The organism is Variovorax sp. MPBD4-3, assembly GCF_058809745.1.
This window is the reverse complement of record NZ_JBXASW010000008.1, coordinates 53,769-108,527: the sequence shown is the minus strand read 5'-3', so window position 1 is coordinate 108,527 and position 54,759 is coordinate 53,769. Positions and strand designations below refer to the sequence as shown.

Here is a 54,759-nt window from a genome sequence, read left to right as displayed (position 1 = left end):
ATGGGCGCCGAAGAAGTCGCGCTGCGCCTGCAGCAGGTTGGCCGGCAGGCGCTCGGTGCGGTAGCTGTCGTAGTAGGCCAGCGACGCGCTGAATGCCGGCACGGGAATGCCGTTGCTCACCGCCAGCGCCACCACTTCGCGCCAGCTCTGCTGCGTGCGGTTGAGCAGGTCCTTGAAGAACGGGTCGAGCATCAGGTTGCCCAGCGCCGGGTCGGTGCGGAAGGCGTCGGTGATGCGGTTCAGGAAGCGCGCGCGGATGATGCAGCCGCCGCGCCAGATCGATGCGATGCCGCCCAGGTCGAGCTTCCATTCCTTCTTGTCGCCCATCGTCTTGATGAGGTCGAAGCCCTGCGTGTAGCTGATGACCTTGGAGGCGTAGAGCGCGTCGTGCACCTTGGCCACCAGCGCCTTCTTCTCGAGCGACAGCTCGATCTTCGGCCCCTGCAGCAGCTTGCTGGCCGCCACGCGCGCCTTCTTCTGCGACGACAGCACGCGCGCTTCCACGGCGGCGTTGATGGTGCTGATGACCACGGCGTTCTCGGCCGCGTTGATCAGCGTCCACTGACCCGTGCCCTTCTGGCCGGCCTTGTCGAGGATCACGTCGACGATCGGCTTGCCGGTTTCCGGGTCTTTCTGCTCGAGCGCCTTGGCGGTGATCTGGATCAGGTAGCTCTGCAGCTCGCCGTCGTTCCATTCGTTGAAGATGGCGGCCATCTCTTCGGTGCTGAAGCCGGCCGCCTTGAACAGGCTGTAGGCCTCGCAGATGAGCTGCATGTCGCCGTACTCGATGCCGTTGTGCACCATCTTCACGTAGTGGCCCGCGCCGCCGGGGCCGATGTGAATGACGCAGGGATCGCCGTCGACCTTGGCCGCGATGCTCTCGAAAATCGGCTTCATCACTTCCCAGGTGGAAAGCGGGCCGCCCGGCATGATCGACGGGCCCTTGCGCGCGCCTTCCTCGCCGCCCGACACACCGGCGCCGATGAAGCGCAGGCCCTTGCTGCTCAGGTAGGCGTCGCGGCGTTCGGTGTCGGTGTAGAGGCTGTTGCCGCCGTCGATGACGATGTCGTCCTTGTCGAGCAGCGGGATGAGCTGCTCGATCACCTGGTCGACCGGTGCGCCGGCCTTGACCATGATCTGGATCTTGCGGGGCTTGGACAGGCTCTGGACGAAATCCTCCAGCGTCTTGGTGCCCACCAGCTTCTTGCCGGGGTTGGCGGCAATGAAGGCTTCGGTGGTGGCTTCGGTGCGGTTGTACACGCTGACCTGGAAGCCGCGGCTTTCCACGTTCAGCACGAGGTTCTGGCCCATCACGGCCAGGCCGATCAGTCCGAAATCGCTTTTGGTGCTCATGGCCCTTCTTTCATTCATGTGCGCGGGCGGAGCGCTCCGCGCACGGGGTTTGGTTCCAGAACCATTTTGCCGGGGTCGGGAAAGGGCCGCAGTCGGAGGCGGTCTATACCCGCTTGGCAACCCGGCGGGGCTTGGGTATGTTCGCGCGCATGAGCAATGCCATCCACCGCTGGTCGACCGACGCCGTGCCGCCCGCGCAGCGGCTGGACTACTGGGTCGGCGCGGTGTGCGAGGGCTTCCTGGAGATGGACGTGACCAGCCCCGAGGCCGGGCGCTTCGGGGCCACGCTGGAGTCGGCGCCGCTCGGGCCCATCGTCGTGAACCGGGTGCGCGGCAGCGCGCAGGACGTCTACCGCACCCGCCGCGCCATCGCCCAGAGCCGCCACAACTACTTCTACCTGCTCTGCAAGACCGACTCTGCCTGGGTGGCGGTGCAGGACGGCCGCTCCGCGCGGCTGCTGCCCGGCGACGCGGTGCTGGTCGATTCACGCCGGTGCTACGAATTTCACCTGCTGCAATCGGCCGACACCCTCTCGCTCGAACTGCCCACCGCCTGGGTCGACGAATGGATACCCGATGCCGGCGACCAGGTGGCGCGGCGCATCGACGGGCAGGCCGGGTGGGGCGGCGTGCTGTGCGGCTTTCTGCGGCAGCTGTCGCCGGAAGTTGCAGTGCAGCCGCCGCTGCTCGCCGGCTTGCTGAGCGACCAGCTCGGCAGCCTGCTGGCGCTGGCGACCGGGCAGGGGCAGTCGAGCGCGCCCGACAGCGGCCGGGAGGCGCTGCGCCGCCGCGTGCTCGACGCCACGCGCGAGCGGCATGCCGAACCCGGCCTCACGGCCGCGAGCGTTGCGCGCGGGCTGGGCATTTCGGAGCGCAGCCTGCACCGCTGCCTGGCCTGCGGCGTCGGCGAGGGTGAAGGCGCCATCACCTTCGCCGGCGCGCTCGCGGGCTTCCGGATGGCGGCGGCGCGCCGCATGCTGGGCGACGCGCGCTTCGACCGGCTGGGCATCGCGGAAATCGGCTTTCGCGTGGGGCTGACGGACGCGTCGCACTTCGTGCGGCAGTGCCGTGCGCACCTCGGCGCCACGCCGGGTGAACTGCGGCGCCGGCGCTGAGCCGGCAGCCGCCGCGCGCTCAGATGGCGCGCAGGTTCACCCGCCTTGAAAGCGCCTGCGCGCTTTCGCGCCGCTCGCTGTAGCGGTCGACGAGGTAGCCGGCACAGTCGCGCGTGAGCAGCGTGAACTTGACCAGCTCCTCCATCACGTCGACCACGCGCTCGTAGTACGGCGAAGGCTTCATGCGGCCGGCCTCGTCGAACTCCATGAAGGCCTTGGCCACCGACGACTGGTTGGGGATCGTGAGCATGCGCATCCAGCGCCCGAGCACGCGCAGCTGGTTCACCGCGTTGAACGACTGCGAGCCGCCCGACACCTGCATCACCGCCAGCGTCTTGCCCTGCGTGGGCCTTACCGAACCGACCGACAGCGGGATCCAGTCGATCTGCGATTTCATGATGCCGGTCATGGCGCCGTGCCGCTCGGGCGATGTCCACACCATGCCTTCGGCCCACTGCGCGAGGCTGCGCAGTTCGCTGACCTTCGGGTGGTCTTCGGGCGCGCCGTCCGGCGGGGGCAGGCCGTGCGGGTCGTAGATGCAGGGCTCGGCGCCCATGGCGCCCAGCAGGCGCGCGGCTTCCTCGGTCAGCAGCCGGCTGTAGGAGCGTTCGCGAAGCGAGCCGTAGAGCAGCAGGATGCGCGGCGCATGCGTGGCGCGCTGCGCGGGCAGCAGGGAGTGCAGCCCGGGCAGGCGGAAGGCCTCGGGGTCGAGGTTGGGAAGGTCAGGGGCGAATGACACGCTGGCCTTTCGCATCGATGACGGGTTCGCCATCCTCCTTGGAAAACGCACCCTGCTGCGGGCGCGGGAGGATGTCGAGCACCAACTCCGAAGGCCGGCAGAGGCGAGTGCCCAGCGGCGTCACCACCACCGGCCGGTTGATGAGGATCGGATGCGCCAGCATGAAGCCGATGAGCTCGTCGTCGGTCCACTTCGGATCGTCGAGGCCGAGTTCGTCGTACGGCGTGCCCTTGCGGCGCAGCAGGTCGCGCACCGGCATGCCCATCTGCGCGATCAGCCGCTGCAGCGTGGCGCGGTCCGGCGGGTTCTTCAGATACTCGATGACGGCGGGCTCCTCGCCGGAGTTGCGGATCAGCGCGAGCACATTGCGGGACGTGCCGCAGTCGGGGTTGTGATAGATCTTGATGTGGTTGTTCATGGCAGTGCGATGCTCAGTCGAAGCGCCAGTGCCGCCAGGGTGACGAACAGCACCGGCAGGGTCAGCACGATGCCGACCCGGAAATATTCACCCCAGCCGATCAGCGTGCCCTTCTTCGCGAGCACGTGCAGCCAGAGCAGCGTGGCGAGGCTGCCTATCGGCGTGATCTTCGGGCCCAGGTCGCAGCCGATCACGTTGGCGTAGACCATCGCTTCCTTCACCGCGCCGCTCGCGGCCGACGCGTCGATGGAAAGCGCCCCGACCAGCACCGTGGGCATGTTGTTCATGACCGAAGACAGCACCGCCGCGAGAAAGCCCGTGCCCATTGCCGCACCCCAGACGCCGCCCTGCGCGAACACATCGAGCAGCGCCGCGACCTGCCCGGTGAGCCCCGCGTTGCGAAGCCCGTACACCACCAGGTACATGCCGAGGGAAAACACCACGATCTGCCAGGGCGCGCCGCGCAGCACGCCGCGGATGCCGATCACCGGACCGCGCCCGGCCACCGCCAGCAGCACCACCGCGCCGAATGCGGCCACAGCGCTGACCGGCACGCCCAGCGGCTCGAGTCCGAAGAAGCCGACCAGCAGCAGCGCCAGCACCACCCAGCCGGCGCGGAAGGTCGCCGGGTCGCGGATCGCATCGGCAGGCGCCTTGAGCCGGGCCGCGTCGTAGCGTGCCGGAATGCCTCGGCGGAAGTACAGCATCAGCACCAGCAGGCTCGCGAGCACCGCCGCGATGTTCACCGGCACCATCACCGAGGCATACGCGCCGAAGCCGATCCGGAAGAAGTCGGCCGAGACGATGTTCACGAGGTTGGACACGATCAGCGGCAGGCTCGCGGTGTCGGCGATGAAGCCCGCCGCCATGACGAAGGCGAGCGTGGCCGCGGGCGTGAAGCCGAGCGCGGCCAGCATCGCCATCACGATGGGCGTGAGGATCAGCGCGGCGCCGTCGTTGGCGAACAGCGCCGACACCGCCGCGCCCAGCAGCACGACGAACGCGAACAGCAGCCTGCCGCGCCCGCCGCCCCAGCGCGCCACGTGCAGGGCGGCCCATTCGAAGAAGCCCGCCTCGTCGAGCAGCAGGCTGATGACGATCACCGCGACGAAGGTGGCGGTCGCGTTCCACACGATGCCCCAGACCACGGGAATGTCGGACAACTGGACCACGCCCAGCAGCAGCGCGATGACGGCGCCGAGCGATGCGCTCCAGCCGATGCCCAGGCCGCGCGGCTGCCAGATGACCAGCACGAGCGTGAAGACGAAGATCAGGACGGCGGTCAGCATGCCGGCCTCAGCAGCCGCATGCCGAAGGAGCCTCGACGGCGCAGGCCTCGCCCTGGCAGCAGTTCTCGCCAAGGTAGCCGAGCAGCGCGTTCATCTGCTCGAAGGCGGCGCGGTACACGAGGTTGCGCCCCTGCCGTTCCTGCGACACCAGCCCCGAATTCATCAGTTCCTTGAGGTGGAACGACAGGCTGGTGCCGGGCACCTCCAGCGATTCGGTGAGTGCGCCGGGCGTCAGGCCGGCAGGGCCGGCGACCACCAGCGCGCGGAACACGCGCAGGCGAATGGGTTGCGCCAGGGCGGCGAGGGAGCGGACGACGTCGTTTTCTTCCATATTTCAAGTATCGTTGAATAATTGAATGGAAGCAATCGCGTCGAGCCTTGGCACGAATCGGCCATCCGGCTGGCAGGCATGGGCTATTCAAAATGGATCACTGTTTCTAAAGTGCTCATCCGTCGCAACAACGAAAGAGACTTCCATGTCAGACACCTACGTTCTGGTTCACGGCGCATGGCACACCGGTGCCGAGATCGAAGCCGTGGCCGACGGCCTGCGCGCGGCCGGCCACACCGTGCATTGCCCCACGCTCGCCGGCAACAACCCCGGTGACGACCGCGCCAGCACCGGCCTGGAAGACGCCATCGCCTCGGCCGTGCGCTACATCGAGGAAAAGAACCTCACCGAGGTGCGGCTGGTGGGCCACAGCTACGGCGGGATGGTGATCTCCGGCGTGGCGGACCGCATCGCTGCGCGGTTGAAGCGGCTGGTCTACATCAACGCCTTCGTGCCGCTGGACGGCGAATCGCTCAACGACATGGTGCCGCCGCACTACGTGAGCATGTTCGATGCCGTCGCAGAGGCCAACGGCAACGCCGTGACCTTGCCGTTCGAGATCTGGCGCGAAGCCTTCATCAACGACGCCGACTTCGAAACGGCCACCGCCGCCTACGCCAGGCTCAACCCGCATCCGTACCGCACCTTCACCGACAAGATCCGGCTCAAGCAGCCGCTGGCCGCGCTGGCGCTGGGCAAGTCCTACGTCAATTGCCAGCAGGACACGGCGATGCCGCACGGCCTGCCGTGGCATCCGCGCCTGTCGGAGCGGCTGGGGCTGTTCAGGCTGGTTGAGTGCCCCGGCAGCCACGAGATGTTCTTCTCCAACCCGGCGCGGCTGGCGCAGGCCATCATCGAGGCGGGGCGCGACTGAACGCGCGGGTCAGCGGCTGCTGAAGAGTGCGTCGTACACGCGGATCGACGCATAGGCGTCGTTCGCGGCGTAGCGGATCTGCGCCTCGGTGAGCTGCCTGTTGGCCCAGTTCGAGGTGGTCGCCTTGCGCGACTTGATGAAGCGGCGGTTGAACACCAGCGCCACCGCCGCCTTCACGCCGACCGACTTGCGGTAGCCGCGCCTGCGGAATTCGTCGTCGATGTCGAACACCGCCTTCGGCTCGATGCCGAGGCGGTTGCGTATCAGCGTGAGGTCGCCCGACAGCCCGAAGCCGACCTTGCGCAGCTCGGTCGATGCAATGAGCGCGGCCACCACCGGGTTGCACTCTGTGCGGTGCAGCTGGAACAGCCAGGCCGTGTCGCGGGTGGAGAACTGCACCACGTGCGGGCCGCCCGACACCTCGTTCTTTGCGAAGGTGGGCTTGGATTCGGTGTCGAAGCCGGCAATGCCCGCGGCCAGCAGCGCGCCGGCCGCATGCTCGGCGTCCTGCAGCGTGGCGACGACCACGATGTCTTTCAGGCCGAGGCCTTCGAAGGGTTCGAGCAGCGCGATCTGTTCGCGCTCGGGCAGGGGCGGGAGTGCCGGCTTGTGTTGCTCGCTCACCGGGAGGCTGCTTTCGTTGTCGTCTTTTTCTTCACTGCGGCTTTCTTTGCGGGAGGTTTCTTCTGTTTGGGTGGCTGGCCCGAGCGCAACGCCGCCTCGTAGGCGCGGCGGCCCCAGAGGGCTGCCTCGTGCCGGTCCTCGAACAGGTCCGCCGGAGCCAGCCGGTAGGACATCGGCATCGACTGGCCCTGGCGTTCGTAGGTGAAGGGCGGAAGGTCCAGCGCGTCGAAGTGCGGCGCGCTTTCTGCGTCGGCCTTGAGGTAGAGCGTGTCGTTCACCACGAGGGCGATCATGCGGTCCTCGTGCCAGATGCCGTGGCCGCCGAACATGCGGCGCGTGCGAATGCGGCCCAGGCGCTCGAACACCTCGTGCAGGCTTTCGACGAATTCGCTCATTCGACAACCTTCGTGCTTCGCACTGCGGAGCGAGCTTGCTTGGGGCGGCCCGGCGCTGCGCTCATGCAGTGATCTCGATGCGGTTGCCGTCGGGGTCCAGCACCACGCTCTCGTAGTAGCCGTCGCCGGTGCGGCGCGGCCCGTCGAGCAGCGGGTAGCCGTCGGCTTTCAGGCGCTGGGTGAGCGCGTCGACGGCCGCGTCGGAGCCCACGCTGATGGCCAGGTGCGTCCAGCCCATGCGCTGGGCGCCAGCCTCGGCCGTCACCGGGGAGAGCGTGGAGGTGGTCATGGCCTCGATGCGCGCGCCGTCGCCCAGGCTCAGGAAGCACGAGGCGAAGCCCTTGGCCGGGTTGACATACCCCGCGCCGGCGGTGGCGCCGAAGTAGTCGACATAGAAGCGCTTGCAGCGTTCGAGATCGGTGGTCCAGAGTGCGATGTGATCGATGCGCATGGAGGGCGGGAAGAGAGGCTGGATCAGCCCACGCGCCACGGCGGGCGAGCGGGCGACCAATGGTAGGCGATGCGTTCGCGGCCGCTGCCCGGATGGCGGTCGACCGTGCCGCGCTCCAGGCCGTAGCGCTCGTAGAAGCGCTGCGCCGAGGTGTTGGTCACTGCAACGTGCAGCCGCCAGCCGGTTGGAATGCGCACGCAGGCCTCGTCGAGCAGCGCCTTGCCAAGGCCCTGGGCGCGCAGGTGCGGTTCCACGAAGAGCTGTGCCACGTACTCTCGCCGCTCCAGCAGCACCATGAACGCCAGCACCTGGCCCTCGCGTTCCGCCAGCACCACGTCGGCGGGCGGGCCGAACTCGGTGTGCACGCGATGCAGCCAGTGGCCGATGGGTTCGATGAAGGCTGCGCCGCGGTTGGCGGCAGTCCAGGCCCGTCGCCAGATGCCGGCCAGCACCATGTTCTCTTCTGCGGAACCTTCGCGCGACCGCAGGTGGAAGGCGGGAATTTGGGCGGCGGACATGCGGCTCATGATACGGCGCGAGTCCGCCCCGGTCGACCCGGGCCGCCGCTCAGGCGCGCAGGCTCTGCGCGTGGTGCGCGATGTGGTCGGCCATGAAGGTCTGGATGAAGTAGTAGCCGTGGTCATAGCCCGCGTGGCGGCGCAGCGTGAGCGGCTGGCCGGCGGCGAAGCAGGCCGCCTCGAACGCCTCGGGGTGCAATTGCTCCGCGAGGAATTTGTCGCTCAGCCCCTGGTCGATCAGGATGCCTTGCGGGTAAGGCGCGGCCACCTGCGACTTCATGAGCGCGCTGGCGTCGTGCGAGAGCCATTGCGCGCGGTCGTCGCCGGGCGCGCCCAGGTAGCCGGCGAAGGCCTTCTCGCCCCACGGGCACTGCGTGGGCGCGCAGATCGGCGCGAAGGCAGAGAGCGACTTGAAGCGCCCCGGATGCCGCAGCGCCAGCGTGAGCGCACCGTGGCCGCCCATCGAGTGGCCGAAGATGCCGACGCGATGGCCGTCGACGGCGAAGTGCGCGGCCACCAGCGGCAGCAGCTCGTGCACGATCCAGCTCTCCATGCGCCAGTGCGTGGCCCAGGGCTCGGCGAGCGCGTCGAGGTAGAAGCCCGCGCCGATGCCGAAGTCCCAGTTGTCCTTGGCGCCCGGAATGCGCTCCGCCTCGGCGCCGCGCGGGCTGGTGTCGGGCGCGATCAGCGCAATGCCCAGGCTCGCGGCCATGCGCTGCGCGCCGGCCTTCACCGCGAAGGTTTCTTCGTTGCAGGTCAGGCCCGCGAGGTAGAGCAGGGCGGGCACGGGGCCGTTCGCGGCCTGCGGCGGCAGGTAGACCGAGAAGCGCATCGGCAGGCCGATTTCGTGCGAGCGGTGCTCGTGGAAGCTCTGCACGCCGCCGAAGGCGTGATGCTCGGAAAGGGTCTTGGGTGTGTTGTCTGTCATGGGGTGTTGTTGCGCAACGCGGGGACCAGGTCGAGCACGGCATCGGCAAAGGTGCGCGGCGCTTCCTGCGGCATGTTGTGGCCCACGCCGGGCACGAGGCGGTGCGAGCGCGGGCCGGAAAAGCGGTGCGCGTGGGCCGACGCCTCCGCCGGCGGGCGCACGCCGTCGTCGATGCCGTCGAAGGTGATGGTCGGCACGGTGATGGCGGGCTGCGCCGCGAGCCGGCGCTCGATGTCCGCGTAGGCCGGGTCGCCCGGCACCAGGCCGAAGCGGTGGCGGTACGACTGGATCACCACGTCCACGAAGTCGGGGTGGTCGAATGCGGCGGCGCTGCGCTCGAAGGTGGCGTCGTCGAACTTCCAGGTCGGCGACCACAGCTTCCACAGCAGCTTCGTGAATGCCCTGCGGTCTTTCTCGAGGCCTGCGCGGCCGCGCTCGCTGTGGAAGTAGTACTGGTACCAGAGGCTGTGCTCGTTGGCCGGCGTGTCGGGCTCCATCGCCTTCGCGATGTTCTGGATGTTGTAGCTGTTGAAGGACACCAGCCCCGCCACGCGCTCCGGCCACAGCGCCGCGACCACGCAGGCGGCACGGCCGCCCCAGTCGTAGCCGGCCAGCACCGCGCGCTCGATCTTCAGCGCATCGAGCAGCGCCAGCAGGTCGGCGCCGAGTGCTGCCTGCTCGCCCGAACGCGGCGTGGCGTCGCTCAGGAAGCGCGTGGCGCCGTAGCCGCGCAGGTACGGCACGATCACGCGGCAGCCCTGTCCGGCCAGCATGGGCGCGACTTCCGCGTAAGTGTGGATGTCGTACGGAAAGCCGTGCATCAGCAGCACTGGCGGGCCGTCTGCCGGACCGGTCTCGAAGTACGCGACTTCGAGGACGCCGGCCTCGATCTTCTGCAAGGGCTCCATGCGTGTCATGGCCGGTGCCTCCGGGGCTTTTTAGTAGATGACCACGCCGCGGATGGACTCGCCGCGCTTCATGAGGTCGAAGCCCTGGTTGATGTCTTCCAGCGGCATGGTGTGGGTGATGAGGCTGTCGATGTCGATCTTGCCTTCCATGTACCAGTCGACGATCTTCGGCACGTCGGTGCGGCCCCGCGCGCCGCCGAAGGCCGAGCCTTCCCACTTGCGGCCGGTGACCAGCTGGAACGGCCGCGTGCTGATCTCCGCGCCGGCCTCGGCCACGCCGATGATGATGCTGCGGCCCCAGCCCTTGTGCGTGCATTCCAGCGCCTGGCGCATCACCTTGGTGTTGCCGATGCACTCGAAGCTGTAGTCGGCGCCGCCGTCGGTCAGCTGCACGATGGCATCGACGATGTTCTCGTGGTCCTTCGGGTTCAGGAAGTGCGTCATGCCGAACTTGCGGGCCATGGCTTCGCGCTCGGGGTTCAGGTCGATGCCGATGATCTTGTCGGCGCCCACCATCTTGGCGCCCTGGATCACGTTCAGGCCGATGCCGCCGAGGCCGAACACCACCACGTTGGCGCCGGCTTCCACCTTGGCGGTGAAGATCACCGCGCCGATGCCGGTGGTCACGCCGCAGCCGATGTAGCAGACCTTGTCGAAGGGCGCGTCCTCGCGGATCTTGGCCAGCGAGATCTCGGGCGCCACGGTGTAGTTGCTGAAGGTGCTGGTGCCCATGTAGTGGGCGATGGGCTTGCCGTCGAGGCTGAAGCGGCTGGTGCCGTCGGGCATCTGGCCCTTGCCCTGCGTGCCACGGATCAACTGGCACAGGTTGGTCTTGCGGCTCAGGCAGAACTTGCACTGGCGGCATTCGGGCGTGTACAGCGGAATGACGTGGTCGCCCTTCTTCAGGGTGGTGACGCCGGGGCCGACGTCGACCACGATGCCCGCGCCTTCATGGCCCAGGATGGCGGGGAAGATGCCTTCGGGGTCGGCGCCCGAGAGCGTGTAGTAGTCGGTGTGGCAGATGCCGGTGGCCTTGATCTCGACCAGCACTTCGCCGAATTTCGGGCCTTCGAGGTCCACGGTTTCGATGGTGAGCGGCGCTCCGGATTTCCACGCGACGGCGGCTTTGGTTTTCATGGTGTTGGGTTCTTCAGAAGGCGGGAGGGGTGAGGATACTCAGGCGGGGCCAGCGGGGAAGATACCCGACATGCCGATGAACCCGTGCACGTGGCGGACATTCCACACCCAGTTTCGCAGTGCGGGAAATTCGTCGAGCGAAATGCCGCCTTCGCCGGCCAGCGCCACGTACGGAAAGCAGGCAATGTCGGCAACGGTCGGCTCGGGCGCGGAGGCCAGCCAGCGCAGGCCCGCGCTGGCCTGTTCCGCCAGGTGGTCGTCGAGCACGCGGAACACGGCGCGCGCGCCGCCGCGGCAGGCCTCGATGTCCAGGTGGTGGTAGCCGAGCGCGTCGTGCAGCCGCGCGGCCGAGGCGGTACGGGTGATCTCGTCGGCGGTGGCGAGCCACATCGCGATCTGGCCGCGCAGCCTGGGGTCGCCGGGGTACCAGCGGCCCTGCGGGTCATAGCGGCTCGCGAGGTAGACCAGGATGGCCTGCGCATCGCGCAGCAGGAAGCCGTCGTCGTCGAGCACCGGCAGCTGGCCGAGCGGGTTGACCCTGGCCAGGAACGCGGCCGACTTGTGTTCGCGGCCCGGAAAGAAATCGACCGGCACCGTCTGGTATTCGACGCCGAGCCACGCCAGCATCTGCCGCACCTTGAAGCAGTTGCCCGACAGCGGGTAGTCGTACAGCTTCACGGTCATGCCGCCGCCCTCACGCCGAAGCGCATGCCGCGCTCGCGCAGCCAGCGCCGGTAGGTGACGGAGGAGGTGTCGCCGCGCGTCGGCGTCTCGGCGCGGCCTTCGAGCGGCATGCGCTTGAAGGCGTGGTTCTCCAGAATGGGCTTGTCCTGCCCGAAGATGGTGTGCTGGAAGGCGATGAGCTCCGCGTCGGTGGAGTCGTCGTCGAAGCAGGCGAGCATGGTGTGGGCGATGACATGCTCGTCGTCCACGGGCTGCAGGAAAAGGCCGATGGCGTCGAGCTGCCCTTCGCGGAAGCTCGACTTGTAGAGCATGGCCGAGAACGGCTGCATCACGCGGTACTTGTAGAGCACCTCGCTGCCTGAGCTGTCATGCGCGGCCGAGGCCCGGGGCTGCCAGAAGCGGCAGTCGGTGGCCCAGATCTCGCCGGTGGCGGGCTCGACCTGCACCTGGTATTGCGCCACCTCGGTGTGCGGCACCTTGCCGAGGTAGTCGGCATGCACGAAGGGAAAGTGCGCCATGTCCAGGAAGTTCTCGATCACGCGCAGGCCCGACACCGCCACGCCGATGCCGCCGCAGTCGATGGTGCGGCGGCCGGGCTCGCTGTATTCGGGAAAGTCGAACAACGGGCGCGCCGGTTTGCCGCTGGGGCAGGCCCAGAGGTAGCCGTAGCGCGACTGCACGGCCAACGCCCGGTCGCCGAGGCGGCACCGGGGCGTGCCGTCGGAGTCGTCGATCCACAGCTGCACGGTTTCCCCGAGCAGACGGGTGGTGCGGGGTGCGGCCGTGGCGGGGCCGATGACGAGCCAGTCGTCGAGCATGTTGGGGTCGTCGGTGACGAAGGGCATGGGATCTTTCAGCCGAGGGCTTCGATGTCGGCGCGCAGGCTGCGCGCGGCGGTGTGCAGGGCCTGCATGGCGAGGGAGCCCGGGGCGGCGTCTGTCCAGAGGTGGACGAAGGCGAGCCGGGGCTGGGCGTCGAGCACGAGCGCGGCGGCGGCCACCCCGTCGAGCTGGCCGCGCCAGGCGCCCGAGGCTGCTTCGGCGATCAAGCCGCGTTGCGCCAGTGCCGCTCGCACGGTGTCGGCGGGCGTGTTCACGGTCAGCGTGCGGCAGAAATGCCAGCCGGCGGGCACGGCGTCGGCCAGGGCCGGTGCCGCGGGCGTCGCCTCCGGCGACAGGCGGACCCAGAGCATTCCGGCAGCCTCCGCCGTCGCGAAGGTCCTGGCGCAGACATTGCGCGGCACCTGCATGGCCGGGTGCGCCGGGATGCGGGTGCATTGCCCGCTGCCGGCCGCGTACTGCCAGCCGTGGTACGCGCAGGCCAGGTGGTTGTCGACCACCTGGCCCAGCGTGAAGCGCACGCTGCGGTGCGGACAGCGGTTTTCCCAGGCCTGCGCGGTGCCGTCGGTGGCGCGCCAGAGCGCGAGTTCCTTGCCTTCGGCAAAGCCGGCGACGATGTTGTCGCCGGGGCGCAGGTCGGCCGAGCGCGCGACGGGGTGCCAGACGGCGGTGTTCTGTGTGTTCATGGCGGTGATACCGTACCGCTTCCCACGCACCGATGAAAGCCACATGGAGAGACGCTACTTTTCATTCCTGCAACGCCGGGCCGCATGAGCCGGATCGATCTTGCGCTGGTCGAGGCCTTCGTGCTGGTCGCGAAGAGCGGCAGCCTGACCAGGGCCGAAAGCCTGTCGGGCACGTCCAAGGCCACGCTGAGCAGGCAGCTCACGCGGCTCGAAGAGTTGCTGGGTGCCCAGCTGCTGCTGCGCAGCCCGCGCCGCATCGCGCTCACCGAGGCGGGGCGCGCCTTTCTGCTGCGCGGCGAGGGGCTGCTCGACGAAGTGACGGGCCGGCTCGAGGCGGCCAGCACGGAGATCCACGAGCTGACCACGGGCGTGTCGGGACGCCTCTCGCTGCTGTCGGACACGCAGTTCAGCACCTCCTTCGTCTGCCACGTGGTCAAGCTTTTCCTGGAATCGCACCCCGAGGTGCGCTGCCAGCTCGACGTGGCCAACGGCTTCCATGCCCCGCGGATCGGCGACGTCGACTGCTATGTCTGCGCCGAGCCGCCCGACGCGCCGAACCTCGTGGCCAAGCTGCTGGGGCGGCTGAACTACGGGCTCTACGCGAGCCCGCAGTACCTGGCGCGGCACGGTGCGCCGTCGTCGCCGGCTGAGTTGGCCGCGCACCAGTCCATCGTGATGAAGGAGCCTTCTTCGGGGCGTTCGCAGGTGCTGCTGGTGTCGGGCGCGCAGAGCTTTGCCTTCCAGCCTGAGCCAGCCTTCGAGACCAACGACCACTGGGTCATGAAGACCTTCTGCATCGACGGCCTGGGCATCGCGCTGCTGCCGGCCTTCTTCGTGCGGCCGGAGGTGGAGCAGGGCGTGCTCATGCCGGTGCTGCCGCAGTGGCAGCCCGAGCCGCGCCGCATCTACTGCGCCTACCAGCGCCAGCGCTACATGGGGCAGAAGCTGCGGGCCTTCGTCGACCTGATGGCGCGCTGCGTGGTCGACATCGACTCTTACAACTACTACGTCGGCTCATCGGCCGCGCGGCGCCGCAGGGTGGCCGCGAGACCATAATCGGCACCTGCCAGACCGACCCTCATTCATACAGCCATCATGAAGAAAATCCTCGTCCTCAACGGCCCCAACCTCAACCTGCTCGGCACGCGCGAGCCTGAACAGTACGGACGCGACACGCTGGCCGACGTCGAACGGCTGTGCAAGGAAACCGGCGCCAAGCACGGCGTGGAAATCGAATGCCGCCAGTCGAACCACGAAGGCGTGCTGATCGACTGGATCCAGGAGGCCGGCCGAGAGGTGGCGGCGGGCAACATGCTGGGCGTGGTGATGAACCCGGGCGCCTACACGCACACCTCGATCGCCCTGCACGACGCCATCAAGGGCGCGAGCGTGCCGCTGATCGAACTGCACATCTCGAACGTGCACGCGCGCGAGCAGTTCCGCCACCACTCGTACATTTCGCCGGCGGCGAAGGGGATCATCGTGGGCCTGGGCGTGAAGGGCTACACGCTCGCCATCGCGGCGCTGGTGCCCTGACTGCCCTGAACTAGTACTGCTGCTTCGGCGCCGCCGCCTTCCAGCTGCGGCTGACGCGGCCCTGGCTGTCGACGCTTTCCAGGTGCACGTCGAAGCCCCAGAGCCGCGCGACGTGCTTCAGCACCTCTTCGGCGCCGTCGTGCAGCGGCAGGTGGTTGCGCTGCGTATGGCGCAAGGTCAGCGAACGGTCGCCGCGCGTGGCCACGTTCCAGACCTGGATGTCGGGCTCGCGGCTGCCGATGTCGTACTGGCGTGACAGCGATTCGCGCAGCGCGTGGTAGCCGCTGTCGTCGTGGATGGCCGACACCTCCAGCTCCGACTCGCTCTGGAAATCGCGGATCGAGAACAGGCGCAGGTCGCGCATCGTCTTCGGGCTCAGGAACTGGCCGATGAAGCTCTCGTCCTTGAAGTTGCGCATGGCGTAGTCGAGCGTCTTGACCCAGTCGGTGTCCACGAAGTCGGGGAACCAGCGGCGGTCTTCCTCGGTCGGCTTCTCGCACACGCGGCGCAGGTCGGTCATCATCTTGAAGCCGAGCGCATACGGGTTGATGCCGCTGTAGGCGCGGTGCCCCACCGGCGGCTGGTAGATCACGCCGGTGTGCGAGCTGAGCCATTCCATCATGAAGCCGTCGGCGAGCTGGCCCCGGTCGTACATGGTGTTGAGCAGCGTGTAGTGCCAGAAGGTGGCCCAGCCTTCGTTCATGACCTGGGTCTGGCGCTGCGGGTAGAAGTACTGCGCGATCTTGCGCACGATGCGCACCACCTCGCGCTGCCAGGGTTCGAGCAGGGCGGCGTTCTTCTCGATGAAATACAGCAGGTTCTCCTGCGGCTCCGACGGGAAGCGCTTCGACGAATCGGCCTCGGCAGCCTGCTCGCTCTTGCGCGGCAGGGTGCGCCAGAGGTCGTTCACCTGCTGCTGCATGTGGCGCTCGCGTTCGGCGCGCTGGGCGCTTTCCTGCGCCAGCGAACGCTTCTGCGGACGGCGATAACGGTCGACGCCGTAGTTCATCAGCGCGTGGCAGGAGTCGAGCAGCTGCTCGACCGCATCGAGGCCGTGGCGCTCCTCGCATTCGGCGATGTAGTGCCGCGCGTAGACCAGGTAGTCGATGATGGACGAGGCATCCGTCCACATGCGAAACAGGTAGTTGCCCTTGAAGAAGCTGTTGTGGCCGTAGGCCGCATGCGCGATCACCAGGGCCTGCATGGCCATGGTGTTCTCTTCCATCAGATAGGCGATGCACGGATCGGAGTTGATGACGATCTCGTAGGCCAGCCCCATGTGGCCGCGCTTGTAGTTCTTCTCGGTCGAGATGAACTGTTTGCCGTACGACCAGTGGCGGTAGATCATGGGCATGCCCACGCTGGCGTAGGCGTCCATCATCTGCTCGGCCGTGATGACCTCGAGCTGGTTCGGGTACACGTCGAGGCCGTAGCTCCTGGCCGTCTTGGCGATCTCGGCGTGGTAGGTCTCGATGAGTTCGAAGGTCCAGTCGGAGGGGCTGGGCAGGCGTTCGTGAACACGGTCGGTGATCATGATGTCACCCCTTCCTTCTTGAACAGGTCGCGGAAGACCGGATAGATATCCTGCGCGTCGGACACCTTGCGCATCGCGAAGTTGGGCTGCACGCCTTCGAGCTGCTGGTACTCCTGCCACAGGTTCTGCTCGGTCTCGGCCACCTGCACGTAGGCGTAGTAGCGCACCACGGGCAGGATGTTGTCGACCAGCAGCTCGCGGCAGCGGCCGCTGTCCTGGTGCCAGTTGTCGCCGTCGCTGGCCTGCGCGCCGTACACGTTCCACTCGCCGCTGGGGTAGCGCGCCTTGATGATCTCGTCCATCAGCACGAGCGCGCTCGACACCACGGTGCCGCCCGTTTCCGTGGCGTGGAAGAACTCTTCCTCGGTCACCTCCTGCGCCTGCGTGTGGTGGCGCAGGAACACGAGGTCGATCTTCTCGTAGTGCCGCGTGAGGAACATGTACAGCAGCATGAAGAAGCGCTTGGCCATGTCCTTGCGCGCCTCGTCCATGGAGCCCGACACGTCCATCAGGCAGAACATCACCGCCTTGGCGCTGGGCACGGGCGTCTTCACGCGGTTGCGGTAGCGCAGGTCGATCGGGTCGATGTAGGGCACGTGCCGCATGGTGCGGCGCAGCTCGGCGATGCGCTCCTCGGTCTCGCGGATCTCGTTCTGCACGAGGGCCTGCGCGGCCTGCGGATGCTGCTTCAGCTGCTCGAGGTGCGCCTCCAGGCGCTTGAGTTCCTTGCGCGGCTCGCCGCCCAGCGCGATGCGGCGGGCGAGGGCGCCGCGCATCGAGCGCACCACGTGCAGGTTGTTGGGGGAGCCGTCGCTGGTGAAGCCGGCGCGGTGGCTCTTCCACTCGGGCACGTCGGCGATCTGCGTGCGAATGAGGTGCGGCAGCGCGAGGTCGTCGAAGAAGACGCGCATGAACTCCTCGCGCGTGAGGCGGAAGACGAAGTCGTCCTCGCCTTCGCCGCCGTCGCTGGCTTCCCCGCTGCCGGAGCCGCCGCCGCCCCCGCCTTCGGGGCGCTTGATGCGGTCGCCCTTCAGGTATTCCTGGTTGCCCGGGTGCACGTATTCGCGGTCGCCGCCACGCGCATGGCCGAACACGGGCTCGGACACATCGTGGCGCGGCAGGGTCACGTCTTCGCCTTGCTCCAGTTCGCGGATGTTGCGCCCGCTGACGGCGCGCCTCACCGCTTCCTGGATCTGCCCCTTGTAGCGCCTGAGAAAGCGCTCTCGGTTGCCAATGGACTTGTTCTTGCCCGATAGCCGGCGGTCGATGATCTGCTGCAGGATGGCCACGATGTCTGCTCCCTTAATGACGGATCACGCATTCCTTCGTGAAACGCCGTGGAACCGGCTTTGCCGGGCCGCTGGCGTTGCCCCCTGCAAGGGGGGCGGCGAAGCGACACGAAGTGCGCGAAGCCTGGGGGTGTGCCATATCAAGAGCTTTTGCGCACCCGCAGATACCACTCGCAGAGCAGGCGCACCTGCTTGGCGGTGTAGCCCTTCTCCACCATGCGCGTCACGAAGTCCTCGTGCTTCTTCTGCTCGTCGGCGCTGCTCTTGGTGTTGAAGCTGATCACCGGCAGGAGCTCCTCGGTGTTGGAGAACATCTTCTTCTCGATCACCGCGCGCAGCTTCTCGTAGCTGGTCCACGCCGGGTTGCGCCCCGCGTTGCCGGCCCGTGCGCGCAGCACGAAGTTGACGATCTCGTTGCGGAAGTCCTTCGGGTTGCCGATGCCTGCAGGCCGCTCGATCTTCTCGAGTTCGGCGTTGAGCGAGGCGCGGTCGAACACTTCGCCGGTGTCCACGTCGCGGAACTCCTGGTCCTGGATCCAGTAGTCGGCGTAGGTCACGTAGCGGTCGAAGATGTTCTGGCCGTACTCGCTGTAGCTCTCCAGGTAGGCGGTCTGGATCTCCTTGCCGATGAACTCGGCGTAGCGCGGCGCCAGTAGCTCCTTGATGTAGCTGATGTACTTCTGCTCGACCTCGGGCGCGAACTGCTCGCGTTCGATCTGCTGCTCTAGCACGTACATCAGGTGCACCGGGTTCGCGGCCACTTCGGAGCTGTCGAAGTTGAAGACCTTGGAGATGATCTTGAAGGCGAAGCGCGTGGAGACGCCGCTCATGCCCTCGTCGACGCCCGCGTAGTCGCGGTACTCCTGGATCGACTTGGCCTTGGGATCGGTGTCCTTGAGGTTCTCGCCGTCGTACACCTGCATCTTGCTGAAGGTGCTGGAGTTCTCGGGCTCCTTCAGGCGCGTGAGCACCGAGAGCTGGGCCATCATGCGCAGCGTTCCCGGGGCGCAGGGTGCCTTGGCGAGCGACGAATTGCGCACGAGCTTCTCGTAGATCTTGATCTCTTCGGAGGCGCGCAGGCAGTAGGGCACCTTGACGATGTAGATCCGATCGAGGAAAGCCTCGTTGTTCTTGTTGTTGCGGAAGGCCTTCCACTCGCTCTCGTTGCTGTGCGCGAGCACGATGCCGTCGAAGGGGATGGCGCCGAAGCCTTCCGTCCCCTTGAAGTTGCTTTCCTGCGTGGCCGTGAGCAGCGGATGCAGCACCTTGATGGGCGCCTTGAACATTTCCACGAACTCCAGCAGCCCCTGGTTGGCCAGGCACAGGCCGCCGGAGTAGGCGTATGCGTCGGGGTCGTCCTGGGCGTAGGTCTCGAGCTTGCGGATGTCGACCTTGCCGACCAGCGAGGAGATGTCCTGGTTGTTCTCGTCGCCGGGCTCGGTCTTGGCGACGGCGATCTGCCGCAGCACGGACGGGTAGCGCTTGACGACCTTGAACTGGCGGATGTCGCCGCCGTACTCCTCGAGCCGCTTGACGGCCCAGGGCGAGAGGATCCGGTTCAGGTAGCGGCGGGGGATGCCGTATTCCTTTTCGAGGATCTCGCCGTCTTCCAGCGCGTCGAAGAGGCCGAGCGGGGATTCGTTGACCGGCGAACCCTGTATCGCGTAGAACGGCACGTGCTCCATGAGCTGCTTCAGGCGCTCCGCGATGGAGCTCTTGCCGCCACCCACCGGGCCCAGCAGGTAAAGGATCTGCTTCTTTTCTTCCAGTCCCTGCGCGGCGTGGCGGAAATAGGACACCACCTGTTCTATGGCGTCTTCCATGCCGTAGAACTCCTTGAACGCCGGGTAGATCTTGATGACCTTGTTGGCGAAGATGCGCGACAGACGGGGGTCGTTGCGCGTGTCTACCAACTCCGGCTCGCCGATAGCCTTGAGCATTCGCTCGGAGGCCGTGGCATACGCGGTGGGATCGCGCTTGCAGATGTCAAGGTAGTCCTGCAGCGAGATGACTTCCTCGCGTGTGCGCTCGTAGCGGGCGGCAAAGTTGCTGATCACATCCATGGTCACGCCTCCATCAAGAGTCAGTGGGCTTTTGGCCCGATGGCGTGCAACAAAGGCTTTGCGCAACATTTAAGGTGTGCCTGCCCTTGGCTGCATGCCGCGGAAAACTCCCTTACAACAATCTGCTAACAATCAGCATAAAGCAAAGATTGAACCCGGCAAATCATTTGTTAATTCAGAACCACGCTATCAAGTAAAGTTCCGCGAAAAACAAGGAACAAATTTCCGGATTTCGGCTAAATTCAAGGGCTGACTTTTTGATTTTCTCCGGGTGAAAACGCCTATGTCGAACGGCCATTGGCCGTTTTTGATTTTTCTCCGGGAAAAACTCGCCTATTGAGCTTCAAGTCTCAAAAAAACCTGCCTTCTTCTGCAATAACGCGCGATCTGCCGTTTGGTTTATTGCTCTAACAAAAAAATATAAAAGCAATCCTCGCGCCACCTCGCGATAGGCGGTTTGCGCCAACCGGCGTGGGAACGCCGCCCGTGCCCGCACCAACTTGGTGATCCATGAAAGACAAAGGGCCGCGATCGCGGCCCTTGCAGTGGATGTGGTGCGGTCATGTCACCGCGGCGGCATCGAGTTCAGCTGAAGAACTCCTTCGCCTTGTCGAACCATCCCTTGTCGGTCGGGCTGTGCTTCTCGCCGCCCTTCTTGAGAGAGTCGTCGAGGTCCTTCAGCAGCTTGCGCTGGAACTCGGTGAGCTTCACGGGCGTCTCTACGCGCACGTGGCAGTACAGGTCGCCGGGGTAGCTCGAGTTCACGCCCTTGATGCCCTTGCCGCGCAGGCGGAACTGCTTGCCGCTCTGCGTGCCTTCGGGAATGTCGATGGCTGCCGCGCCCTTGAGCGTGGGCACGTTGATCTCGCCGCCCAGCGCTGCCGTGGTCATGCTCACCGGCACCACGCAGTGCAGGTTGTCGCCGTCGCGCTCGAAGATGTCGTGCTTCTTGAGGCGGATCTCGATGTACAGGTCGCCCGGCGGGCCGCCGTTGACGCCCGGCTCGCCGCTGCCGGTGACGCGCATGCGCTGGCCGTCGTCGATGCCCGCGCGGATCTTCACTTCGAGCGTCTTGTTGCGCTTGATCTTGCCCTGGCCATGGCATGCGGTGCAGGGCTCGGGAATGATCTTGCCGCTGCCGTGGCAGGTGGGGCAGGTCTGCTGCACGCTGAAGAAGCCCTGGCGCATCTGCACGGCGCCCGCGCCGTGGCAGGTGGTGCAGGTGATGGGCTTGGTGCCGGGCTTTGCGCCCGAGCCGTGGCAGGTGTCGCACTCGTCCCAGGTCGGGATGCGGATCTCGGTCGTCTTGCCTTCCGCGGCTTCCTCGAGCGTGATCTCCATCGCGTAGCTGAGGTCGCTGCCGCGGAACACCTGGCGCCCGCTGCTGGTGCGGCCGCGGCCGCCGCCGCCGAACACGTCGCCGAAGATGTCGCCGAAGGCTTCCGCGAAGCCGCCGAAGCCTTCCGCGCCCGGACCGCCGCGCATGTTGGGGTCGACGCCGGCGTGGCCGTACTGGTCGTAGGCTGCGCGCTTCTGTCCGTCGGACAGCATTTCGTAGGCTTCCTTCACCTCCTTGAACTTGGCCTCGGCGTCCTTTGCGGTGTCGCCGTGGTTGCGGTCCGGGTGGTGCTTCATCGCGAGCTTGCGATAAGCCTTCTTGATTTCGTCCTCGCTCGCGTTCTTGGGGACGCCGAGGGTTTCGTAGTAGTCGCGTTTGGTGGCCATGGCAGGTCGGTCAGCAGATCAGGGAAGCAGCGGGAACTCGGGTAACTTGAAGCGAGAAAGGCTGGAGCACCTGCGCAGGTGTTCCAGCCTTGCCGAAGGGTCTGAAGATCAGCCCTTCTTGACTTCCTTGACTTCGGCGTCGACCACGTTGTCGTCTGCCTGCGCATGTGCGCCGGCTTCCGCGCCCGCCGGACCCGAAGCTGCCGAGGCGCCGGCCGCGGCCTGCGATTCGGCATACATCTTCTCGCCGAGCTTCTGGCTCGCGGTCATCAGCGTGTTGGTCTTTTCCTCGATCGCGGCCTTGTCTTCACCCTTGAGGGCTTCTTCCAGGTCCTTGATCGCGGCTTCGATCGCATCCTTCTCGGCGGCTTCCAGGCTGGCGCCGTGCTCGCCCAGCGACTTCTTCACGCTGTGGACCATGGCTTCGCCCTGGTTGCGGGCCTGCACGATCTCGAGCTTCTTCTTGTCGTCGGCCGCGTTCAGCTCGGCGTCCTTCACCATCTTCTGGATCTCGTCTTCGCTCAGGCCCGAGTTCGCCTTGATGGTGATCTTGTTTTCCTTGCCGGTGCCCTTGTCCTTGGCGCCGACGTGCAGGATGCCGTTGGCGTCGATGTCGAAGCTCACCTCGATCTGCGGCGTGCCGCGCGATGCCGGCGGAATGCCTTCGAGGTTGAACTCGCCGAGCAGCTTGTTGCCCGAGGCGATGTCGCGCTCGCCCTGGAACACCTTGATGGTCACGGCCGGCTGGTTGTCCTCGGCGGTCGAAAAGGTCTGCGCGAACTTCGTCGGGATGGTCGTGTTCTTGGCGATCATCTTCGTCATCACGCCGCCCATGGTCTCGATGCCCAGCGACAGCGGGGTCACGTCGAGCAGCAGCACGTCCTTGCGGTCGCCCGAGAGCACCTGGCCCTGGATCGCGGCGCCGACGGCCACGGCTTCGTCGGGGTTCACGTCCTTGCGCGGTTCCTTGCCGAAGAAGGCCTTCACCTTGTCCTGCACCTTGGGCATGCGGGTCATGCCGCCGACCAGGATCACGTCGTTGATGTCGCCCACGCTGATGCCGGCGTCCTTGATGGCCAGGCGGCAGGGAGCGATGGTGCGCTCGATCAGCTCGTCGACCAGGCTTTCGAGCTTGGCGCGGGTGAGCTTGATGTTCAGGTGCTTCGGACCCGTGGCATCGGCCGTGATGTAGGGCAGGTTGATGTCGGTCTGCGCGCTGTTCGACAGTTCGATCTTGGCCTTTTCAGCGGCTTCCTTCAGGCGCTGCAGGGCCAGCACGTCCTTGCTCAGGTCGACGCCCTGTTCCTTTTTGAACTCGCCGATGATGTAGTCGATGATGCGCTGGTCGAAGTCTTCGCCGCCCAGGAAGGTGTCGCCGTTGGTCGACAGCACTTCGAACTGCTTTTCGCCGTCGACGTCGGCGATCTCGATGATCGACACGTCGAAGGTACCGCCGCCGAGGTCATACACGGCGATCTTGCGGTCGGCCTTGTCCTGCTTGTCCAGGCCGAAGGCCAGGGCGGCAGCGGTGGGCTCGTTGATGATGCGCTTGACGTCGAGGCCCGCGATGCGGCCGGCGTCCTTGGTGGCCTGGCGCTGGGCGTCGTTGAAGTAGGCCGGCACCGTGATCACGGCTTCGGTCACGGTCTCGCCGAGGTAGTCTTCGGCGGTCTTCTTCATCTTGCGCAGGATGTCGGCGCTGACCTGCTGCGGGGCCATCTTCTTGCCGCGCACTTCCACCCATGCGTCGCCGTTGTCGGCCTTGGCGATGGTGTAGGGCATCAGGTCGATGTCCTTCTGGACTTCCTTTTCCTCGAACTTGCGCCCGATCAGGCGCTTGATCGCGTACAGCGTGTTCTTGGGGTTGGTGACGGCCTGGCGCTTGGCCGAGGCACCGACCAGCACTTCACCGTCTTCCTGGTACGCGACGATCGACGGCGTGGTGCGCGCACCTTCCGAGTTCTCGATCACACGCGTGGTGTTGCCTTCCATGATCGACACGCACGAGTTGGTGGTGCCGAGGTCGATGCCGATGATCTTTGCCATGTTCTTACTCCTGAAAGCCTGAAAAATATGTTGTTATGAACTTGTGGATAACCCGTCGCGATTCAAGGCATGAAGCGGGGATTTCCTGTGGGAATCTTGTGTGCGGGTGTTGGCTGGGGCCAATTACTTCGGCGCGCTGACCGTGACCAGCGCCGGGCGCAGCACGCGCTCGTTGATGGTGTAGCCCTTCTGCAGGACGGTCACCACCGTGTTCGGCTCCTGGTCGGCGGGCACCACCGAGATGGCCTGGTGCTGGTGCGGGTCGAACCTGGTGCCGGGGGCGGGGGTCACTTCGATCACCTTGTTGCGTTCGAGCGCGCTCTTGAGCTGGCGCAGCGTGGCTTCGGCGCCTTCGCGGATCTGCTCAGGCGTGGCGTCCTTGACGGCCAGGCCGGCTTCGAGGCTGTCGGTCACCGGCAGCAGGCTTTCGGCAAAGGCCTCGACGGCGAACTTGCGGGCCTTGGAGACTTCCTCGTCGGCGCGGCGGCGGGCGTTCTGCACGTCGGCCTGGGCGCGCAGGTACTGGTCGGCCAGTTCGGCGTTCTTGGCCTGCAGGGCAGCCAGCTCGCCTTGGGCCTGCGCCAGTGCGGCGAGGGCATCGGCTTCGTTGGCGGCTTGCGCGGCCTCCAGTTCTTCGGGGCTTGGCTCGCCTTGCAGCATTTGCGAATTCTGTGCGGATTGTTGCGGGTCAGACATTTTTCAAAGAACCGGCGTGAGCCGGAAAACAAACGATAGCCAGCCACTTGGGGCTGGCCAGAAGCATTTCAAGCGAAAAAAAGCAGCAAAAAGCGCCGCGCAGGCATGAAAAAGGCCCGAAAACGGGCCTTGGGGCCGTCGGCGCGAACGCTCAGTGCGCGTCGAGCAGCTCTACGTCGAACTTGAGCGTGGCGTTCGGGGGGATCACGCCGCCGGCGCCGCGGGCGCCGTAGCCCAGCGATGCGGGGATGATCAGCGTGCGCTTGCCGCCGATCTTCATGCCGGCCACGCCTTCGTCCCAGCCCTTGATGACCTGGCCGGCACCCAGCGAGAACGCGAACGGGTCGTTGCGGTCGCGGCTGGAGTCGAACTTGGCGCCCTGGGTGCCGTCGTTGTAGAGCCAGCCGGTGTAGTGCACGTGCACGTGCTGGCCAGCCTTGGCTTCGGCGCCGGTGCCGACTTCGGTGTCTTCGTATTGCAGGCCGGAGGGGGTGGTGGGCATGGGAAACGCTCCTTGCGTCGATGTGAGAAGAATGAATCGAAGGCGCGGAGTTTAACGAGGCCGGATTCGCCCGGCCTGTCGTCTGTCAGCCGTGGCTGGTGTCGTCGCCGGGCTGCGCGGGTGTGGGAGCGGGCGCCGCGGCCGGGGTTTGCGGTTCAGGCGCCGGGACGGCAGCGGCGGGTGCGGGGACTGCCTGCGCAGCGGGTGCCGCCGCCTTCTTGATCTGCCCCAGCTGCCACTTGCCGGCAAACGCCTGCAGGTCGGACAGCCGCTTGAGCAGGTCCTGTCCGCTGAGCGTGAGGCTGTAGCCGTCGCTGCCGTGGCCGACGATGCCGGCCTCGCGCAGTTCCTTGATGCGGGTATTGAGCGTGTTGGGAGTGATGCCGCCCACGCTGTCCTGCAGCAGGCGGAAAGTCTGGGCATGACCGTCGCGCAGCGCCCAGAGCACGCGCAGTGCGTAGCGGGCTTCGAGCAGGGCGAGCAGCTGGCTGACGGCTGCGTTTTCCTTGGTACTCATCGACATCATCTCCTCGAAGCTGGGCGGGCCGCCGACCTGGGGGCAGGGGCGATGGCGCGCGTTCTCTTGTATGTGGTTATGAACCGTCAGGGTGGCAGACGACTATAGCGCAAAGGATCGTGATGCTACTAGTTTTATAGCTGCGAACGCAAGCGGCATGCGGGTTGTGAGACAAAGCCTCACAAATTGGAGTAATTGGCCATGGCTTCGCCCAGCCGGATCGCGCGCCCTGGGGACCACGCCGGGTTGAACGCCAGCGCAGGCGCCGGGAACAGCATGACGACCGTCGAGCCGAGCAAGAAACGGCCCATCTCGTCGCCCTTGCGGATGTCGATCTGCTGGTCGTTGTAGCTCCACTCGCGCAGTTCGCCCACGCGCGGCGGATTGACCACGCCGTGCCATACCGTGGCCATGCTGCCGACGATGGTGGCGCCCACCAGCACCAGCACGAAGGGGCCGTGCGCCGACTCGAACACGCACACCACGCGCTCGTTGCGCGCGAAGAGGCCGGGCACGCCGCGCGCCGTGGTCGGGTTCACCGAGAACAGGTCGCCCGGCACGTGGATCATGCGCACCAGCCGACCGTCGCAGGGCATGTGGATGCGGTGGTAGTCCTTCGGGCTCAGGTAGAGGGTCGCGAAACTGCCGTGCGCGAACTTGGCCGCCAGCGTGGCGTCGCCGCCGACCAGCGCGGTGGTCGTGTAGTTGTGGCCCTTGGCCTGGAAGATCTGGTCGCCCTGGATCGGGCCGAACTGGCTGATCGCGCCGTCCACCGGGCAGGTCAGGTCGGCCTGCGCGAGCGGGCGCACGCCCGGCTTGAGCTCGCGCGTGAAGAACTGGTTGAAGCTCTTGTAGTGCTCGATGTCCGACTCGAGCGCCTCGCCCATGTCCACGCCGTACTTGGCCACGAAACGCCGGATGATCCACGTCGTGACCGCCCCCCGCTCCTTGCCCGCGACCCAGCCGGCGAAATTGGTCAGGGCCTGCTTGGGGAACAGGTATTGGGGCAGTACGGCGGAGCGGTCGGACACGTGGTGGGGGCCTGGAATGCGAATTGGAGGGGCATTCTATAAAGGGCTTCCCGGGCGGGGCCTAGGAAGCTTCCCTCGGTATTGGCCACGCGGGCCACCGGCGCGGCGTTGCGTGCTAGTCGGCCTTGATTCCCGCGGCCTTGATCACCTGCGCCCACTTTTCCACTTCGGCCTTCTGGAAGGCCGCGATCTGCGTGGTCGTCAGGTCGGCCGGCTCCATGCCGAAGCCCTTGAGCTTGTCCTGCATCTCGGGTGTCGCGAGGATCTTGCGGATCTCGGTGTGCAGCCGGTCGACCACGGGCGCCGGCGTGGCGGCGGGCACGAAGATCGCCTGCCACGACACCACTTCGAAGTCCTTCAGGCCCGGCAGGCCCGACTCCGCGATCGTCGGCACGTCGGGCAGCGAGGCCAGCCGCTTCGACGACGTCACCGCGATGGCGCGCAGCTTGCCGCTCTGGATGTGCGGGCCGGCCACCACCGTGGTGTCGAACATCATGTCGACCTGGCCGCCGATCGCGTCCTGGATCGCCGGGCCGCTGCCCTTGTACGGAATGTGCGTGAACTTCACGCCCGACTTGTAGGCCAGCAGTTCGAGCGCCAGGTGCTGCGACGTGCCCGTGCCCGCCGAGGCCGACGACAGCCCGCCCGACTTGGCCTTGCTGGCCTCCAGGATGTCCTTCAGCGTCTTGTACGGGCTGTTCTGGCTCACCACCAGCACCACCGGGTTGGTGCCGATCAGCGTCACCGGCGCGAACGACTTGATCGGGTCGTAGCCGATCTTGGGATACAGGCTCACGTTGATGGCGTGCGAGCTGATCGTGCCGCCCACCAGCGTGAAGCCGTCCGGCGCGGCGCGTGCGCCGACCTCCGAACCCACGCTGCCGCCGGCGCCGCCCTTGTTGTCGATGATCACGCTCGTGCCCAGCACCGGGCCGAGCTTCTGCGCGATGAGCCGGCCCAGCACGTCGGTCGTGCCGCCCGCGGGAAAGGGCACGAGGTAGGTGATGGCCTTGCCCGTCGGCCAGTTGCCGCCGCCCTGCGCGAAGGCTGCCGGAAGACCGGCGGCGAGCGAAGAGGCGAGGGCGGTGCGGATGAGTGTGCGGCGTTGCATGGTCTTGTCTCCTTGGATTTCAGCGCGGCTCAGGGCTTGATGCCGAGCTTGGTGATCAGCGCCTTGAAGTACTCGTTGTCCTTGGCCAGCGTTTCCTTGAAGGCGGCGCCGTCGGTGTAGGCGTAGCCCAGGTTCTGCTTGTCCATCACCTCGCGCAGCAGCGGCTCCTTGGCGGTCTTCGCGGCGATGTCGCGCAGCTTGGCCATCACTTCGGGTGGCGTGTTCTTCGGCGCGCCGAGGCCGCGCCAGGTGCCGATGGAAATGTCGATGCCGCGCTCCTTGGCGGTCGGCACCTTGTCGAAGGCGGCCAGGCGCTTGTCAGCCATCACCATCAGCATCTTGAGCTTGCCGGCCTGAACGTAGGTCGACACCTCGGCCGGGCTCACGGCCACCGCGTCGACGTGGCCGCCGAGCAGCGCCAGCACGGCCGGGCCCGCGCCCTGGAACGGAATGTGGTTGAACCTGGCGCCGGTCTTGTCCTCCAGCGCCGACGCGGCCAGGTGCCAGATCGAGCCGGTGCCCGAGTTGCCCACGCCCAGCTCGCCCGGCTTCTTCTTGGCCGCGGCCAGGAATTCCTCGATGGTGTTGTAGGGCGAGTCGGCCTTCACCGTGATGGCGGCCGGGTCGGCGTTGAGCTGCGCGATCGGCTGGAAGTCGTCGTAGTTGAACTTGGCCAGGCCCAGGTGCGGCAGCGTCAGCAGCTCGACCGTGAGCACGGCCAGCTTGTAGCCGTCGGGCCGCGAATGGATCACCTCGTTCCAGCCGATGGCGCCGCCGGCGCCGGGGCGGTTCACGATCACGATGCTCTCGGACATGTGCTTGCGGCTCGCGTCGGCGAAGGCGCGGGCCAGCGCGTCGGTGCCGCCGCCGGGCTGGTAGGGCACGACCAGCTCGACCGTGTGGTTCGGGTAGTCGTTGCCGGCTGCTTGCGCGGCGGGCGCCGCAAGGCCGAATGCAAGGCCGACCGCGCCCGAGAGGGCCGCGAGCTTGCGCAGGAATTTCGTCGTCATCTGTCTCGTCTCCGTTGTTCGTCTTGCTGTTGCTGGAAAAAAGCGTTCGCGGTCAGGGCATGTACTGCCCCCCGTTCACTTCGATCACCTGCCCCGTGACATAGCCCGAGAGCTGGTCCGAGGCGAGATACAGGAAAGCGCCGACACACTCCTCGGGCTCGCCGAGGCGGCCCATGGGAATGCTGGCGCGGAAGTTGTCGAGCATCGCGGGCGTCGAGAAGCGGTCCTGGAACGGCGTCTGAATGACGCCCGGCGCCACCGCGTTCACGCGGATGCGGTCGCCCACCAGTTCCTTCGCAAGGCCGTGCGTGGCCGTGCTCACGAAGCCCTTGGAGCCCGCGTACAGGTACGCGGCCGGCCCGCCGCCGGTGCGCGCCGCGACGGAGGTCACGTTGATGATGTTGCCGCCGCCCTGCGAGCGCATCAGCGGCACCACCTCGCGGCAATAGGCGAGCACCGAGCGCGCGTTGATGTGCATCACCTCGTCGAACAGCGCGTCGTCGAACTCGGCGATGGGCACGCGCTTGACCAGGCTGCCGGCGTTGTTGACCAGCACGTCGATGCCGCCGAACTCGGCCACCGTCTGCTTCACGCTGTCGCGGATCGCGCCGGTGTCGCGCACGTCGGCCTTCACGGCCACTGCCGCGCCGCCCGCCGCGCGGATGGTCTCGACCACCTGGTTGGCCGCGGCCGCCGAGCTGTTGTAGTGCACCGCCACGCGCATGCCGCGCGCCGCGAACGCAATGGCCACCGCAGCGCCGATGCCGGTGCTGGCACCGGTGACGAGGGCTGTCTTGTCCTTGAGGTCTTCCATGTGTGTGCTCCGTACGGGTTGTTCAGGTCACCGGCGCCGGGTTGAAAAGCACCAGCGCGTTGTGCAGCTTCCAGTGCTCGGCCCAGGTCTTCTTGCGGCCGCTGGCCACGTCGAGCATCAGGTGGAACATCTCCCAGCCGATGTCTTCGATGGTGGCCTCGCCGTCGGCGATGCGGCCCGCGTTCACGTCCATCAGGTCGTGCCAGCGGCGCGCCAGGTCGCTGCGCGTGGCGACCTTGATGACCGGCACTTCGGCCAGCCCGTAAGGCGTGCCGCGGCCGGTGGTGAACACATGCAGGTTGATGCCGGCCGCCAGCTGCAGCGTGCCGCAGATGAAGTCGCTGGCCGGCGTGGCCGCGTAGATCAGGCCCTTCTGCGTGGCTTTCTCGCCCGGCGCCAGCACGCCGGTGATCGGCGCCGAGCCCGACTTGACGATGGAGCCCATCGCCTTCTCGACGATGTTCGACAGGCCGCCTTTCTTGTTGCCCGGCGTGGTGTTGGCGCTGCGGTCGACGCGGCCCTTCTGCAGGTAGGCGTCGTACCAGGCCATCTCGCGGATCATGGCTTCGGCCACCTCCGGCGTGGAGGCGCGCGAGGTGAGCTGGTCGATGCCGTCGCGCACCTCGGTCACTTCCGAGAACATGACCGTGGCGCCCGCGCGCACCAGCAGGTCGGTGCAGAAGCCCACGGCGGGGTTCGCGGTGACGCCGGAGAACGCGTCGCTGCCGCCGCACTGCACGCCCACCACCAGTTCGCTGGCCGGCACGGTCTCGCGGCGGCGTGCGTTCAGGCGCGCCAGGTGCACCTCGGCCTGCCGCATGACCGAATCGATCATCGACATGAAGCCGATGTGCTCGTCGTCCTGCAGGCAGACCACGTCGAGTTCCGCCTCGCCTTCGGCTTCACCGCGCTTGTCGACGATGGGAATGCTGCCCGGCGGCAGGAGCCGCTCGGGCTGCAGCTTCTCGCAGCCCAGGCTCACCACCATCACCTCGCCGCCGAAGTTCGGGTTGAGGCTGATGTTGCGCAGCGTGCGAATCGGCACGATGGCGTCGGGCGCGTCGATGGCCACGCCGCAGCCATAGCCGTGCGCCAGCGCCACCACGTCGTCCACGTTCGGGTACCTGGGCAGCAGCTCGGCCTTGATGCGCTGCACCGCGAAGTCGATCACGCCGGCCACGCATTGCACCGTCTCGGTGATGGCGAGGATGTTGCGCGAGCCCACCGAGCCGTCGGCGTTGCGGTAGCCCTCGAAGGTGTAGCCCTCCAGCGGCGGCAGGGCGGGGGGCTTGACGGTCGCGATGGGCAGGCCGTCGAGCTCGGGCGCCAGCGGCATGCGCATCACGCGCTCGTGCACCCAGCTGCCGCGCGGCAGCGCCTTCTGCGCATAGCCGATCACCACGTCGTAGCGGCGGATGGCGTCGCCTTCGGCCAGGTCGACCAGCGCGACCTTGTGGCCCTGGGGTACGTTGTCCACCAGCCGCAGGCCGTCGGCGAATTCGGCGCCGGCCTTCAGCCCGCCATCGTTGGCGACGATGGCCACGTTGTCGTTGGCGTGGATGCGGATGTAGAGCGGTGGACGTGAGCTTTCGGGCATCGCGGTTTCCTTTGCTTACTTCACCACCATGAACATGCTGGGCAGCCAGGTCGAGAAGGCTGGCACGAATGTGACCACCCCGAGCGCAAAGATCAATGCCCCATAGAACGGCCAGATGGTGCGCATCACCGTTCCCACCGAAACACCGCCGATCGCGCAGCCGACGAATTGCGTCGTGCCCACGGGCGGCGTGTTCAGGCCCAGCGCGCAGTTGATCAGCATCACGATGCCGAACTGCACCGAGGTCATGCCGTAGTGCTGGGCGATGGGCAGGAAGATCGGCGTGCACAGCAGGATGGTGGCTGCCATGTCCAGGAAGGTGCCGAGCACGAACAGGATGATGTTGATCAGCAGGAAGATCACCCAGGGCGTGCTCGTCACCTGCGACAGCATCTGGCCCGTGAGCTCGGCCACGCCATACAGGCTGATGAGGTAGCCGAAGGTGCTGGAGATGCCGATCAGCAGCAGGATCACGCCGGTGGTGCGCACCGCCTTCGAGGCCGCCTTGATGAAGTGTTCCCACTTCAGCGTGCGGTACACGAAGATCGTGAGGCCCAGCGCATACAGCACGGCCACCGCGGCCGATTCGGTGGCCGTGAACACGCCCGAAAGAATGCCCCCCAGGATCAGCACCACGATGAACAGGCCCGGCAGCGCCGCCGCGAACGAGCGCGCCACGATGGACCAGCCCGGGAAGCTGCCGGCCGGATAGCCGCGCTTCACCGCCACCAGGTAGGCGGCTGCGAGGTTGCTGATGGTGAGCACGGCGGCCGGCAGCAGGGCCGCCAGGATCAGCGCCGCGATCGACACCTTGCCGCCGGCTGCGAGCGAATAGATGATCAGGTTGTGGCTGGTGGGCATCAGCGCGCCGACCAGCGCCGCATGGGTGGTCACGTTGACTGCGTAGTCGGCGTGATAGCCCTCCTTCTTCATCATCGGGATCATCACGGCGCCCATGGCCGAGACGTCCGCCACGGGCGAGCCCGAGACGCCGCCGAACAGCGTGCAGGCCACCACGTTCGACATGCCGAGCCCGCCGCGGACGTGGCCCACGAGGTCGCGCGCCAGGTTGACGATGCGGTCCGCGATGCCGCCGTAGAGCATCAGCTCGCCCGCGAAGATGAAGAACGGGATGGCGAGGAACGAGAAGATGCCCATGCCGGACGTCATCTGCTGGAAGCCCACGGCCAGCGGCAGGCCTTCATAGAGCAGCGTGGCCAGTGCCGACAGGCCGATGGAAAAAGCGACCGGCACGCCCAGCAGCAGGAAGAGCGTGAACGAGAGGCAGAGAATGAGCAGAGGAATGGTCATGGTGGCTCAGGCCCAGGCAGGTTCGACTTCGCGGCCTTGGGCGAGCGCGATGATGTGTTCGATGGAGAACATCACGATGAGGACGCCCGAGATGGCGGCGGGCACGTATTTCCACCCCTCCGAGATCCAGAGCGTGGGCAACCTGTAGTCCCACACCGATTCGGCGAGCGAGGCGCAGTTCCATGCCATGGCAACGCCGAACAGCAGGATCAGTGCGTGGATGAGGTATTCCATCTTCAGCCGCAACCAGTCGGGTGCGAGCACGAGGAAGGATTCGAGCCCGATGTGGCCCGCGTCGCGAACGCCCACAGCCACGCCGAGCATGGTGACGTAGAGCACCAGCAGCAGCGCGAGGCTTTCGGCCCAGGTGGGGGTGTTGTTCAGCACGTAGCGGCCGAACACCTGCCAGCTCACGGCGCAGATCACCGCGACGAGACCGAAGATGCCCAACCACATGCAGGCACGTGCGAGGGTGCGGCAAAGTTTGGTGTACATAGATTTTCTTTGCCCTTCCCCCGAGGGGGAAGGAGGGAAGCGGGTCGAGCCGGCGAGGGCGGGCTTACTTCGTGTCCTGCACGCGCTTGACGAGGTCTTTCAGCTTCGCGTCGGTGATGAACTTGTCGTAGACCGGCTTCATCGCGGCCTGGAACGGAGCCTTGTCGACTTCGATGATCTCGGCGCCGCCGGCCTTCACCGTGGCAAGCGACTTCACTTCACGCTCTTCCCACTGCTTGCGCATGTAGGGCACCGATTCCTTGGCGGCCTGGCGGATCCAGCCCTGCTCTTCGGCGGAGAGCTTGTCCCACACGCGCTTGGAGAACAGCAGCATCTCGGGCGCCATCGAGTGCTCGGTCTTGCTGTAGTACTTGGCCACTTCGAAGGCGCGCGCGCTTTCGTACGTGGGGTAGTTGTTCTCGGCGGCGTCGATCAGCCCGGTCTTCAAACCGGTGTAGACCTCGCCCATGGGCATCGGCGTGGCGTTGGCGCCCATGGCCTCGAGCATCGACACCCACAGGTCGGACTGCTGCACGCGCACCTTCAGGCCCTTCATGTCGGCGAAGCTGCGCACCGGCTTCTTGGCCGTGAACATCGAGCGCGCGCCGCTGTCGTAATAGGCCAGCCCCACGAAGCCCTGCTTCTCGCACGACTTCAGGATCTCTTCGCCGATCGGGCCGTCGAGCACCTTGTGCAGGTGGTCGACCGAGCGGAACAGGAAGGGCATGGTGGGCACCTGCGTCTCGGCGCAGATGTTGTTCATGGGCGCGATGTTCACGCGCACCATCTGCAGCGCGCCGATCTTGGTCTGCTCGATCGTGTCTTTCTCGCTGCCGAGCGAACTGTTGTTGAACACCTTGATGCTGTGCTTGCCGCCGGACAGCGCCTTCAGGCGCTCGCTCATGAACTTCACCGCGGTCACGGTGGGGTAGTCGTCGGGGTGGATGTCGGCCGAACGGAACTCGGTGGCGTGTGCAGCCATGGTGGTCAGCGCGGCTGCTGCGCACGCGGAAAGTGCGATCAGTGTCTTCTTTGCGAATTTCATTTGTCTCGTCCTCTGCTTTGGTGGTTGTTGAAAAGGGTTCAGGCGCCGAAGGCCGGCTCGGGCATGCCCTGTGCGCCGGGCCGCAGCGCGAACACGCCGCCGGCCAGTGGTTGGTCCGACAGGTCGATGCCGCCGGGCCGGATGGAGGTGACGAAGAGGGTGTCGAGCCCGGCGCCGCCGAAGGCGCACATCGCGGGTTTCTTCACCGGCACTTCGAGCGAGCGGTCGAGCCGGCCGTCGGGCGTGAAGCGGTGCACCAGCCCGGCGTCGTTGCCGCAGATCCAGTAGCAGCCGTCGGTGTCCATGGCCGCGCCGTCGGGGCGCCCGGGCAGGGGCTTCATGTCGATGAAGAGGCGACGGTTGCCGGGGGTGCCGGTTTCCGTGTCGTAGTCGAAGGCCCAGACGGCCTGCACCGTGGGGTGCGAGTCCGAGAGATACATCGTGCGGCCGTCGGGGCTGAAGGCCAGGCCGTTGGGCACGACGAGGTCGTCGAGGCGCAGGGCGGCGCTGCTGTCGCCCCTGCCGTAGCTGTAGAGCCGGCCCACGCGTGCGCCCGCCGCCATGTCGAGCAGCATCGTGCCGGCCCAGAAGCGGCCCTGGCGGTCGCAGCGGCCGTCGTTGAAGCGCATGGCCGGGGCGGCGTGCTCGACGGGCGCCAAAGACGAGGCGGCCAGCGTGCCGTCGGCCTGGGGCTTGAGCGAGAACAGGCCGCTTTCCATGCCGGCGATCCATTCGCCCGGCACGTCTGCGCGCGGCGCGATGCAGGCGATCATTTCGCCGGCGGTCCACTTCGCGTGGCCTTCGCCCGCATGCCAGCGGTTCAGCGTGCGCGCCGGAATGTCGACCCAGTAGAGCGCCTGTTCGCGCGCATGCCACACCGGGCTTTCGCCGGTGCCGTTGCGCGCATCGAGAACGAGTTCAGCGCTCATCGCCGAACGGCCCTTGTGCCGTGAAGGCGCCGCCCTGGTAGATGGCGTTCGGGTCGGTCGGCGCGACGGGCGGCTGTGCCTCGACCTTGTCGCGGAACACTTCAGAGCTGTCGCGCGGCAGGAAGCCCAGGTGCGCGGCGGCGCTGTTGTCCCACCACACGTCGCGGTTGTTCGACATGCCGTAGACCACCGTGTGCTTCACGTCCGGCGTGAACAGCGACTTCTCGATCAGCGCGGTCAGGTCGTGGTAGCTGAGCCAGGTGCTCATCATCCGGCGGTTGGCCGGCTCGGGGAACGAGGAGCCGATGCGGATGCTGACGGTCTCGATGCCCCAGCGGTCGAAGTAGAACTGCGCCACGTCCTCGCCGAAGGACTTCGACAGGCCGTAGTAGCCGTCGGGCCGGCGCGGCGCATGCGCGTCGATGTGCTCGCTCTGCTTGTAGAAGCCGATCACGTGGTTCGAGCTGGCGAACACCACGCGCTTCACACCATGGCGGCGCGCGGCCTCATAGATGTGGAACACGCCCTTGATGTTGGCTTCGAGGATTTCCTCGAACGGCCGCTCGACAGACACGCCGCCCAGGTGGACGATGGCGTCGCAGCCGTCCACCAGCGCATCGACCGCCGCCTTGTCCGACAGGTCGCAGGGCACGACTTCCTCGTGCGCATCGGCGGCCGGCGCCAGCGAGGCGATGTCCGAGAGCCGCAGCACCTCGGCGAATGGCTTGAGCCGCTCGCGCAGCACCTTGCCGAGGCCGCCGGCGGCGCCGGTCAGCAGGAGGCGGTTCATCTTGTTGTCTTTCATCTTTGCCCGTCCGTGCACGCAGTGGTTGCGGTTCCCGGCAGCCCGCCGTCGCGGTGTCTTGCCGACGGCAGCGGCCGGTACGATGCCGGCAGGGCGAGGTCGAATGGGCGCTGCATGTCGGTGCCGTGGAAACCGGGAAGCCGCTGGCGGATCGGCCGGCGGCTGCCAGAGGTTATTGAGTGTTAGGTTATCTGTTGTCGTACAACTAGTTTGGGGATTATCATCGTGACCATGGTTCAGTCGACTGCGGGTAATCCCTCGATATCGGAAGCGCCGGCGGAAGCGGCGTTCGTGGGGCGTCCGCGCCAGCGCGCACGCGGCCTCGCGCATGGTCTGGTGGAAGACCTGGGCGAGAAGATCCGCAACCAGTCGCTGCGGCCCGGCGACAAGCTGCCGACCGAGTCGGCCATCATGCAGGCCTACGGCGTGAGCCGCACCGTGGTGCGCGAGGCGCTGTCGAAGCTGCAGGCCGGCGGCCTGGTCGAGACGCTGCACGGCGTGGGCACCTTCGTGCTGCAGCCGCGCACGGGCGGCGTGTTCCGCCTCGACCCCGGCGAGATCGCCGCTTCGGTCGACGTGCTGGCCGTGCTCGAACTGCGCATCAGCCTGGAGACCGAGTCGGCCGGCCTTGCCGCCAGCCGCCGCACCGACGAGCAGCTGGTGGCCATGCGGCAGGCGCTCGACGACTTCGAGCACAACGTGGTCGTGGCGGGCGACACCGTGGGGCCGGACTTCCGCTTCCACCTGCAGATTGCCGAATCGACCGGCAATCCCTACTTTGCGGACATCATGAGGCACCTGGGGACCACGCTCATTCCGCGCACCCGCATCAGCGCAATCCGCACGCACGAGGGCGGGGCGCCTTACCTGAGCCGCGTGAACCGCGAGCACGAAGAAATCTACGCGGCCATTGCGCGCCGCGACCCCGAATCGGCCCGCGCTGCCATGCGCATCCACCTGACAAACAGCCGCGAGCGCCTGCGCATGGCGCAAGAGGCCGCGCAGCAGCAGAAGGCGAAAGCCGATGCCGTCACCGCTGACGGTGCTGCTTCGGCTGACAACGCCACCTCGAGCTGAGTTTTTCTTGTTGTCCCGGCTGGACAACTTGTTTTGGTGGTTGTACGATGACTGATAACTTGATTGGGATATCAGGCTCAGTCACGACAGCCAGCGAACAGAAGGAGACAGCATGACCATCAACCGACGCGGCGCGCTAGGGGCCGCACTTGCCACGACACTGGCCGCGAGCCTGCCCGCGCGGGTTCTTGCGCAGGGCAGTGGCGGCAACTGGCCGTCCAAGCCGCTCAAGCTCATCGTTCCGTACCCGCCGGGCGGTTCGTCCGACATCATTGCGCGGGCGATCAGCCAGCCGCTGTCCGAAGCGCTCGGCCAGTCGGTCATCGTCGACAACCGCGCCGGTGCCAACGGCAACCTCGGCGCCGACCTGCTGGCCAAGGCGCCGGCCGACGGCTACACGCTGATGCTGTGCGACCTGGGTGCGCTGGCCATCAGCCCCTCGCTATACCCCAAGCTGCCGTTCGACCCGTCGAAAGACCTGCGCGGCGTGGCCATGCTGGCCTACTCGCCGCACCTGCTGGTGGTGCACCCGTCGGTGCAGGCGAACACCTTGAAGGAGCTGGTCGAGCTCTCGAAGAAAAGCGATCTCAACTTCGCCGTCACCGCCAGCGGCAGCACCGCGCACCTCGCGGGCATCGAACTGCAGCGCAAGGTGGGCGCCAAGTGGGAATACGTGCCCTACAAGGGCGGCGTGCAGGCGGTGCTCGACACCGTCGCGGGCCAGACGCAGGTGCTGATGAACGGCATGCTCGCCACCTATCCGCAGGTGCAGGCCGGCAAGCTCAAGCTCATCGCGGTGTCCAAGGCCACGCGCATGCCGCTGATCGGCAACGTGCCGACCATCGCCGAGCAGGGCGCCCCCGGCTACGAGTCGGGCACCTGGCAGGGCGTGGTCGCGGGACGCGGCGTGCCCGACGCCGTGATCGCGCGGCTCAACCGCGAGCTGGTGCGCATCATCCGCACGCCCGACATCCGCGCCCGGCTCGCCGGGCAGGGGGCCGAAGTCGTGACCATGGCCGCGCCGGAGCAGGACCAGTTCTTCGCCAAGGAGCGCGCGCGCTGGGCGCAGGTCGTCAAGGAAGCGAACGTCAGGCTCGACTGACCGGCCGCTTCGCACCCCTTTTCTTTCTCATTCAAAACTTCACTGGACTCTTTCCCATGAACCCGCAAGAACTCAAGACCATCATGGGCTCCGGCCTGCTCTCGTTCCCGTTGACCGACTTCGACGCGAACGGGGACTTCAACAAGAGCAGCTACGAGAAGCGCCTCGAATGGCTCGCCCCCTACGGCGCCAGCGCGCTGTTCGCGGCCGGCGGCACGGGCGAATTCTTCTCGCTCACCGGCGACGAGTACCCCGGCATCATCAAGACGGCGGTGGACACCTGCCGCGGCGTGGTGCCGATCATTGCCGGTGCCGGCGGCCCCACGCGCTTTGCCATCCAGTGCGCGCAGGCAGCCGAGAAGGCCGGCGCGCACGGCATCCTGCTGCTGCCGCACTACCTCACCGAAGCCGGCCAGGAAGGCCTGGCCGCGCACGTCGAGGCCGTGTGCAAGAGCGTGAACTTCGGCGTGATCGTCTACAACCGCGCCACCAGCCGCCTCAAGCCCGACACGCTGGCCGGCCTGGCCGAGCGCAACCCCAACCTCGTGGGCTTCAAGGACGGCATCGGCGACATCGAGGCCATGGTCGCCATCTACCAGAAGATGGGCGACCGCTTCGCCTACCTGGGCGGCCTGCCCACGGCCGAGGTCTATGCCGCCGCCTACAAGGCAATGGGCACGCCGGTGTATTCGTCGGCCGTCTTCAACTTCATTCCGAAGACCGCCATGGACTTCTACAAGGCCGTGGCCGCCGACGACCTGCCCACGCAGCACCGCCTGCTGAAGAACTTCTTCATGCCCTACCTCGAGCTGCGCAACCGCGTGCCGGGCTACGCGGTGAGCATCGTGAAGGCCGGCGCAAAGATCGTCGGCCACGACGCCGGCCCCGTGCGCGCGCCGCTCACCGACCTGAAGCCGGCCGAGATGGAGCAACTCAAGGCGCTCATCGACGCGCTCGGCCCGCAGTAAGCCCCGGCAAAAGACCAGAAAAATACTGGAGACGCATGTGATGCCCGCCATGCGCATGACTTCACGGCCTTCCAGTTGCGCGAATGGATGCGATGGAAGACATTGATCGACACCCGCCACATCACCGCAGACTGAGGCACCGAGCCCGAAGATGACAAGTCCAGAATCCGTTGTTTCCAAAGCCGTGCCGGGTGCGCCCGTCGTCACCGGCATGCGCGTGGTTCCCGTCGCGGGCCACGACAGCATGCTGATGAACCTCAGCGGCGCGCACGGCCCGTTCTTCACGCGCAACCTGCTGATCCTGACCGACAGCGCCGGGCGCACCGGCGTGGGCGAGGTGCCCGGCGGCGAGAAGATCCGCCAGACGCTGGAAGACGCGCGCGGCCTCATCGTGGGCCAGCGCATCGGCAACCACAACGCGGTGCTCAACAGCATGCGCAGCGCTTTTGCCGGCCGCGACAGCGGCGGCCGCGGGCTGCAGACCTTCGACCTGCGCGTGACCATCCACGCGGTAACGGCCGTCGAAGCCGCGCTGCTCGACCTGCTCGGCCAGTTCCTCGAAGTGCCCGTGGCGGCCCTGCTCGGCGAAGGCCAGCAGCGCGACGCGGTGCAGATGCTCGGCTACCTCTTCTACGTGGGCGACCGCAAGAAGACCGACCTGCCCTACGAGAGCGACCCCGGCGCCGACAACGACTGGTTCCGCCTGCGCCACGAAGAAGCCATGACGCCCGAAGCCATCGTGCGCCTGGCCGAGGCCACGCATGCGCGCTACGGCTTCACCGACTTCAAGCTCAAGGGCGGCGTGCTGCGCGGCGAAGAAGAAGTCGAGGCCATCCGCGCCCTGCACGAGCGCTTTCCGCAAGCGCGCGTCACGCTCGACCCGAACGGCGGCTGGCTGCTGCAGGACGCCATTCGCCTGTGCCGCGACCTGCACGGCGTGATGGCCTATGCCGAAGACCCCTGCGGCGCCGAAGGCGTGTTCTCCGGCCGCGAGGTGATGGCCGAGTTCCGCCGTGCCACCGGCCTGCCGACCGCCACCAACATGGTGGCCACCGACTGGCGCGAGATGGTGCACAGCCTCTCGCTGCAGTCGGTCGACATTCCGCTGGCCGATCCGCACTTCTGGACCCTGCAGGGCTCGGTGCGCGTGGCGCAGCTGTGCCAGGCCTGGGGCCTGACCTGGGGCTCGCATTCGAACAACCACTTCGACGTGTCGCTCGCGATGTTCACGCACGTGGCCGCCGCCGCGCCGGGCAAGGTGACGGCCATCGACACGCACTGGATCTGGCAGGACGGCCAGCGCCTGACCAAGGCGCCGCTGCGCATCGAAGGCGGCTTCGTGAAGGTGCCCACGCGCGGGGGCCTGGGCGTGGAGTTGGACATGGACGAGGTCGAGAAGGCGCACCAGCTGTACCTGAAGCACGGCCTTGGCGCTCGCAACGATGCGCAGGCGATGCAATACTTGATCCCCGACTGGACTTTCGACAACAAGCGACCGTGCATGGTCCGCTGAAGGAACAACCCTCATGCAGAACTTCGACAACCTCATCGCGGGCGAATGGCGTGCCGGCGCGAGCTACAGCCCCAACGTCAACCCGAGCAACCTGTCCGACGTGCTCGGCCAGTACACGCAGGGCGATGCCGCCCACGTGGACGCTGCCGTCGCGGCGGCTACCGCAGCCTTTCCGGCATGGGCCACGGGCAGCATCCAGGCCCGCTCCGACGCGCTCGACAAGATCGGCAACGAGATCCTCGCGCGCAAGGAAGAGCTGGGCACGCTGCTGGCGCGCGAAGAGGGCAAGACCAAGGCCGAAGGCATCGGCGAGGCCACGCGCGCGGGCCAGATCTTCAAGTTCTTCGCGGGCGAATGCCTGCGCCTGTCGGGCGAGGTGCTGCCGTCGGTGCGGCCCAACATCGGCGTGGAAATCACGCGCGAGCCGGTCGGCGTGGTCGGCCTCATCACGCCGTGGAACTTTCCCATTGCCATTCCGGCCTGGAAGATCGCGCCCGCGCTGGCATTTGGCAACTGCGTGGTGCTGAAGCCCGCGGACCTGGTGCCGGGCAGCGCCTGGGCGCTGAGCGAGATCATCAGCCGCTCGGGCATTCCGGCCGGCGTGTTCAACCTGGTGATGGGGCGCGGCAGCGTGATCGGCAATGCGCTGGTCAATCATCCGGGCATCCACGCGATCAGCTTCACCGGCTCGGTGGGCGTGGGCCGCAACATCGCGATCCAGTGCGTCACCAACCACAAGAAGGTGCAGCTCGAAATGGGCGGCAAGAACCCGCAGGTGATCCTGGACGACGCCGACCTCGCACAGGCAGTGGAGCTGAGCGTGCAGAGCGCGTTCTACTCGACCGGCCAGCGCTGCACAGCGTCGAGCCGCCTCATCGTCACGGAGGGCATCTATCCGAAGTTCATCGCTGCCATGAAGGAACGGATGGCGAAGATCAAGGTGGGCGACGCGCTCGCGCAGGGCACCGACGTGGGCCCGGTCTCGTCGAAGTCGCAGCTCGACCAGGACATGGAATACGTCTCCATCGGCAAGGGCGAGGGCGCCACGCTGGCGGCCGGCGGCGAGCTGCTGAAGCTGGAGACCGACGGCTACTACATGTCGCCGGCGCTCTTCAGCGAATCGGCCGCGGGCATGCGCATCAACAAGGAAGAGATCTTCGGCCCGGTCGCAAGCGTGATCCGCGTGAAAAACTACGAGGAAGCACTGGCCACGGCCAACGACACCGAGTTCGGCCTGTCGGCCGGCATCGCCACCACGTCGCTGAAGTACGCCACGCACTTCAAGCGCCACAGCCAGGCCGGCATGGTGATGGTCAACCTGCCGACGGCGGGTGTGGACTATCACGTGCCTTTCGGCGGCCGCAAGGGTTCGAGCTATGGGCCGCGGGAGCAGGGGCGTTATGCGCAGGAATTCTTCACTACGGTGAAGACTGCCTATACGCTGGCCTGATTCGTTCGTTCGTTCAGGGCGCGTGCACAGGCCATCGGGTACTCCCCTCCGCGAATGTCCCCCGGCCTGCGGCCTCCTCCTTTATTTCGCTGCGGGGAGCACCCGACGCCCTGCGCACAGGGACGCAGCTTGGGCTTTCAAGCCGAGCCAGTTCCGGGTTCTGCGCTGCGCGCCTTTTCGTTCAGCTGAAACAGTTGGGCCGCTTTGCGAGCCAGGTCGGCCGCTAGCCAGAGCAGGTTGTCCAGCTGCCTGGGCCCGTCGTCGCTGCACCAGTCGATCTCTTCGCCGTGGCACACCCACAGCAGGGCTTCGAGTTGGGAGAGGGTGTTTTCGAGAAGATCCGCGGGGTCTTGGGCGGTGTCTTCGGGAGATGCCGGCGTGCGAGGCCGGGCTATAGTCTTGGTAGCCATTTTTGTGCGGTTCCTTCACGGTGATGCACGAACTTGGTTAGACGGCTGGGGTGCTCGTAACACCTCAGCCGTCGCCTTTTGATACCTCGCATTTGCATCGCTGCTGTCGCACCGACGACCTGCCGCGAGGCAAGCAGCCTTCGAACATACAAGTGGGTTGTGGAGTTGCTCCCCCTAGCGGGGTGTGGAGTGACAGGGGCATTCACTCTAGAGAAGAACCGGGCGAAACAGCCGCACCGCGCTGCACGAAGTCTCGCCAACCGCCAACAAATGCAGCTTCCACAGCGGCGCTCAACGATCAGGCCGATGGGGTGCCTTGCGCAGCGAAATAAAGGAGGAGGCCGAAGGCCGGGGGACATTCGCGGAGCAAGGTACCCCGTCGGCCTGATCGCGCCCTGAACGACACAAGCAAAGCTAGGCCGCAAGCGCCCCGCGCCCGCGCCGCATCCAAAGCTCGATCAACTCGAACAGCCCTTCGCTGACCAAAGCCAACGCAGCAGCCGGCAACGCGCCCGCCATCAGCAGCTCACGGTCGTTGAGCGCCAACCCCGTCACGATGCGCTCGCCGAACCCGCCGGCACCGATGAAAGCCGCGATCGTCGCCGTGCCGATCGCGATTGCCGTCGCCGTGCGCACCCCCGCGAGCAGCGTCGGCAACGCAAGCGGCAGCAGCACCAGCCGCAGGCTCTGCGGCGGCGTCATGCCCAGCGCCGTGCCCGCCAGCCGCAGGCCGTCAGGCACCTCGGCCAGGCCCGTGACCGTGTTGCGCATGATCGGCAACAGCGAATAGAGCGTGAGCGCGATCAGCGCCGGCAACGCCCCGATGGCGCCGAGCATCGAGATCAGCACCGCCAGCAACGCCAGCGAAGGCACTGTCTGCAACAGGCTCGCGAAGCCCAGCACCAGCGCGCGCAGCCGCACATGCGGGAACACCAGGATCGCGATCGGCACGCCGATGAGAATCGCGACGCCGACCGACAGCGCCACCAGGAACAGATGCTGCCGGGCCAGCTTCCACAGGTCCGGCCCGAACAGCTTGGCGGTGAAGCCGCGGCGCTCTTCCTTCGGCTGCTGCTGGCCCGCCTTTGCTTCCTTGCCGGTGCTCGCGAGAAAGTCGCGCGCAATCACGTCGAAAGGCACGCTCTGCAGTTCGGCGCGGGCATTCATCGCGATCATCGCGTGCTCGTCCACGCGGCCTTCGAGCGCTTTCAACGCAGCCCAGGCCTCGGGCAGGCGGTTGGGCAAATCGAGCTTGTAGAGCACCACCGCGTCGTAGCGCGGAAAGTACTTCCTGTCGTCCTCCAGCACGCGCAGGCCCAGGTGGTCGATCTTCGCGTCGGTGGTGTAGATGTCGATCGCGTCAATCTGCCTGGCCCCTATGGCGTCATATGCCAGCCCGTGGTCGAGCCCCGAGGGTGTCTGCTTGAAGCCGTAGCGCTCGGCGAGGCCCTTCCAGCCGTCGGCGCGGCCTATGAATTCATTGGAAAGGCCCAGCTTGAATTCAGGGTGCTTCGCCAGGTCGCTCAGCGTGCGCAGGCCCAGCCGGTCGGCATCGGCCGCGCGCACCGCGAGCGCATAGCCGTCGTTGAAGCCCAGCGGAATTGCCACGCCCAGGCCCATCGGCGCGAGCGCCGCGTTCATGGCCTCGCGCGTGTCCGCCGGCGAGCCCTTGAGTATTTCCAGCGCGATGGTGCCGGTGTATTCGGCATACATGTCGATCGCGCCCGAGCGCAGCGCCTCGTACACGATGGCCGTGTTGCCCAGGCCCTGCCGCACGACGGGCGGCGACGCGGTGTGCGGCGCGGCGGTCTGCGCCAGCAACTCGGCAAGGATGTACGACTCGGTGAAGCGCTTGGAGCCGACGCGCAGCGTGTCGTCCGCCGCATGCGCGACATTCGCGACATGCGCCAGGCCCAGCCAGGCGAGCGTCAGGAGCAGGGCAAGGCGGCGGAGGCAACGGGGCAGAAGCATCGCGGCCAGTTTATAGACATCGACCGGATTGGCGTACCCGCCAATCTCCTACACGCCGTCGTGCGCGCAACCGATGGGCCGCGGGCTGCCGCGCGCGCACCATCCGAGTCATGAAGTCCAAACCCGCGAAGCCCGAAACTCCCGAAACGCAAAAGGCCGAAACGGCCGACCCCTTGCCCGCTGCCGATGTGCACGGCCTGCGCGAACTCCCCGGTGTGCATGTCGAAGGCTACAGCCTCCAGTTGCGCGACAAGGACGGCTTCGTGGGCGACCAGGCGAGCCAGACGGCCTTCAGGGAACTGCTCGAGCGCTGGCGCAAGCGCCGCCGCAAGAACGGCAAGGATCCGCTCGGAGTGCTGCACTCGCGCGACCTGAGCAAGAAGGCGCTCGACCGCGTGCTGGGCGCGAAGAAGGCCTCGGAAGCCGCCGACGTGATGCACGGCGTGATCGAGGAGTTCACCGAGGAACTGGCGTCCGTCATCCAGCGCTTCCTGCGCCAGCCCTCTTGGCAGAAGGTGGAGCGCATCGTGATCGGCGGCGGATTTCCCGAGAGCGACGTGGGCGAGCGCGCGGTGCTGCAGACGGGCGCCATCCTCGAAGAGATGGGCCTGCACGTGCAACTGGGCCGCCTCTCGCACAACGTGGACGACGGCGGCCTGATCGGCTGGGTGCACCTGACGCCGCCCGCGCTGCTGCGCAAGTACGACGCCATCCTGGCGGTCGACATCGGCGGCACCAACGTGCGCTGCGGCATCGTGAAGACGCGCTACCGCAAGGCGCCCGACTTCTCGCGCGCGGAGGTGATCCGGCGCGAGAAATGGCGCCACGCCGACGAAGGCCCCAACCGCAGCAACATGGTCGAGCACATCGCCGACATGCTGATGGACATGGTGCGCTACAGCGAGCGCAAGAAGATCCGGCTCGCGCCGTTCATCGGCATCGGCTGCCCGGGGTTGATCCGTCCCGACGGCTCCATCGCGCGCGGTGCGCAGAACCTGCCCGGCGACTGGGAAAGCCACGCCTTCCACCTGCCGACGGCGGTGTGGCGCCGCATGCTCACACTGGGCGCCGACCCGATGCTGGTGCTGATGCACAACGACGCGGTGGTGCAGGGCCTGAGCGAGCTGCCCTTCATGCGCGACGTGAAGCAGTGGGGCGTGCTCACCATCGGCACGGGGCTGGGCAACGTGAGCTTCACGAACAGGCCCTGAAGCGGCGGCCCGGCGCTACAGGTCTTCGGCCCGCAGTCCTTCGACGCGCACGTTCGCGGAGGCGGAGGCAACGTTGCCTGCCGCGTCGGCGGCGCGCAACTCGACGTTCGCGGCGCCCGGCCGCTTCGGCGTCCAGGCGCATACGTAGGGCGCGGCGCGCAGCGTGCATGCGGTCCTGCCGTCGACGATGAACTTCAGCTCGGCCACGGCCACGTTGTCGGATGCGGTGGCGGCAAGCCGCGTCGCCATGCCGGCCGTTAGGCTTGGCGGAACCGACAGCGAGACGGTCGGCGGCACGCTGTCCGAAGGCGGATTGACGATCACGTTGGCCGAGGCGACAGCGGAGTTGCCCGCCGCGTCGACCGCCACCACGCGGATCGTCTGCGCGCCGGGCGAGGTCGGTGTCCAACTGCAGGTGTAGGGCGGGGCGGTGAAGGTGCAGATCGGAATGCTGTCGCGGCCCAGCACCTTGACGCCCCACACCCCCGCGTTGTCCACCACGGCCGGCGCGATGACGGTGAGCTGCCCCACCGTGGCCATGGAGGGGGCGGCGAGCGACACGATGGGCGGCGTGGCGTCGGCGCTGCCGAGCGCCAGGTCGATGGTGAACATCGACTGCCCCTGCACGGCCTTCTGCTCGAAGGCGTCGAAGATGGTGAACCAGCTCGCGCCGGGCGCGCGGTTGGCGGCGCGTGCCTTGGCCAGCAGCGTCGTCTTGCCGACGGCGAAGCAGCTGAAGCCGCAGTTCCAGTCGAAGGTGAAGCGGCCCGACGCATCGGCCACGCCGGTCACCAGCATGACCAGCGGCTTGCCGCCGCCCGGGTCCCGCCACACCGACACCTGCGCGCCGGGCAGCGCGGCGCCGCTGTCGCGGTCGGTCACGCGCACCTGCGTGGCTGTGGTGGCGGCCATGAACTTCGAGCTGCCGAGCTTCGGCCAGTCGCTCCAGTCGGTGTCGATGTTGGCCTTGGTGCCGGCGGTGAAGCGGATCATGTCCAGCGTCGCGACGCGGTTGGCGGCGGGGTCGCGGCGCTGCTCGAACACCGTACCCAGCAGCGGATCGAGCCGCCAGTCCTGGCGGGTCCACCAGTAGCGGTCGGTGTCGCTCGACAGGGCGAGGTCGGTGATGGGCGCGACGCCGGTGGTGTCGGCCACGGCAATGCCGTTGTAGTACTCGCCCGCGCCGGCGCCGAACACGTGCTCCAGCTCGTGCAGCAGGGTTTTGAGCTGGCGGCCGAGATAGTCCTTCTCGGTCGACTCCGGCGCCGCCGGCGTGATCGCGCGCGACAGGCGCAGCGGGTCGTGGATGGCGATCCAGTTCAGGTTCCAGGCCACGCCTTTCTGCGGAAAGGTCCAGCTGGTCGACAGGCCGCCGTGGCTGTAGCCCCGGGTGGACTTCGACACGCAGACCACCACCTCGCCGTTCACCAGGCCGTTGTAGCTGCAGGCCGGCGCGGCGGCGGGCGCCACCAGCTGCAGGTCGGTGGCGGGGTCGAAGACGAAGCTGCGCACGGTCTCGCGGGTGAAGACGGTGTTGACGTCGGCCACGTACTGGGCGAGCCGGCGGCCCGCCTCGGCGGGGCCGATGTCGGCGGCCAGCTCGGGATCGACGAAGAACTTCAGGCGGTGGCTGCTGGGCGTCGCGCGGCCGACTTCGTCCATGGCGGCGAAAGCGGACGGTATTCCGGACAGTGCGATGAGAACTGGAAGCGCCAGGACCAGTTTCGCGAGATTCGCAAGTGCGCGCGGCGAGAAGAATGCTCGCATCGGATTTCCCCGGATGGCCGGGGCACTGGACTCGAACGGACGGCGCTTCGGGCCGCCGTGTGGCGGCGTCCCGGGCGGGCTTCCCCGCAGGGCGAGGGGTTGCGGGAATCCGTTCGAGCCCGCCTCACGACTGGAAAGTCATGGGCCGGGCACGCCTGTCAACTACCGAAACCGGTGGATATTTTAGTGTCCGCGTTCGTCTGGTTGCACTTTTGTTGCATTTATGCACCCAAGATTACAGCTGAAAGGCTACCGTGAGCAGCAGCCCTTCCGCCAGGTCGCGCATCAGGCCGGGACGCCGCGCGCGGTAGGGCTCGCCGGCTGATGCGGTGGTCTCGATCCACTCGGCCAGCCAGTCGATTTCTTCCGCGCCGTAGAACACCACCGCCGCCTCGTGGTTCAGCAGCAGGCTTCGCAGGTCGAGGTTGATCGAGCCGCACATGGCCAGCTCCTCGTCCAGCACCACCGCCTTGGCATGCACCATGAACGGCAGCATCCTGAAGTCAACGCCCGCGCGAGCGAGGTCGCGCATGGCGCGGGCGCGCACGAAGTCCGCCAGGCGATGGTTCGACTGCGCGGGCATCGCGATGGTCACCTGCACGCCGCGCCGGGCGGCCAGCCGCAGCGCGTCGCGCAGTCCGTCGCCGGGCACGAAGTAGGGCGTGATCGCCAGCACGCGGTGCTCGGCACGGAAGCAGGCGTCGATCAGCAGCGCATGCGCGGTGTCCTCTGTCTGGTCGGGGCCGCTCGGCAGGAACTGGGCCATTGCGGTGCCGGGGCCTTCGGGCATGTCGTCGGCGGTGATGGCGCGGGCCTTGCGCGGGCGCACCGAACTCCAGTCGTGGTCGAACTGGCGCGCCGCCGCCGCGGCCACGCTGCCGCGCAGGTCGAACGACAGGTCGCGCCATGGCTGCGGGTGCTTTGCGTTGCCGGTGAAGTACTCGCCCGCGAGATTGCGCCCGCCCGACCAGAGCCAGCCGTCGTCGGCGATGGTGAACTTGCGGTGGTTGCGCAGGTTGCGCGGGCCGATGCGGCGCAGGCTGAAGAAAGGGCGGAACACCGCCACCTCGCCGCCCGCCGCGCGCAGCCGGTCGAAGTGATGGCGCGGCAGCGACAGCGCCCCGAAGCCGTCGAGCAGCACCCGCACCTTGATGCCCTCGCGCGCGCGCTTCGCGAGCCGGTCGATCACCGCATGGCCGAGCGCGTCGTTGCCGATGATGAAGGTGCACACGTCGATGCGCTCCCGTGCACCGTCGATCACCTCCCACAGCGCCTCGCGCGCGGCCTCGCCGTCGGCATGCATGCGGATGGCCGAGCGGCCCGGCGGCGCGAGGCCGAAGCTCTCGATCAGGTCGGCCGCCCAGTGGCCCGGGGGCACCGAGCGCGGCGGCCGGGGGGAGCCGGCCGGGCGCAGCTTGCGCTGGCCGAACAGCAGGTACATCGGCAGGATGAAATAAGGCATCAGCACAAGCCCCATGACCCAGGCGATGGCCGTGGTGGGGGCGCGCTGCTCGCGGCGCGCGCGGGTGGTCAGCACATAGACCAGCAGCGCGAAGGTCACGACGAGAAAGTGCTGCGAAGGTGTGGGCAGCCAGTCGAAACGGGTGTTGTGCGGCATGGCGCAATGATGCGTCAGCGCGGAATCAGCGTTGCAGGAAGGCCGGCACACCGCGTCCTTGCGAGGCAAGGAACCGCATCATCGGATCGACCACCGCGCGCACCGCCGGCCTTTCGCCAACGCGGGTGCGCCATGCGAGCAGGCGCGGCGTGGCGTCGGTCATGCCCGCGCCCTTGCGGTCGGCGAACACGCAGGCCATGTAGAAGGCGATGTCCGCGAAGCCGTAGGGCCCCGCGAGGTAGTCGCGCGCGGCGAGCAGGCCTTCCATTTCGTCGTAGTAGCGCGCGCAGGCGGCGCATGCCGCGACGGCGGGCGCGCTCTGCATCGCGTCCTGCAGGCCGAAGAGCTTGATGACGTGGGGGAAGAAGACCTCGTCGGACTTCTGCTCGAGTTGCCGCGCGCGGGCCCGGTCGGCAATGCCCTCGGGCCACAGCGCGGGAGCCGGGTAGCGGTCTTCGAGGTACTCGAAGATCTGGGTCGAGTCGAAGAGCGAGACCCCGCCGTCGATCTCGTCCACCAGCACCGGCACCTGCTGCTTGACGGGGTTCACGCGCAGCACCTCGGGGTGCTTGGGCTCGTAGGCGTCGCCTTCGATGAACGGCACCATGACCAGTTCGAAGGCAACGCCTTTTTCGCGCGCCGCGATCTCGACCTTGGCGCCGAACATGCTGAGGGGGCCGGAGTAGATGTGAGTCGTCATGGCCCTCGACTTCAACAGAAACCGCGCGTCAGGTCGAGCCCCAGACCTCCTGCGCGGTCTCTACCACCAGGCGCAGCTTGTTGCGTTGCGCTTCCACCGCGATGTTGTTGCCGTGCACGGTGCTGGAGAAGCCGCACTGCGGCGACAGCGCGAGCTGGTCGAGCGAGGCGTACTTGGCGGCCTCGTCGATGCGGCGCTTGAGCTCGTCCTTGTCTTCCATCTCGCCGAACTTGGTGGTCACCAGGCCGAGCACCACGGTCTTGCCCTTGGGCAGGTAGCGCAGGGGCTTGAAGTCGCCCGAGCGCGCGTCGTCGTACTCCATGAAGTAGGCGTCGAGGTCCATCTCCTTGAGCAGCGCCTCGGCGACCGGTTCGTAGTTGCCGGCGGCGGCGTGCGTGCTCTTGAAGTTGCCGCGGCACAGGTGCATGGCCAGCAGCATGCCCGGCGGCTTCTGCGCGACCACCTTGTTGATGAATGCGGCGTAGCGGTGCGGCAGTTCGTTCGGGTCGTCGCCGCGCTTGCGGGCGGCTTCGCGCATGTGCTCGTCGCACAGATAGGCGAGGTTGGTGTCGTCCATCTGCACGTAGGTGCAGCCGGCGGCGGCCAGCGAGCGAAGCTCGTCGCCATAGGCCTTGGCCACGTCGTCGTAGAACGCCGGGTCGAGCTCGGGGTAGGCGTCCTTGCTGATGCCGGCGCGGCCGCCGCGGAAATGCAGCATGGTGGGCGAGGGGATCGTCACCTTGGGCGTGTTGCCCGCGGCCACCTGGCTCTTGAGGTACTGGAAGTCGGCGAGCTGGATGTCCTTCACATGGCGGACCTTGTCGATCACGCGCATCGCGGGCGGTGCGAGTTCCTCGGTGCCGTCGGGCTTGCGGATGGTGACCGGAATGTCGGTCTTCACGCCGCCGAGCTGGTCGAGGAAGTCGATGTGGAAATAAGTGCGGCGGAACTCGCCGTCGGTGATGCTCTTCAGGCCGATGTCTTCCTGGAACTTGACGATCTCGGTGATCGCCTTGTCTTCGACCAGGCGAAGCTGTTCCGGCGTGATCTCGCCCTTGGCCTTTTGCTCGCGCGCTTCGAGCAGGTATTTGGGGCGCAGGAAACTGCCCACGTGGTCGTAGCGGGCGGGCAGGGCGGCGTGCTGTGACATTGATGACTCCGTCTTGGTGAGGGGGAACTGGCCGGACATCGTATCGCCATCGAAACGTCGGAGGCTGTATACAGAGAACTCGGTGTTTTCCCTATAAATGCCCGAAATGACTGGAAATTTCCGTGTTTCTGTATACATTGAGTATTCATGAAAACGCCCACGACCGCCTTTCCGCTGAACGCCTGGTATGCCGCCGCCTACGACGTCGAAGTGCGCCATGCGCTGCTGCCACGCACCATCTGCAACCAGAAAGTGGTGCTGTTCCGACGCACCGACGGCGAAGTCGCCGTGCTCGAGGACGCCTGCTGGCACCGGCTGATGCCGCTGTCGCTGGGCCGCCTCGAAGGCGACGAGCTGGTGTGCGGCTACCACGGCCTCGTCTACAACAGCCAGGGCCGCTGCACCCACATGCCGAGCCAGGAAACCCTCAACCCCTCGGCCTGCGTGCGCAGCTTTCCGGTGGTCGAGAAGCACCGCTTCGTTTGGATCTGGCCCGGCGACCCGGCCAAGGCCGACCCGGCGCTGGTGCCCGACATGCACTGGAACGACGACCCGGCATGGGCCGGCGACGGCAAGATGATCCGCGTCCACTGCGACTACCGGCTGGTGGTCGACAACCTCATGGACCTGACGCACGAGACCTTCGTGCACGGTTCGTCCATCGGCAACCGCGAAGTGGCCGAGGCGCCCTTCGTGGCCACGCACGGCGACCGCTCGGCCACCGTCACGCGCTGGATGGAGAACATCGACCCGCCGCCGTTCTGGGGCGGCCAGATCCGCCATGCGCGCGGCTACACCGGCAAGGTCGACCGCTGGCAGATCATCCGTTTCGAAGGCCCGTGCACGGTGAACATCGACGTCGGCGTGGCCGAGGCCGGCAGCGGCGCGGTGCCGAAGAACGGCGACGCGGGCGACCGCAGCAAGGGAGTCAACGGCTACGTGCTCAACACCATCACGCCCGAGACCGACAAGACCTGCCTGTACTTCTGGGCCTTCTCGCGCAACTACTGCCTGGGCGAGCAGCGTCTCACGCACGAGCTGCGCGAAGGCGTCGCGGGCATCTTCCGCGAAGACGAACTGGTGCTCGAGGCGCAGCAGAAAGCCATGGACGAGCACCCCGACCACAAGTTCTACAACCTCAACATCGACGCCGGTTCGATGTGGGCGCGCAAGCTCATCGACCGCATGATCGAGAAGGAAAAGCCCGCGCGCGCCGCCATTCCGATCCACCCCGCCGAGCAGCCGGGCGAGAAGCAGGCCGCATGAGGGCGGCCGTGGTCTCCTCCGCCGCGGAACAGCAGGCCGGCGACAGCGGCAGCTCGCAGGCCGTGAAGGCGCAATTGCGCCTGCGCGAAATGATCCTCGCGGGCGACCTGCCCGGCGGCGCGCGCATTGCCGAAGTGGCCATCTCCGAGCAGCTCGGCGTTTCGCGCACCCCGGTGCGCACCGCGCTGATGCGGCTCGAGCAGGAAGGCCTTCTCGAAGCGCTGCCCAACGGCGGCTACGCGGTGCGTACCTTTTCCGAGCGCGACGTGGCCGATGCCATCGAACTGCGCGGCACGCTCGAAGGCCTGGTGGCCCGCCTCGCGGCCGAGCGCGGCGCCGCGCCGGTGGTGCTGCGCGAGGCGCGCGCCTGCCTCGCGCGCATCGACGAGCTGCTGCGCGAGCCCGCGCTCGACGACGCGGCTTTCTCGCGCTACGTGACGCACAACGAACGCTTCCATGCGCTGCTCTGCGAAATGGCCGGCAGCCCGGTCATCGCGCAGCAACTGGAGCGGGTGGTGAACCTGCCGTTCGCGTCGCCCTCGGGCTTCGTCATCGTGCAGGCGAATTCGCCCGCCGCGCGCGACATGCTCGTGATCGCGCAGGACCAGCACATCCAGGTGCTCGACGCCATCGAGTCCGGCGAAGGCTCGCGCGCCGAGTCGCTGATGCGCGAGCACAGCCGCATCGCGCGGCGCAACCTGCGCGAGGCGCTGCACGGCACGCCGAGCGCCGAGCAGCGCCCGCTGCCGGGCGTGCAGCTGATCCGCCGCCGCGGCTGACTCCTTCCTTTTCCTTCCTTCCTGTTGGTGTTGTTCCCCGATGAAAAGCGATCTTCAATGGATGCAGGCGCAGGTGGTTGCGCTGCGCGACGTGACGCCCACCGTGCGCGAGTTCGAACTGCGCCCCGACGGCGGCTTTGCCGGCGCCTATGAACCCGGCGCCCACCTGCAAGTGCAGGTGATGACGGCGCAGGGCAGGCTGCAGACCCGCTCCTACTCGCTGGTCGGCGAGGGCGACGGCCGCTGCTGGCGCATCGCCGTCAAGCGGCTGGACGACGGCCGCGGCGGATCGCTCGCGATGTGGCGGCTGGCCGTGGGCGACCGGCTGCAGGTCAGCGCGCCGCAGAATCACTTCGCGCTCGACATGTCCGCGCCCGGCTACCTGCTGGTGGCGGGCGGCATCGGCATCACCCCGCTGGTGCTGATGGCGCAGCGGCTGGGCGAGCACGCCCGGCGCGGCGGCGTGCCGGTGAAGATGCTCTACGGCGCGCGTAACGCCGACGAGTTCGGCTATCTCTCGCATCTGCGCGAAGCGCTGGGCGAGGGCGTGGAAGCGCACGAAGGCTCGGCGCCCATCGACTTCGCCGCGGCCATCGACGCGCTGCCGCCCGGCGGCCAGCTCTACACCTGCGGCCCGGTGCCGATGCTCGAGGCGCTCAAGCGCGCCTGGCATGCGGCCGGCCGGCCCATCGCAGACCTGCGCTTCGAGACCTTCGGCAGCAGCGGCCGTCTGGCCACGCAGGCGTTCCAGGTGCGCATTCCGCGCCATGACCTCGCCATCACGGTGCCTGCCGACTGCACGCTGCTCGAGGCGCTGGACGCCGCCGGCGTGCAGACGCTGTCGGACTGCAAGCGCGGCGAGTGCGGCCTGTGCGCCATGGACGTGATCGCCGTCGACGGCGAGATCGACCACCGCGACGTGTTCCTCAGCGCGCACGAAAAAGAGGCAACCACGCGCATCTGCGCCTGCGTGTCACGCGCGGTGGGTACGCTCACGCTCGACTCCGCCTATCGCCCCGACAGCTGATCCCGCCCCGGGCGAAAGCCGTTTTGCGCGATGATCGCGCAGTTCATTTATTGATCGCGCAACAATGCCAGCCTCATGAGGCGGGGTAGGTGAATGCCTGCTGCGCCCTTTGTTGCAAAGTGTTGAAAATAGCCCCGGTTTCGAGTTCCGTCCCTGAAGGAAAAAACATGCAAAGACGCCATCTCATCCAGACCGCAGCCCTGTCGGCGCTCGCGCTTTCAATGTCGCTGGCCAGCGCCCAGGACAACAAGTTCAAGATCGGCCTGATCCTGCCGATGACGGGCCAGTCGGCGTCCACCGGCCGCCAGATCGAAGCCGCCGCGCGCCTGTACATGGCCCAGAACGGCGACACCGTGGCCGGCAAGAAAGTCGAGCTGATCGTCAAGGACGACACCGGCCTGCCCGACGTCACCAAGCGCCTGGCGCAGGAATTGGTGGTGAACGACAAGGTCAACGTGCTGGCCGGCTTCGGCCTGACGCCCCTGGCCCTGGCCGTGGCGCCCATCGCCACCCAGTCGAAGACGCCCGAAGTCGTGATGGCCGCCGCCACGTCGAGCATCACCGAGGCATCGCCCTACATCATCCGTTCGAGCTTCACGCTGCCGCAGGTGTCGGTGGCCATGGGCGACTGGGCGCCGAAGAACGGCGTGAAGACGGTCGTCACGCTGGTGGCCGACTACGGCCCGGGCAACGACGCCGAGAAGTTCTTCAGCGAGCGCTTCCAGCTCAACGGCGGCAAGGTGATCGAGAAGCTGCGCGTGCCGCTGCGCAACCCCGACTTCGCCCCGTTCCTGCAGAAGGTGCGCGACGCGAAGCCCGACGCGCTGTTCGTCTTCGTGCCCTCGGGCGCGGGCGCTGCCGTCATGAAGCAGTTCCTGGAGCGCGGCATGGACAAGGCCGGCATCAAGATGATCGCCACCGGCGACGTGACGGACGACGATCAACTCAACGACATGGGCGACGGCGCGCTGGGCGTGGTCACCTCGCACCACTACTCGGCCGCGCACCCGTCGGCAATGAACAAGAAGTTCGTCGAGGCCTTCGAGAAGGCCAACCCGAAGATGCGCCCCAACTTCATGGCCGTGGGCGGCTATGACGGCATGCGCGTGATCTACGAAGCGCTCAAGGCCACCAAGGGCCAGGGCGGCGGCGAAGCGCTGCTGGCGGCCATGAAGGGCCAGGTCTTCGAGAGCCCGCGCGGCCAGGTGCTGATCGACGCGCAGACGCGCGACATCGTGCAGGACGTGTACCTGCGCAAGGTCGAGAAGAAGGACGGCCAACTCTACAACGTCGAATTCGACGTGATCAAGAGCGTCAAGGACCCCGGCAAAGCCAAGTAAAGGGCTCGCCCCCAGGCTGCGCGCACTTCGTGTCGCTTCGCCTTCCCCCTACCGGGGGCAACACC

53 protein-coding genes (1 of these 53 cut by a window edge) are annotated in these 54,759 nt (G+C 67.1%); 14 read left to right on the top strand and 39 right to left on the bottom strand.

Annotated features, from left to right (window positions below):
* Positions 1 to 1,353 carry the 5' portion of a decarboxylating NADP(+)-dependent phosphogluconate dehydrogenase gene (gene gnd / locus AC1RVW_RS07200; protein WP_493198935.1) on the bottom strand. Its footprint begins 69 nt before the window's first position, so the window shows 1,353 of its 1,422 coding nt (coding positions 1–1,353); it begins with the start codon at positions 1,351 to 1,353; its stop codon lies beyond the left edge, outside the window.
* A 149-nt stretch (positions 1,354 to 1,502) separates the two neighbouring features.
* Here gnd and AC1RVW_RS07195 point away from each other — a divergent pair, with 149 nt between their 5' ends.
* Complete coding sequence (locus tag AC1RVW_RS07195; protein ID WP_493198933.1) at positions 1,503 to 2,468, top strand: AraC-like ligand-binding domain-containing protein; 966 nt, start codon at positions 1,503 to 1,505, stop codon at positions 2,466 to 2,468.
* Between the two features lie 19 nt (positions 2,469 to 2,487).
* On the opposite strand, the gene arsH is transcribed toward AC1RVW_RS07195, so the two are convergent.
* The 4 genes from arsH to AC1RVW_RS07175 are packed head-to-tail and all read right to left on the bottom strand — an operon-like array spanning position 2,488 to position 5,245.
* On the bottom strand, positions 2,488 to 3,222 hold the full coding sequence (gene arsH / locus AC1RVW_RS07190) for an arsenical resistance protein ArsH (protein ID WP_493198931.1): 735 nt from the start codon (positions 3,220 to 3,222) through the stop codon (positions 2,488 to 2,490).
* Positions 3,191 to 3,625: an arsenate reductase (glutaredoxin) gene (gene arsC / locus AC1RVW_RS07185; RefSeq protein ID WP_493198929.1), complete on the bottom strand. Its 435-nt coding sequence runs from the start codon at positions 3,623 to 3,625 to the stop codon at positions 3,191 to 3,193. Before arsC ends, arsH begins: the two co-directional genes overlap by 32 nt.
* A complete protein-coding gene (locus tag AC1RVW_RS07180) occupies positions 3,622 to 4,914 on the bottom strand; it encodes an arsenic transporter (protein ID WP_493198928.1) in 1,293 nt (430 codons plus the stop codon). The genes arsC and AC1RVW_RS07180 overlap by 4 nt, the downstream gene beginning before the upstream one ends.
* 7 nt (positions 4,915 to 4,921) lie before the next feature.
* A complete protein-coding gene (locus AC1RVW_RS07175; protein WP_106937374.1) occupies positions 4,922 to 5,245 on the bottom strand; it encodes an ArsR/SmtB family transcription factor in 324 nt (107 codons plus the stop codon).
* Between the two features lie 145 nt (positions 5,246 to 5,390).
* On the opposite strand from AC1RVW_RS07175, the gene AC1RVW_RS07170 reads away from it, so the two are divergent.
* The gene (locus tag AC1RVW_RS07170) at positions 5,391 to 6,119 is read left to right on the top strand and encodes an alpha/beta fold hydrolase (RefSeq protein WP_081268587.1); all 729 of its coding nucleotides are present in this window, start codon (positions 5,391 to 5,393) and stop codon (positions 6,117 to 6,119) included.
* 9 nt (positions 6,120 to 6,128) lie between these two features.
* On the opposite strand, the gene AC1RVW_RS07165 is transcribed toward AC1RVW_RS07170, so the two are convergent.
* The 10 genes from AC1RVW_RS07165 to AC1RVW_RS07120 form a co-directional block, all read right to left on the bottom strand.
* The gene (locus AC1RVW_RS07165; RefSeq protein ID WP_081268588.1) at positions 6,129 to 6,743 is read right to left on the bottom strand and encodes a 3'-5' exonuclease; all 615 of its coding nucleotides are present in this window, start codon (positions 6,741 to 6,743) and stop codon (positions 6,129 to 6,131) included.
* Positions 6,740 to 7,138 (bottom strand): TfoX/Sxy family protein, encoded by a 399-nt coding sequence (locus AC1RVW_RS07160; RefSeq protein ID WP_493198925.1) that lies wholly within the window; start codon positions 7,136 to 7,138, stop codon positions 6,740 to 6,742. Before AC1RVW_RS07160 ends, AC1RVW_RS07165 begins: the two co-directional genes overlap by 4 nt.
* 61 nt (positions 7,139 to 7,199) lie before the next feature.
* Positions 7,200 to 7,589 carry a VOC family protein gene (locus AC1RVW_RS07155; protein ID WP_493198923.1) on the bottom strand — a complete coding sequence of 130 codons (390 nt, stop codon included), beginning with the start codon at positions 7,587 to 7,589 and terminating at the stop codon, positions 7,200 to 7,202.
* A 23-nt stretch (positions 7,590 to 7,612) separates the two neighbouring features.
* A complete protein-coding gene (locus AC1RVW_RS07150; RefSeq protein WP_234382446.1) occupies positions 7,613 to 8,107 on the bottom strand; it encodes a GNAT family N-acetyltransferase in 495 nt (164 codons plus the stop codon).
* Between the two features lie 49 nt (positions 8,108 to 8,156).
* Entirely contained in the window at positions 8,157 to 9,035 is an 879-nt protein-coding gene (gene fghA, locus AC1RVW_RS07145) for an S-formylglutathione hydrolase (RefSeq protein ID WP_493198921.1), read from the bottom strand.
* Complete coding sequence (locus AC1RVW_RS07140; protein ID WP_493198919.1) at positions 9,032 to 9,952, bottom strand: alpha/beta fold hydrolase; 921 nt, start codon at positions 9,950 to 9,952, stop codon at positions 9,032 to 9,034. Before AC1RVW_RS07140 ends, fghA begins: the two co-directional genes overlap by 4 nt.
* A gap of 21 nt (positions 9,953 to 9,973) precedes the next feature.
* Entirely contained in the window at positions 9,974 to 11,080 is a 1,107-nt protein-coding gene (locus tag AC1RVW_RS07135) for an S-(hydroxymethyl)glutathione dehydrogenase/class III alcohol dehydrogenase (protein WP_493198917.1), read from the bottom strand.
* A gap of 39 nt (positions 11,081 to 11,119) precedes the next feature.
* Positions 11,120 to 11,764 carry a glutathione S-transferase family protein gene (locus AC1RVW_RS07130; protein ID WP_493198915.1) on the bottom strand — a complete coding sequence of 215 codons (645 nt, stop codon included), beginning with the start codon at positions 11,762 to 11,764 and terminating at the stop codon, positions 11,120 to 11,122.
* Complete coding sequence (locus AC1RVW_RS07125; RefSeq protein ID WP_106937384.1) at positions 11,761 to 12,609, bottom strand: aromatic ring-hydroxylating oxygenase subunit alpha; 849 nt, start codon at positions 12,607 to 12,609, stop codon at positions 11,761 to 11,763. Before AC1RVW_RS07125 ends, AC1RVW_RS07130 begins: the two co-directional genes overlap by 4 nt.
* 8 nt (positions 12,610 to 12,617) lie before the next feature.
* Entirely contained in the window at positions 12,618 to 13,289 is a 672-nt protein-coding gene (locus tag AC1RVW_RS07120) for a Rieske 2Fe-2S domain-containing protein (RefSeq protein WP_493198913.1), read from the bottom strand.
* Positions 13,290 to 13,373: 84 nt separating this feature from the next.
* Here AC1RVW_RS07120 and AC1RVW_RS07115 point away from each other — a divergent pair, with 84 nt between their 5' ends.
* Positions 13,374 to 14,345 carry a LysR family transcriptional regulator gene (locus tag AC1RVW_RS07115; protein ID WP_493198911.1) on the top strand — a complete coding sequence of 324 codons (972 nt, stop codon included), beginning with the start codon at positions 13,374 to 13,376 and terminating at the stop codon, positions 14,343 to 14,345.
* A gap of 39 nt (positions 14,346 to 14,384) precedes the next feature.
* Complete coding sequence (aroQ, locus tag AC1RVW_RS07110; protein WP_081268598.1) at positions 14,385 to 14,825, top strand: type II 3-dehydroquinate dehydratase; 441 nt, start codon at positions 14,385 to 14,387, stop codon at positions 14,823 to 14,825.
* Between the two features lie 10 nt (positions 14,826 to 14,835).
* Here aroQ and AC1RVW_RS07105 read toward each other — a convergent pair whose 3' ends face one another.
* From AC1RVW_RS07105 to AC1RVW_RS07020, 18 genes are all read right to left on the bottom strand, one after another.
* The gene (locus AC1RVW_RS07105) at positions 14,836 to 16,359 is read right to left on the bottom strand and encodes a SpoVR family protein (protein ID WP_081268599.1); all 1,524 of its coding nucleotides are present in this window, start codon (positions 16,357 to 16,359) and stop codon (positions 14,836 to 14,838) included.
* Positions 16,356 to 17,648 (bottom strand): YeaH/YhbH family protein, encoded by a 1,293-nt coding sequence (locus AC1RVW_RS07100; protein ID WP_409195928.1) that lies wholly within the window; start codon positions 17,646 to 17,648, stop codon positions 16,356 to 16,358. Before AC1RVW_RS07100 ends, AC1RVW_RS07105 begins: the two co-directional genes overlap by 4 nt.
* A gap of 140 nt (positions 17,649 to 17,788) precedes the next feature.
* Complete coding sequence (locus AC1RVW_RS07095) at positions 17,789 to 19,711, bottom strand: PrkA family serine protein kinase (protein WP_106933825.1); 1,923 nt, start codon at positions 19,709 to 19,711, stop codon at positions 17,789 to 17,791.
* 585 nt (positions 19,712 to 20,296) lie between these two features.
* Positions 20,297 to 21,436: a molecular chaperone DnaJ gene (gene dnaJ / locus AC1RVW_RS07090; protein WP_205367295.1), complete on the bottom strand. Its 1,140-nt coding sequence runs from the start codon at positions 21,434 to 21,436 to the stop codon at positions 20,297 to 20,299.
* A 108-nt stretch (positions 21,437 to 21,544) separates the two neighbouring features.
* A complete protein-coding gene (gene dnaK / locus AC1RVW_RS07085) occupies positions 21,545 to 23,482 on the bottom strand; it encodes a molecular chaperone DnaK (RefSeq protein WP_081268602.1) in 1,938 nt (645 codons plus the stop codon).
* Positions 23,483 to 23,605: 123 nt separating this feature from the next.
* Positions 23,606 to 24,178 carry a nucleotide exchange factor GrpE gene (gene grpE, locus AC1RVW_RS07080; protein WP_493198907.1) on the bottom strand — a complete coding sequence of 191 codons (573 nt, stop codon included), beginning with the start codon at positions 24,176 to 24,178 and terminating at the stop codon, positions 23,606 to 23,608.
* 151 nt (positions 24,179 to 24,329) lie between these two features.
* Entirely contained in the window at positions 24,330 to 24,680 is a 351-nt protein-coding gene (locus AC1RVW_RS07075; RefSeq protein WP_056590059.1) for an FKBP-type peptidyl-prolyl cis-trans isomerase, read from the bottom strand.
* 85 nt (positions 24,681 to 24,765) lie between these two features.
* Positions 24,766 to 25,197, bottom strand: coding sequence for a winged helix-turn-helix transcriptional regulator (locus AC1RVW_RS07070; RefSeq protein WP_493198905.1), 432 nt, complete (start codon positions 25,195 to 25,197; stop codon positions 24,766 to 24,768).
* Between the two features lie 179 nt (positions 25,198 to 25,376).
* The gene (asd, locus tag AC1RVW_RS07065; protein ID WP_493198903.1) at positions 25,377 to 26,228 is read right to left on the bottom strand and encodes an archaetidylserine decarboxylase; all 852 of its coding nucleotides are present in this window, start codon (positions 26,226 to 26,228) and stop codon (positions 25,377 to 25,379) included.
* Positions 26,229 to 26,343: 115 nt separating this feature from the next.
* Positions 26,344 to 27,339: a Bug family tripartite tricarboxylate transporter substrate binding protein gene (locus AC1RVW_RS07060; protein WP_409195926.1), complete on the bottom strand. Its 996-nt coding sequence runs from the start codon at positions 27,337 to 27,339 to the stop codon at positions 26,344 to 26,346.
* A gap of 29 nt (positions 27,340 to 27,368) precedes the next feature.
* Complete coding sequence (locus tag AC1RVW_RS07055) at positions 27,369 to 28,349, bottom strand: tripartite tricarboxylate transporter substrate binding protein (RefSeq protein ID WP_409195925.1); 981 nt, start codon at positions 28,347 to 28,349, stop codon at positions 27,369 to 27,371.
* A gap of 52 nt (positions 28,350 to 28,401) precedes the next feature.
* On the bottom strand, positions 28,402 to 29,163 hold the full coding sequence (locus tag AC1RVW_RS07050) for an SDR family NAD(P)-dependent oxidoreductase (RefSeq protein ID WP_106933829.1): 762 nt from the start codon (positions 29,161 to 29,163) through the stop codon (positions 28,402 to 28,404).
* Between the two features lie 22 nt (positions 29,164 to 29,185).
* Positions 29,186 to 30,760, bottom strand: a complete 1,575-nt coding sequence (gene garD / locus AC1RVW_RS07045) for a galactarate dehydratase (RefSeq protein WP_493198899.1) — start codon at positions 30,758 to 30,760, stop codon at positions 29,186 to 29,188.
* Positions 30,761 to 30,775: 15 nt separating this feature from the next.
* The gene (locus AC1RVW_RS07040; protein ID WP_081268609.1) at positions 30,776 to 32,071 is read right to left on the bottom strand and encodes a TRAP transporter large permease; all 1,296 of its coding nucleotides are present in this window, start codon (positions 32,069 to 32,071) and stop codon (positions 30,776 to 30,778) included.
* Positions 32,072 to 32,077: 6 nt separating this feature from the next.
* Entirely contained in the window at positions 32,078 to 32,566 is a 489-nt protein-coding gene (locus AC1RVW_RS07035) for a TRAP transporter small permease (RefSeq protein ID WP_081268610.1), read from the bottom strand.
* A 64-nt stretch (positions 32,567 to 32,630) separates the two neighbouring features.
* Positions 32,631 to 33,611 carry a TRAP transporter substrate-binding protein gene (locus AC1RVW_RS07030; RefSeq protein WP_081268611.1) on the bottom strand — a complete coding sequence of 327 codons (981 nt, stop codon included), beginning with the start codon at positions 33,609 to 33,611 and terminating at the stop codon, positions 32,631 to 32,633.
* A 38-nt stretch (positions 33,612 to 33,649) separates the two neighbouring features.
* Entirely contained in the window at positions 33,650 to 34,540 is an 891-nt protein-coding gene (locus AC1RVW_RS07025; RefSeq protein WP_493198895.1) for an SMP-30/gluconolactonase/LRE family protein, read from the bottom strand.
* On the bottom strand, positions 34,530 to 35,330 hold the full coding sequence (locus AC1RVW_RS07020; protein ID WP_493198893.1) for an NAD-dependent epimerase/dehydratase family protein: 801 nt from the start codon (positions 35,328 to 35,330) through the stop codon (positions 34,530 to 34,532). Before AC1RVW_RS07020 ends, AC1RVW_RS07025 begins: the two co-directional genes overlap by 11 nt.
* Positions 35,331 to 35,576: 246 nt before the next feature.
* Here AC1RVW_RS07020 and AC1RVW_RS07015 point away from each other — a divergent pair, with 246 nt between their 5' ends.
* From AC1RVW_RS07015 to AC1RVW_RS06995, 5 genes are all read left to right on the top strand, one after another.
* The gene (locus AC1RVW_RS07015) at positions 35,577 to 36,422 is read left to right on the top strand and encodes a FadR/GntR family transcriptional regulator (RefSeq protein ID WP_106933834.1); all 846 of its coding nucleotides are present in this window, start codon (positions 35,577 to 35,579) and stop codon (positions 36,420 to 36,422) included.
* A 112-nt stretch (positions 36,423 to 36,534) separates the two neighbouring features.
* Positions 36,535 to 37,524 carry a Bug family tripartite tricarboxylate transporter substrate binding protein gene (locus AC1RVW_RS07010; RefSeq protein ID WP_106933835.1) on the top strand — a complete coding sequence of 330 codons (990 nt, stop codon included), beginning with the start codon at positions 36,535 to 36,537 and terminating at the stop codon, positions 37,522 to 37,524.
* A 56-nt stretch (positions 37,525 to 37,580) separates the two neighbouring features.
* Positions 37,581 to 38,492 carry a 5-dehydro-4-deoxyglucarate dehydratase gene (kdgD, locus tag AC1RVW_RS07005; protein ID WP_081268616.1) on the top strand — a complete coding sequence of 304 codons (912 nt, stop codon included), beginning with the start codon at positions 37,581 to 37,583 and terminating at the stop codon, positions 38,490 to 38,492.
* A 151-nt stretch (positions 38,493 to 38,643) separates the two neighbouring features.
* Entirely contained in the window at positions 38,644 to 40,005 is a 1,362-nt protein-coding gene (gene gudD, locus AC1RVW_RS07000) for a glucarate dehydratase (RefSeq protein WP_106933836.1), read from the top strand.
* A gap of 13 nt (positions 40,006 to 40,018) precedes the next feature.
* Entirely contained in the window at positions 40,019 to 41,455 is a 1,437-nt protein-coding gene (locus tag AC1RVW_RS06995) for an aldehyde dehydrogenase family protein (RefSeq protein WP_285414458.1), read from the top strand.
* Positions 41,456 to 41,592: 137 nt separating this feature from the next.
* Here the strand turns inward: AC1RVW_RS06995 and AC1RVW_RS06990 are convergent, their stop codons facing one another.
* The gene (locus AC1RVW_RS06990; RefSeq protein ID WP_493198889.1) at positions 41,593 to 41,865 is read right to left on the bottom strand and encodes a hypothetical protein; all 273 of its coding nucleotides are present in this window, start codon (positions 41,863 to 41,865) and stop codon (positions 41,593 to 41,595) included.
* 414 nt (positions 41,866 to 42,279) lie between these two features.
* The gene (locus AC1RVW_RS06985; protein WP_493198888.1) at positions 42,280 to 43,836 is read right to left on the bottom strand and encodes a glycine betaine ABC transporter substrate-binding protein; all 1,557 of its coding nucleotides are present in this window, start codon (positions 43,834 to 43,836) and stop codon (positions 42,280 to 42,282) included.
* A gap of 110 nt (positions 43,837 to 43,946) precedes the next feature.
* Between AC1RVW_RS06985 and AC1RVW_RS06980 the strand changes: the two genes are divergently transcribed.
* Positions 43,947 to 45,047 carry an ROK family protein gene (locus AC1RVW_RS06980; RefSeq protein WP_234382451.1) on the top strand — a complete coding sequence of 367 codons (1,101 nt, stop codon included), beginning with the start codon at positions 43,947 to 43,949 and terminating at the stop codon, positions 45,045 to 45,047.
* A 15-nt stretch (positions 45,048 to 45,062) separates the two neighbouring features.
* On the opposite strand, the gene AC1RVW_RS06975 is transcribed toward AC1RVW_RS06980, so the two are convergent.
* The 4 genes from AC1RVW_RS06975 to AC1RVW_RS06960 form a co-directional block, all read right to left on the bottom strand.
* Positions 45,063 to 46,709: an Ig-like domain-containing protein gene (locus AC1RVW_RS06975; protein WP_493198885.1), complete on the bottom strand. Its 1,647-nt coding sequence runs from the start codon at positions 46,707 to 46,709 to the stop codon at positions 45,063 to 45,065.
* A gap of 340 nt (positions 46,710 to 47,049) precedes the next feature.
* Entirely contained in the window at positions 47,050 to 48,432 is a 1,383-nt protein-coding gene (locus AC1RVW_RS06970) for a phospholipase D-like domain-containing protein (protein WP_493198883.1), read from the bottom strand.
* A gap of 25 nt (positions 48,433 to 48,457) precedes the next feature.
* Entirely contained in the window at positions 48,458 to 49,132 is a 675-nt protein-coding gene (locus AC1RVW_RS06965) for a glutathione S-transferase family protein (RefSeq protein WP_493198881.1), read from the bottom strand.
* A 28-nt stretch (positions 49,133 to 49,160) separates the two neighbouring features.
* On the bottom strand, positions 49,161 to 50,282 hold the full coding sequence (locus AC1RVW_RS06960) for a 5-methyltetrahydropteroyltriglutamate--homocysteine S-methyltransferase (RefSeq protein ID WP_106937390.1): 1,122 nt from the start codon (positions 50,280 to 50,282) through the stop codon (positions 49,161 to 49,163).
* A gap of 147 nt (positions 50,283 to 50,429) precedes the next feature.
* Between AC1RVW_RS06960 and AC1RVW_RS06955 the strand changes: the two genes are divergently transcribed.
* From AC1RVW_RS06955 to AC1RVW_RS06940, 4 genes are all read left to right on the top strand, one after another.
* Complete coding sequence (locus tag AC1RVW_RS06955) at positions 50,430 to 51,548, top strand: aromatic ring-hydroxylating dioxygenase subunit alpha (RefSeq protein WP_106933843.1); 1,119 nt, start codon at positions 50,430 to 50,432, stop codon at positions 51,546 to 51,548.
* Positions 51,545 to 52,327 carry a GntR family transcriptional regulator gene (locus tag AC1RVW_RS06950; protein WP_493198878.1) on the top strand — a complete coding sequence of 261 codons (783 nt, stop codon included), beginning with the start codon at positions 51,545 to 51,547 and terminating at the stop codon, positions 52,325 to 52,327. Before AC1RVW_RS06955 ends, AC1RVW_RS06950 begins: the two co-directional genes overlap by 4 nt.
* A 40-nt stretch (positions 52,328 to 52,367) precedes the next feature.
* Positions 52,368 to 53,354, top strand: coding sequence for a PDR/VanB family oxidoreductase (locus AC1RVW_RS06945; protein WP_106933845.1), 987 nt, complete (start codon positions 52,368 to 52,370; stop codon positions 53,352 to 53,354).
* A 167-nt stretch (positions 53,355 to 53,521) separates the two neighbouring features.
* Positions 53,522 to 54,694, top strand: a complete 1,173-nt coding sequence (locus AC1RVW_RS06940) for an ABC transporter substrate-binding protein (protein ID WP_285414466.1) — start codon at positions 53,522 to 53,524, stop codon at positions 54,692 to 54,694.
* Positions 54,695 to 54,759 lie beyond the last annotated feature (65 nt).

Excerpts from the sequence above, each read along its gene's own strand:
- AC1RVW_RS07055 (WP_409195925.1), bottom strand. The coding sequence starts at position 28,349 with ATGACGACGAAATTCCTGCGCAAGCTCGCGGCCCTCTCGGGCGCGGTC.
- AC1RVW_RS06980 (WP_234382451.1), top strand. The coding sequence starts at position 43,947 with ATGAAGTCCAAACCCGCGAAGCCCGAAACTCCCGAAACGCAAAAGGCC.
- AC1RVW_RS07030 (WP_081268611.1), bottom strand. The coding sequence starts at position 33,611 with ATGAAATTCGCAAAGAAGACACTGATCGCACTTTCCGCGTGCGCAGCA.
- AC1RVW_RS07020 (WP_493198893.1), bottom strand. The coding sequence starts at position 35,330 with ATGAACCGCCTCCTGCTGACCGGCGCCGCCGGCGGCCTCGGCAAGGTG.
- AC1RVW_RS07035 (WP_081268610.1), bottom strand. The coding sequence starts at position 32,566 with ATGTACACCAAACTTTGCCGCACCCTCGCACGTGCCTGCATGTGGTTG.
- AC1RVW_RS06960 (WP_106937390.1), bottom strand. The coding sequence starts at position 50,282 with ATGTCACAGCACGCCGCCCTGCCCGCCCGCTACGACCACGTGGGCAGT.
- AC1RVW_RS06970 (WP_493198883.1), bottom strand. The coding sequence starts at position 48,432 with ATGCCGCACAACACCCGTTTCGACTGGCTGCCCACACCTTCGCAGCAC.
- AC1RVW_RS07160 (WP_493198925.1), bottom strand. The coding sequence starts at position 7,138 with ATGAGCGAATTCGTCGAAAGCCTGCACGAGGTGTTCGAGCGCCTGGGC.
- AC1RVW_RS07050 (WP_106933829.1), bottom strand. The coding sequence starts at position 29,163 with ATGGAAGACCTCAAGGACAAGACAGCCCTCGTCACCGGTGCCAGCACC.
- AC1RVW_RS06995 (WP_285414458.1), top strand. The coding sequence starts at position 40,019 with ATGCAGAACTTCGACAACCTCATCGCGGGCGAATGGCGTGCCGGCGCG.
- AC1RVW_RS07135 (WP_493198917.1), bottom strand. The coding sequence starts at position 11,080 with ATGAAAACCAAAGCCGCCGTCGCGTGGAAATCCGGAGCGCCGCTCACC.
- AC1RVW_RS07155 (WP_493198923.1), bottom strand. The coding sequence starts at position 7,589 with ATGCGCATCGATCACATCGCACTCTGGACCACCGATCTCGAACGCTGC.
- AC1RVW_RS07115 (WP_493198911.1), top strand. The coding sequence starts at position 13,374 with ATGAGCCGGATCGATCTTGCGCTGGTCGAGGCCTTCGTGCTGGTCGCG.
- AC1RVW_RS06955 (WP_106933843.1), top strand. The coding sequence starts at position 50,430 with ATGAAAACGCCCACGACCGCCTTTCCGCTGAACGCCTGGTATGCCGCC.
- AC1RVW_RS06975 (WP_493198885.1), bottom strand. The coding sequence starts at position 46,709 with ATGGACGAAGTCGGCCGCGCGACGCCCAGCAGCCACCGCCTGAAGTTC.
- AC1RVW_RS07170 (WP_081268587.1), top strand. The coding sequence starts at position 5,391 with ATGTCAGACACCTACGTTCTGGTTCACGGCGCATGGCACACCGGTGCC.
- AC1RVW_RS06950 (WP_493198878.1), top strand. The coding sequence starts at position 51,545 with ATGAGGGCGGCCGTGGTCTCCTCCGCCGCGGAACAGCAGGCCGGCGAC.
- AC1RVW_RS07180 (WP_493198928.1), bottom strand. The coding sequence starts at position 4,914 with ATGCTGACCGCCGTCCTGATCTTCGTCTTCACGCTCGTGCTGGTCATC.
- kdgD (WP_081268616.1), top strand. The coding sequence starts at position 37,581 with ATGAACCCGCAAGAACTCAAGACCATCATGGGCTCCGGCCTGCTCTCG.
- AC1RVW_RS07070 (WP_493198905.1), bottom strand. The coding sequence starts at position 25,197 with ATGAGTACCAAGGAAAACGCAGCCGTCAGCCAGCTGCTCGCCCTGCTC.
- AC1RVW_RS07075 (WP_056590059.1), bottom strand. The coding sequence starts at position 24,680 with ATGCCCACCACCCCCTCCGGCCTGCAATACGAAGACACCGAAGTCGGC.
- AC1RVW_RS07105 (WP_081268599.1), bottom strand. The coding sequence starts at position 16,359 with ATGATCACCGACCGTGTTCACGAACGCCTGCCCAGCCCCTCCGACTGG.
- AC1RVW_RS06985 (WP_493198888.1), bottom strand. The coding sequence starts at position 43,836 with ATGCTTCTGCCCCGTTGCCTCCGCCGCCTTGCCCTGCTCCTGACGCTC.
- AC1RVW_RS07150 (WP_234382446.1), bottom strand. The coding sequence starts at position 8,107 with ATGTCCGCCGCCCAAATTCCCGCCTTCCACCTGCGGTCGCGCGAAGGT.
- AC1RVW_RS07175 (WP_106937374.1), bottom strand. The coding sequence starts at position 5,245 with ATGGAAGAAAACGACGTCGTCCGCTCCCTCGCCGCCCTGGCGCAACCC.
- AC1RVW_RS07015 (WP_106933834.1), top strand. The coding sequence starts at position 35,577 with ATGGTTCAGTCGACTGCGGGTAATCCCTCGATATCGGAAGCGCCGGCG.
- AC1RVW_RS07095 (WP_106933825.1), bottom strand. The coding sequence starts at position 19,711 with ATGGATGTGATCAGCAACTTTGCCGCCCGCTACGAGCGCACACGCGAG.
- AC1RVW_RS06990 (WP_493198889.1), bottom strand. The coding sequence starts at position 41,865 with ATGGCTACCAAGACTATAGCCCGGCCTCGCACGCCGGCATCTCCCGAA.
- AC1RVW_RS06965 (WP_493198881.1), bottom strand. The coding sequence starts at position 49,132 with ATGACGACTCACATCTACTCCGGCCCCCTCAGCATGTTCGGCGCCAAG.
- fghA (WP_493198921.1), bottom strand. The coding sequence starts at position 9,035 with ATGACAGACAACACACCCAAGACCCTTTCCGAGCATCACGCCTTCGGC.
- dnaK (WP_081268602.1), bottom strand. The coding sequence starts at position 23,482 with ATGGCAAAGATCATCGGCATCGACCTCGGCACCACCAACTCGTGCGTG.
- AC1RVW_RS06945 (WP_106933845.1), top strand. The coding sequence starts at position 52,368 with ATGAAAAGCGATCTTCAATGGATGCAGGCGCAGGTGGTTGCGCTGCGC.
- arsC (WP_493198929.1), bottom strand. The coding sequence starts at position 3,625 with ATGAACAACCACATCAAGATCTATCACAACCCCGACTGCGGCACGTCC.
- gudD (WP_106933836.1), top strand. The coding sequence starts at position 38,644 with ATGACAAGTCCAGAATCCGTTGTTTCCAAAGCCGTGCCGGGTGCGCCC.
- grpE (WP_493198907.1), bottom strand. The coding sequence starts at position 24,178 with ATGTCTGACCCGCAACAATCCGCACAGAATTCGCAAATGCTGCAAGGC.
- AC1RVW_RS07130 (WP_493198915.1), bottom strand. The coding sequence starts at position 11,764 with ATGACCGTGAAGCTGTACGACTACCCGCTGTCGGGCAACTGCTTCAAG.
- AC1RVW_RS07010 (WP_106933835.1), top strand. The coding sequence starts at position 36,535 with ATGACCATCAACCGACGCGGCGCGCTAGGGGCCGCACTTGCCACGACA.
- AC1RVW_RS06940 (WP_285414466.1), top strand. The coding sequence starts at position 53,522 with ATGCAAAGACGCCATCTCATCCAGACCGCAGCCCTGTCGGCGCTCGCG.
- AC1RVW_RS07125 (WP_106937384.1), bottom strand. The coding sequence starts at position 12,609 with ATGCCCTTCGTCACCGACGACCCCAACATGCTCGACGACTGGCTCGTC.
- AC1RVW_RS07120 (WP_493198913.1), bottom strand. The coding sequence starts at position 13,289 with ATGAACACACAGAACACCGCCGTCTGGCACCCCGTCGCGCGCTCGGCC.
- arsH (WP_493198931.1), bottom strand. The coding sequence starts at position 3,222 with ATGCGAAAGGCCAGCGTGTCATTCGCCCCTGACCTTCCCAACCTCGAC.
- AC1RVW_RS07060 (WP_409195926.1), bottom strand. The coding sequence starts at position 27,339 with ATGCAACGCCGCACACTCATCCGCACCGCCCTCGCCTCTTCGCTCGCC.
- AC1RVW_RS07140 (WP_493198919.1), bottom strand. The coding sequence starts at position 9,952 with ATGACACGCATGGAGCCCTTGCAGAAGATCGAGGCCGGCGTCCTCGAA.
- aroQ (WP_081268598.1), top strand. The coding sequence starts at position 14,385 with ATGAAGAAAATCCTCGTCCTCAACGGCCCCAACCTCAACCTGCTCGGC.
- AC1RVW_RS07025 (WP_493198895.1), bottom strand. The coding sequence starts at position 34,540 with ATGAGCGCTGAACTCGTTCTCGATGCGCGCAACGGCACCGGCGAAAGC.
- dnaJ (WP_205367295.1), bottom strand. The coding sequence starts at position 21,436 with ATGGCCACCAAACGCGACTACTACGAAACCCTCGGCGTCCCCAAGAAC.
- garD (WP_493198899.1), bottom strand. The coding sequence starts at position 30,760 with ATGCCCGAAAGCTCACGTCCACCGCTCTACATCCGCATCCACGCCAAC.
- AC1RVW_RS07040 (WP_081268609.1), bottom strand. The coding sequence starts at position 32,071 with ATGACCATTCCTCTGCTCATTCTCTGCCTCTCGTTCACGCTCTTCCTG.
- AC1RVW_RS07195 (WP_493198933.1), top strand. The coding sequence starts at position 1,503 with ATGAGCAATGCCATCCACCGCTGGTCGACCGACGCCGTGCCGCCCGCG.